Genomic DNA, 57671 nt, shown 5'->3' with positions numbered 1-57671 from the left:
CGGCGAAGTCCGTAGGATGCGCTGAACGAAGGGAAGCGCATCGTTAGCGATAAGCTGCCGGAGCCATAAAGCCGCCCATTCCCATTCAGCTTCCGTTCAGGAACAGAAGACTATCTTCATCCTGCCGGCAAATCTCACGGGTTTGAATCCGGCGCCAGTTTCGAGTTTTTGAACGGGGGATCAAGTCATGAGACCGCTGAATAAAATCATAGCCCTAAGCACAATCGCCTTACTCGCTTTTGCATCGGGCGCGCGCGCCGACCGCGACCATTGGGGCCACGGCCATCATCGCGGCCACCACGATCATGGGTATCGTCACCATGGTCACTACGATCATGGACATCATCACCACGGCCATGATCATCACCGCCCGAGAGTGATTCACCATTACTACGAGCCTGCGCCACGTTATTACCGGCCGCCGCGCGTGGTACATCGCCATATTCACCATTACCAGCCGCCGCGAGTCGTCTACCACGACGATTACCCTTCCTATTACGGCCGTAGCAGCGGTTTGTCCGGAGCCATACCGATCGTCGCGGGTGGCGTCCTCGGCGGCATGGTTGGAGAACAAGTCGGCTACGGCAATCATGGCGCCATCATCGCCGGCTCGGTAGCCGGAGCCGTGTTGGGACACGAGATCGGCCACTGATCCAGGAACATCATTGACCCGTGGCTTGGTAGAGCCCGTTGTCGGTCTGGAAACGACAGTGTTATTCTGCGCTCACCTCAGTGCCGGGCGGCATTTTGCGGCCCGGCTCATACTTCGGAAACGCCCTAGTCGCATCGAGCCGCGTGATAAACAAACGCTTTTTGTCCTTCACCCTGGGCTGTTCGCTGCTGATGGCATTTCCGTCCTATTCACAGCCGCCGTTCGGTCCGGAGGGTTTGATGACGCCGTTCATCGCGCGCCAGCCTCAGTTCGGGCCCGGCATAAGCCTAGACGAGGCTGTTCAGCGCATCCGGCGTGAAACCGGCGGTCGCATACTGGCTGCCGATACCATCAGAAATAACGGCACGATCACTTATCGCATCAAAGTGCTCATGCCGGACGGCCGCGTGCGCGTCTTCCATGTCGACGCCAACCGATGAGACACCAAAGGCGCCAGTCCGGAATGATCGCTGCGGTTGGCTCCCGTGCCGAAACTCCGCTGCCACGAGTGATGTCGGCTAAGTCCCTCAAACAAGCTGTGTTCAAGCGAGTTTCATGCGCCTACTGATCGTCGAAGATGAAGCCGAGCTCCGCTCTCAGCTAAAGTCGCGCTTGCAAGCCCTCGGTTACGCTGTCGACACCGCGGCCGACGGCAAGGAAGCAGTCTTTATGGGAAACGAATATCCGTTCGATCTGGCTATCGTCGATTTAGGGCTGCCGCTGGTGTCCGGCATCGACGTCATCAGACATTGGCGCGCCGACGGCATCAACTTTCCGATTCTGATCCTCACCGCGCGCGACCGCTGGCAAGACAAGGTGGAAGGGCTGGACGCCGGAGCCGACGATTACCTGAGCAAACCCTTCCATTTCGAAGAACTGCTCGCCCGGACCAAGGCGCTGTTGAGGCGGTCCGCCGGCATCGCGCAATCCCTGCTGCGGTGCGGCCCTATCGTGCTCGATACCGGAGCACAGAGCGTACGTGTCGACGGCCAGCCGGTGGAGTTGACCGCGCAGGAATACAAGGTTCTCGAATATCTGATGCTGAATACCGGCAAGGTCATCTCCAAAACGGCCCTGACCGAACACATCTACGACCAGGAATTCGATCTGGACAGCAACGTGATCGAAGTCTTCATCGCCAGGCTGCGTCGGAAACTCGATCCCCAGAACGTCCATCGCCCCATAGAGACGCTCCGCGGACGCGGCTACCGGTTTACCCTGGAACGCACGCCCGGATGACCTATTCCCTTCGGACGAGGGGACTGCTCGTCGCCAGTGTGGTGCTGATCGCCTTTCTCAGCGCAACCGGGCTGGTCCTCGACAAGGCCTTCCGCGACAGCGCAAAGGCGGCCATGCGCGACAGGCTGCAAGGGTTTGTCTATACCCTTCTGGCCGGCTCGGAACTCGATGCCCGAGGCGTCATGAAGGGCCCCGAAAACCTGCATGAGCCTCGCTTCAATCAAACCGGGTCCGGGCTTTACGCCGACATCCGTCGAGGCAACCGCAAGCCGGACTGGCGATCCCCGTCCGCAGCGGGCATTGAAATTCCCGCGACACTCACACCTCAGACCGGCACTGCCACATTCAGCAGCGCCGTATTGGAAGACGGCACGCCGGTTTATGTGCTCAGTTTCAGCGTACTGTGGGAGGAAGAGGGGCGCAGAAGACCGGTTCGCTGCGTGTTTCGCGTGGCCGAAACCCTGGACGGATTCTACGCAGAGGTCAATCAATTCCGGCGCAGTCTCTGGAGCTGGCTCGGAGCCGCGGCGCTAGTGCTGCTGCTGGTGCAAGGCGCTATTCTCCGCTGGGCGTTCTCGCCGCTCCGCCGGGTCGCGGCCGACCTTTCGGCCATCGAGGCGGGCCATGCCGACAAACTCGTTGGCCAGTATCCGGAAGAACTGCGCGGACTGACCGACAACCTCAATGCTCTGTTGGAGAATGCACAGTCCCACCTTGCCCGGTATCGGGATGCGCTGGGCGATCTCGCGCACAGCCTGAAAACCCCGCTCGCCGTGTTGCGCGGCGCCATCGAAAAACAGAATTCGGACGCCGACAGCGAAATCGGCGCGGTAGCCCAGGAACAGATCGACCGCATGACTCGAATTATCGAGTACCAACTGAAGCGAGCCGCCGCCTCCGGGCGAACCCACCTGACCCCGCCGGTCAGTGTCGCGGAAAAGTCCCGCCAAGTCGCGGCCGCACTGGCCAAGGTCTATGCCGAAAAACAGGTCGACTGCCGAATCATGGTCGAGGACGACGTCGTCTTTCACGGCGACGAGGGCGATTTGCTCGAGATCCTTGGGAACCTACTCGACAATGCCTTCAAGTGGTGTCGAAGCCGAGTCGAACTGAGCGCCCGGACGGTTTTGGAACCGCTGGGAACGAGCTCGCATCTCGAATTGCGGGTGGACGACGACGGCCCCGGAATTGCCGAAGATGTGGCCGAGCGCGTTACCCGCCGCGGTGAGCGCACCGATACCTCGGTGCCGGGACACGGCCTGGGCCTCGCCATCGTGGATTCCATCGTGCGGACCTATCTCGGCCAGCTCGTGATCGAGCGAAGCCCGCTCGGGGGGGCAGCAATCCTGATTCGGAATGTCGGCTAACATGGTCCGCATCGAATAGTTCGATAAATTGTCTCGAATTCGATCTAATGAAAGGGTTATCCGGGCGCTCCCCGGATGACCGTTTGCGATTGGAAGGGCGGCTTCGGCGCTCCCGAAGACGCCGTTTGCGATTGGAATGTGAATTCGCCTTTTACTCACTACTTTTTACCGTATTTTCATCCGGAGAAAACCATGGCCGAAGCCACTTCGAACGACACTCTGACCTTGACTCCGCCCCAGCCGGTCCCCGAAATCGACGAGGAACAGGCGACCAGCATGGTTAAACTGGATCAGGAAACCATTTCCAAATTGGACGAGAAAATTACGGAATTCCTGCACACCGTCCTAGCCGCCGATGTGAACGACGCCGAATTCCGGGAACGGCTATCCGGCGTACACAACATGGGCAATCGCGAGATCAGGGCCGCGGCAACGGTTTCGAACCGGCTTCTGGAACGCCCGGTACGGGCCATGAAATCCGGAGTGTATGACGAGTCTTCGAGCATCTCGAAATCGCTTCAGGAACTGCGCGCGACCGTGGAGCAGCTCGACCCTTCGCGTCAGGGCGACCTCCTGGCCCCGCGGAAACTCCTCGGAATCATTCCGCTCGGCAACAAGCTCAAAAATTACTTCGAAAGCTATCAATCCGCGCAAACGCATCTGAACGCCATCATCCAGGCGCTCTACAATGGCCAGGACGAGCTCCGCAAAGACAATGCCGCTTTGGAGCAGGAAAAAATTCATGCCTGGGAAGTCATGCAAAGGCTCGAGCAATACATCTATGTGGGGAAAAAACTTGACGAGGCCATTGAACGCCGCCTGCCGGAAATCGAGGCGCAAGATCCCGAGAAAGCGCGCGTCGTCCGCGAGGAGATGCTTTTTTATACGCGCCAGAAAGTTCAGGATCTGCTGACCCAGATGGCGGTGACGATCCAGGGTTATTTATCGATGGACATGATTCGCAAGAACAACCTGGAGCTGATCAAAGGCGTCGACCGAGCCACGTCGACGACCATATCGGCACTGCGAACCGCGGTCATCGTGGCGCAAGCGCTGACCGATCAAAAGCTGGTGCTGGATCAGATTTCAGCCTTGAACACCACCACCGGCAATCTCATCGCCTCCACGTCGCGCCTCCTGAAACAGCAAGCGGCCCGTACTCACGAACAAGCCGCCAGTTCGGCGGTATCCCTGGATCAGCTGAAACAGGCGTTCGAGAATATCTACGAGACCATGGATGCGATAGCGACATACAAGACTCAGGCGCTCGGCAATATGAAGGAGACCGTCAAGCTTCTAACGCACGAAGTCGATAAAGCCAAGACCTATCTCGACCGGGTTCGGAGCGAACAGCAAGCCGAGGTCATCAAAGAATTCGAATTGGACGAATCGGACGAGATTCGGCTCTAAAGCGAGCCCGACAGCGGAAGAGCATCTCGCTTTTACAACCAGATTCTGCTCCGGCAGAACACGGCGAATCCAGAACGAGGTGGGTAAGCAAGAGACTTGGACTCCAAAGCCTGTTAGGAACTCCGTTAGCCAATTGCATTATCGAGGCTAGGGAACCCTGTTGAGTCAACCGATATCTTGGCCTAGATGATTGATTCTTCGAAGTATCCGTGAAAGCTCGTAACAGGTTCGTTGGCCGGCGCCAGTTCCGCTGAGGTGGCATGATGCCCCTAAACACAATACGAAGAACTGCGCCAGATGCATCACGACGCCGGCCGCTCGTCGGTCGCAATGTCGTAAGCTTCGCGTTATCGACAATTCCGACCGACTAGCCAACGAGGCGGCATCGGATGGTCATGCGAGGGGGAATGGCGCGGAGCAATAAAGCATCATCCCCGACAGACCGTTTCACCTTCTGCTCGTTCGTATTCGAACTGTCAATCCCTTTCCATTCGGCTCGGCTGCGTCGGAATAGTTTGAGTGCTCGGTGTCTCCTGTTTCTGGCACTCGTTTTCACTCCCGTTCGCGTCCCGCCGGTGGGCTTCTAACGGCTCATTCCATCCCTTTCGGACCGGATAAACGCGCCGACGCCCAATGACTTTGATACACCCGTTCTGCATATAAGTTCTTCCTGTTGTCTTTTCCTAACACGAGGCTATCGTTTCTATTTGACAAACTAATGACGCAACGGGTTCTTTGGTGTCCCGCAAGATCCGGTAGCGCGCCATTCGACCTCGGAAGATTCCCAAACTGTAGAAAAAATCGGTCACATGCGCGCTAGAATCACCTTCAAGGGGCAAAACACCTACAAACTGCCACTCTTAAGCTAGAATACGGAATCTCCTTAGCCGCCCTGGCTCATCGAACGTCGATGACTTCACTTATCCACTTATCTTCTGCGATGACTCAAATAGGAGACCTACCCTATGAACAAACATGTCGGACACGACCATCTTTCCGGTAACCGTTTCCAGATCGTCGGCTTGGATCCGGCGGCAAACACGGTAGCGATACAATACGATCCCAACGCTTGGATGCCGAATGCCGAACCCAATCAACAGATGACATGGACCGAATTCGTCAGTCATCTGATCAACGGCCATTTTGAAATCTATCGCGGGACTTGATCCCTTTGTTTTTCTTGCCTGCACGCGCGGCGACTGCCGTGTTGGGAAACTCCGAAAATACGCCATCGACGCCTAAGCTATAAAACTGGTGGTACTCCTTCAGCGGATCGCCGCCATAGTCGCTTGCCAGATAGCGAGACTCGTCGCGAAACGTCCAGGCGTGAACGAACAGGCCGACACTGTGCGCATCCCGAACGACAGCGGTCGGGTACCCCAATTTCTCACCGTAATCATTCTCCGACGCGCCGACTTCGCCGGGATCGGCAAGACCGATCAAATAACGTTTCCATGGTCCGATTCCGTCGGCATAGGTTTTGATTTCCATTAGCCCCTCCGGAGTCAAAAGGTCCGCATAGGTACGGGGATCGCCGCCTGCGGTGAAATCGTACGGCTTGCCGGGTATCGGGCCGCCACCCGGCGCAACACCATCCCCATCGATGAGCTGCACGAGCCGGACCTCCGTCATCTTCCTCAAGGCTTTCAAATTGTCCGTCTCGAAGGACTGGATCACTACAGGAGCCGCTCTTCCGTTCAGTCCGTATCGCTCCAGCATCTCGACCAGTTTCTCCTCCAGCGGCAGGCCGACCGATCGATGGTGAGTGGGGTGCTTGGTTTCCGGATAAATGCCGATGACCCGTCCGCTCCGTTCACTTGCTCGTTTTGCCAATTCAACCACTTCCTGGAAGGTCGGGATTTCGAAGCGGTCGTTGAACTGCTGCGGGCGGAACGGAAGACGTTGCCTGGCGCGCAATGTCTTAATTTCGGCAAGCGTGAAATCGTCGGCAAACCAGCCCTCCGCCTGTCTCCCGTCGATGATCTTGGAAGTGCGGCGGGCGGCGAACTCGGGATGCTCGGCAACATCGGTGGTTTCGCTGATGTTTAGCTCGTGACGCACGATCAACATCCCATCCTTGGTGGACACCAGATCGGGCTCGATAAAGTCCGCGCCTTGCTCGATCGCGAGCTCATACGCGGCAAGCGTATGTTCCGGCAAATAGCCGCTAGCGCCACGGTGGGCGATGACGACGGGCGGTGCTCCGCTTAAGGTCGGAAAGCTTGAGTGAGGCGTACAACCGGTCATGATCAGAATGCAGCAGACGCTAAATCCAAACCCATTGGTTCGGAGATTCTGCCTATTCCATGCACACTTGAAAACGGGATTTTTCGAACGCGATATCGCCGATTTCGACAGCCAACAAACATACATCGTCTTCGAACTCCCCATGGAGAGACGGGCCACGAACACCGTTGAGCAGTTCCTGAACCAGTACCTCGCCCGATTGGCTCATGGTCGCTGCCGCTAACTCCAGCAAACGCTCCTGGCCGAGGATGTCGTCGTCCTCCCCCCGGATTTCGAACAGTCCGTCGGTGAAGAGCAGCACGGCATCCCGCGCCTTCAATTCGGCGCTACCGGTACGATAAGTCACGTCGGGTCTCACGCCGAGTACGCCGCCATTGCTCGATTGCGCGCAATCCAGGTGCACTGCGCGTCCGGATCCCCGACGTAGGTGGATGGGGCAAGGATGTCCGGCATTGGCGTATCGGAGCTGGCCGCCTCCGATATCGATCACCAACGAAAAAGCCGAGGCAAACGTCGACAGATTGCTGCACTTCAAAATCTCGCAAAGACTTCGGTTCAGCGACGTCAGTAACCTGCCCGGATCGCTGGCCGCCTCGCGATGATTCTGTATCAACGCCCCCATCATCGCCATCACCAAGGCTGCCTGCACACCGTGCCCCATAACATCAGCGATCAGAATGGCGATAGCATCGTCGGCGATCGGAAAAACCTCGAAAAAATCGCCGCTTACCAGACCGAGGGGGGCATAGTGGCTGAAAATGCGTACGACACTTGAGTCCGGCGCGACCTCGGGAGGAATGGTCGGCACCGTCCGCGGCAACATGGCCAGCTGTACCTCGCGGGCCATGCGCAAGTCTTCCGTCAACTGCTGATTGCGTCGGCTGATTTCGGCCTGCTTTTGCTCCAATTGCACGATGCTTTGCATCAACAGCCGGGTCTGGAGGCGGACCAAGGTTTGCACCGAAATAAGCCCCAGGAACGTGCATCTATCGTCGACCAACAGCACGTCCTGATTGAAGCTTTCGCCGGTCCGCGAAAACACGCGCTGAAGCACGTCCGCCCAAAGCTGGTTGATGTTGATCAACAAAGGCTGTGCGACCAGATGATCGCGGACCGGCGCCGTTCCGAACAGCGAGAACCCGTATTGAGAGCCGAGACACATGCCGATTTCGTGGCGCGCGCACAGGCCGATCACGCGTTTCCTGTCGAGGACGGCCATGAAGCTGACGTCAGCCTGCCGGAACTTCTCCTGGACGCGAGCCAGAGGCTCGTTCTGCTGAACGCAGGTTCTGTGATCCACCAAGTTTTCCCAGTCGACGCTCGCCATCTCGGAAATCGATTCGGTGAGGCCAATCGGGTTCTGTCCTGTTTCTAAATCGTTCATTGCTAGGATTTCCGCACTTTGGCGTTCCAACTCGTTACCCGCTATCTTACCGGAATCGGGATGTGCCATTGTGCTGAATGCGCCGGCTTAGTCCGTACGGCTTTTCCGACCGCGGCGTTTCGGATTTCGAAACTTTCCCGCCCTTTTTCGTTCGAAGTGTCAACTTCTCGTTTAGAATCTAGACCCATGCCGAACACTGGCTATCCGGATACAGCAAATCCGTTCCAATCGCTCCGAAAAATGAGTTCCAGACCCAAACTCCAACGCAACCGTCAGCGGCGCAGGCTGGGCGGCGTATGCGCAGGGATCGCGGATTATTTAGGCGTAGACGTCACGCTGGTGCGTTTTCTCTTCGCCCTATCCGTGTTCTTTTCGTTCAGCCTGACGATGTGGATTTATCTGGCGCTTTGGGCTCTGTTGCCGGCCGGAACCGAGGCGCCGATGCCGGACGTGTCCTGGCGTCTGTCCCGGGAACTCAGACGGGTCGAGAAACTGGTCCGCAAGGCCCATCGCCGGTTGCCGGCGCCAATCGCCGACGAGGTTCAGGAAACCTTCGACGTAATCAAGATCATCGCGCCCTATTTCGAACATACCGGTCTTGCGCCGAGAACGATCGATTCGCTAAGGGAGCAGGCGTTGCTGCGTTTTCCGGCCATCCTGAAACAAATGCTGCCCTTCCCCGTAAACCTGCCTCCTTTCAAACGCGCACACATGGAACTGGCGGAACTGAAGGATGAGCTTCAACGCGCCTCGAACGAATTGATCGATCAGGAGATACACCTCACCGTGGGCGATGCCGACATGATTTCGCCGCACGTAAGGTTATGGAAGGAACGGCTCGCACCTCTCAGAGAAATACTGCGCGAACGTGCGAGTGAAAGCACCTTGCGCACGCTGCAACAAATCGAAGAAAAACTGGCGTTTCTCATGGATAGGACCGATAGCGGCGGCGATGTGTTCGATTTGACGCCTTTCGAGGTGCGCAAGATCGCTTTCGATTATCTGCCGGATACCGTCAACCAATATCTGCAACTTCCGCCGGCCTTGGCGCGCTCGCAACAGTTGAGCAGCGGCAAGACCGCCGAGGAATCGCTCAACGACCAACTGAACTTGCTTGATCGCGCCCTGCACGATCTTGCGAAAAGCCTGTTTGAAAAGGACGCCCAAGGGTTGCTGGTGCACGGACGATTCCTCAAGGAAAAATTCGCCGAGCAATCCTTCCGGCTGCCGGATTGAATGCAGCAGCGGCCAAAACGCTCCGGAACCAAAGGTGTGTATGGCCCACGCCGGCCCCGCCAGTACCGAATTACTGCTGCCATGCCGCCAGCTCGAGGTGATCCATCGTCGAATAATTTTTTGTATGACAAAGCGAGTTTGTCCCCGTGGCCGTTGCGTTACAATATGCCATTCATCTAACCACCAGCCTGTAGGTTCGCTTTTATGTTTAGCAAGGGTATGGAAATCGCGGGATTCGACGACGAACTGTGGTCTGCCATTGAAAAAGAAGAAAGAAGACAAGAAGACCATATCGAGCTGATTGCTTCCGAAAACTACGCCAGTCCCCGTGTGTTGCAAGCACAAGGCACCGTGCTCACCAATAAGTATGCCGAGGGTTATCCCGGCAAACGGTACTACGGCGGCTGCGAGTATGTGGATATCGTCGAGAGTCTGGCTATCGAACGCGCAAAGGAACTGTTCGGTGCCGATTTCGCCAACGTCCAGCCTCACTCCGGCTCGCAGGCCAATGCGGCGGTCTATATGGCCCTGCTCGAACCCGGCGACACCATACTCGGCATGAGCTTGGCCCACGGCGGCCACCTGACCCACGGCGCCAAGGTCAATTTCTCCGGCAAGATTTACAACGCCATCCAGTACGGTCTCAATCCGGCGACCGGCCATATCGATTATGAACAGGTCGAAACCCTGGCCAAGGAGCACCGGCCGAAGATGATCGTTGCCGGTTTCTCGGCCTACTCGCGCGTTGTCGACTGGCAGCGCTTCCGCGACATCGCCGATTCGGTCGGCGCCTTTCTGGTCGTGGACATGGCGCATGTCGCGGGACTGGTCGCGGCCGGTGTCTACCCGAGCCCGGTACAAATCGCCGACGTCACCACGACAACCACCCACAAGACCCTGCGCGGCCCGCGCGGCGGCTTGATTCTGGCGAAATCCAATCCGGATATCGAAAAGAAACTGAACTCACTGGTTTTCCCCGGCATTCAAGGCGGACCTTTGATGCATGTGATCGCGGCGAAAGCCGTCGCCTTGAAGGAAGCCGCACAGCCGGAATTCAAGCAATACCAGGCGAACGTCGTCGAAAATGCGCGCGCCATGGCGCAACGCTTCATCGACCGCGGGTACAAAATCGTCTCCGGCGGCACCGACAACCATTTGTTCCTTGTGGACCTAATCGAGAAGGGACTTACCGGCAAACTGGCGGACGAAACATTGGGACGAGCCAACATTACCGTAAACAAGAATGCCGTTCCGAACGATCCCCAGTCGCCGTTCGTCACCAGCGGCATTCGCGTCGGCACTCCGGCTGTCACCACCCGCGGTTTCACCAAGCTCGATTGCGAAACGCTGGCCGGATGGATGTGCGACGTACTCGACGAGCCGCAGAACGAATCGGTCATCGAGCGAGTAAAAGAGGACGTGCTCCAGCTTTGCCGCAGATATCCCGTCTACGCGGATTGAGCGTTTTTTCTCGGAGCGACGCGGATTTCTTACCGGGCTGCGCCGTTCCGCTTTCAAAAAAACAATAATGCGCTGTCCATTTTGCGGTGCTCAAGACACCCGAGTAATCGACTCTCGCTTGTCACAGGAAGGCGATCAGGTACGTCGGCGCCGCGAATGCACCGAATGCAGGGAACGCTTCACGACCTACGAAACTGCGGAGCTGAATATGCCTCGGGTGATCAAGGCCAACGGCAGCCGTGAACCGTTCCGCGAAGAAAAACTTCGCGCCGGCATTCTTCGCTCCCTCGAAAAGCGACCGGTGGGGAGCGACCGGATTGAGGCGGCCATCAATCGCATCAAAAAGAAGCTATTGGCCCGCGGCGAGCGCGAAGTCTCATCGCGATTGATCGGCGAAAGCGTGATGCAAGAACTCAGCGGGCTTGACCATGTCGCTTATGTTCGGTTTGCCTCGGTGTACCGCAGCTTCGAGGACGTGAACGAGTTTCGCGAGGTCATCGATCGTCTCGAGAAACAGCCGAATCCGGATGAAAAGAAGGATCAGCCGGACTTGTTCGGCGACGATTCGGAGCCATAGCCCGATGGAGCTATCTACGGTTTTTGCCCGCGAAGATGCGGAATTCATGTCTCGTGCGCTGCATCTAGCCGAGCGGGGTTTATACACGACCGATCCCAATCCGCGCGTCGGTTGCGTCATCGTCAAAGACGGCCAAATCGTCGGCGAGGGCTGGCATCGACAAGCGGGAGGACCTCACGCCGAAGTCGAGGCGCTCCGGCAAAGCGGCGCGCGGGCGCACGGCGCGACTGCCTACGTCAGCCTGGAGCCGTGCTGCCATCACGGCAAAACGCCGCCTTGTACGGACGCTCTGATTTCGGCCGGGATCGCCCGCGTGGTCGCGGCCATGAAAGATCCGAATCCACGGGTTGCGGGCGAGGGTCTGAAAACACTCAGAGACGCCGGCGTGGACGTCGCCTGCGGGCTTTTGGAAAACGCGGCTACGGCACTGAATCCCGGTTTCTGCAAACGCATGAAAACCGGCCGGCCTTATATCCGCAGCAAACTGGCCATGAGCCTGGACGGTCGCACCGCCCTGCCCTCCGGCGAAAGCAAATGGATTACCGGCGAGGACGCTCGCCGCGACGCCCATCGTTTGCGGGCCAGAAGCTCCGCCATCGTGACCGGAATCGGCACGGCGCTGCAGGACGACCCGGAACTGACGGCACGCTTGCCGGAAGCGGCGGGAGAGATTTTGCAGCCGGTCCGTGTCGTCCTCGACTCCCGGCTGCGCATGCCCGCGAGCATGCGTCTCGCCGGCGGGGGGAACCGCGCGGTGGTCTTGACGACCGTGTCGGACGAGGAACGAACTCAGACCTTATCGGACAGCTTCGACATCGAAACCCTGCCCGCAACGCTTGACGGGCGACTGGACTTGACGGCGGTCGTCGACTGGCTCGGACACCATCAATTCAACGAAGTTCTGGTGGAGGCCGGCCCGACTCTGAACGGCGCCTTGCTCCGGGAAAACCTGGTCGACGAATGGGTGATATATCTCGCGCCGGTGGTTTTGGGCGATAAGGCGCGCGGACTATTCCACTTGCCGGATTTGACCCGGATGGCCGAGCGGTTCGAGCTGACGATTAGCGACGTGCGGCAGGTCGGGCGCGACCTCAGGCTGACCTTGCTCAGGCAGTAGCGTTTTTTTGAATCACCAACGAGCTCTTTATGTTCACCGGCATTATCCAAGCAATCGGAACAATAACCCGCATCGAACCTAAAGGCGGCGATTGCCGCTTGACGGTCGCTACGGGCGAACTGCCTTTCGCCGATGTCCAATTGGGCGACAGCATCGCGGTCAACGGCGTGTGCTTGACGGCAATCGAACTCGGAGACCGGTTTTTCGCCGCCGATGTCTCGCGCGAAACCCTGTCGCGCACCACATTGGGTGAAGCCAAAGCCGGAACCCATGTCAATCTGGAACTCGCCCTGCTCCCTACCACCCGCCTCGGAGGGCATCTCGTCAGCGGCCATGTGGATGGCGTGGGCACGGTGGTCGACGAGCGCAGCGAAGCCCGCTCGGTGCGGTTTACCATCGAAACGCCGGCCGGTTTGGCGAAATACATCGCCGAGAAAGGCTCGATTTGCGTAGACGGGATCAGCCTGACGGTGAACGAAGTGAACGGCAATCGATTCGGTATCAACATCGTTCCCCATACCTTGGCCGAGACCACTTTGGGCGAAACTGGCGTGGGGCAGCGGGTGAACCTCGAAGTGGACATCCTGGCCCGTTATCTGGAGCGCCTTCTGCTCGGCGATCGCGCCGCCGAAAGCGGGCCGGCCATCACCGAAGAACTTCTCAAGAATACCGGCTTTATCTCCTGAACATGAACAGCATCGAAGAAATCATCGAGGACATCCGCCTCGGCAAAATGGTCGTCATCATGGATGACGAGGATCGCGAAAACGAGGGCGATCTCGTTATGGCAGCCGTGCACACGCGCCCCCAGGACATCAATTTCATGGCGCGTTACGGCCGCGGACTGATCTGCCTGACGTTGACCCGCGAACGCTGCCAGCAGCTGCGCTTGCCCTTGATGGTGAACGAGAACAAGACGCCGCATTCCACGAATTTCACTGTATCCGTCGAAGCCGCAAGCGGCGTCACCACCGGGATTTCGGCCGCGGACCGCGCCCGCACCATTCTTTGTGCTGTAGCGCCGGACGCCAAGCCGGACGATTTGGTGCAGCCGGGTCATGTTTTTCCGCTGATGGCGCAACCGGGAGGGGTGCTCAATCGCGCCGGACACACCGAGGCCGGCTGCGACTTCGCTCGGCTGGCAGGGCTCGAGCCCGCCGCGGTGATCGTGGAGATCCTCAACGAAGACGGCTCCATGGCCCGTGGCCCCGATTTGGAGAAATTCGCGCAAGAGCACGGACTCAAGATCGGAACGATCGCCGATTTGATTCATTACCGGATTCAGAACGAAAAGACCGTGGAGCGGATCTGCTCCTGCGATTTTCCGACGGAATTCGGTCAATTCCGTTTGCACGCCTATCAGGATCAAGTCGACAAGCGCCTGCATCTGGCGCTGACCATGGGAAAAGTTGCTGGCGACGAGCCGATACTGGTCCGGGTGCACGGACGCAATCTCCTTAGCGATCTTTTCGGTGCCAGACGGAACGACAGCGGACTGCCCCTGCGCAATGCCATGAAACGTATTGCCGACGAAGGGCGCGGAGTGTTGGTGGTTATCCGCAAGGAGGAGGACGACAAGTTTCTGGTCGAACGCATACACCAGTATCAGATGGAAGATAACGGCATCGAAATGGCTGTCGACGAGCCGAAGACCGACGATTGGCGCACCACCGGAACGGGTGCGCAAATCCTGGCCGATTTGGGTGTGCACAAGCTCCGCGTATTGGGCGCGCCGAAAAAATACCTTGGCTTATCCGGCTACGGGCTGGAAGTCGTCGAATACGTTTCCTGAGAATAGAGAGAACATCGATGTCCGATATCAAAACCTACGAAGGCCAACTCTTGGTCCAGGGCGCCCGCTTCTGCATCGTGGCGTCACGCTTCAACAGCTTCATCGTCGACCATCTGGTTGCCGGCGCGGTGGATGCCCTTTTGCGGCACGGCGCGAAAAAAGAGGATATCCATCTGGTCAAGACGCCCGGGGCCTACGAACTGCCGCTGGCGGTGCAGAAAGCGGCAGCTTCGAAGCGCTACGATGCCATCGTGGCCGTCGGCGCTGTCATTCGCGGCTCAACGCCTCATTTCGACTATGTGGCCGGCGAATGCGTGAAGGGCATCAGCAGCATCTCGCTCAAGCATGAAATTCCGGTCGCCTTCGGCGTCCTCACGGTGGATACCATAGAACAGGCCATCGAACGGGCCGGAACCAAGGCCGGCAACAAAGGCGCCGAGGCAGCGTTATCCGCGGTCGAGATGGTCAACTTATTGAACCAGATAGGTTCGGCATGAGTAATGCGCGAACCATGGCGCGCCGCTGCGCGGTACAGGCCGTTTATCAATGGCAGTTGAGCGACGCCGATCTGTCGGCGATCGAAGCCCAGTTCCTGGGTGAATTGAAGGAGGCCAAGGTCCTTTTCAGACGATATAAGAGCGGATACGACCTGACCGATCACGAACAAAATCTGCTCGAAGAATCGCTCGAGAAATACTGCCGCCAGCGGGAAACGGAAGATCAGCAGCCCGAAAGGCCGCCGCTCGACGAGCTGATCGAGCATTGCTGCGCACCCGAAATCAATGCCCGTTATTTTAAGGAACTGCTGCATGGCGTGCCCGAACACCTTCACACGATCGATTCGGCGCTGGGCGAATTCGCCGATCGCCCGGTCGCCGAAATCGACCCAGTGGAGCGGGCCATCCTTAGGATCAGCGCATATGAGCTGCTGTTCCGCCTGGAAATACCGTACCGGGTGGTGCTCAACGAAGGCATCGATCTCGCCAAGCACTTCGGAGCCACGGAAAGCCATAAGTACATCAACGGCATCTTGGATCGCTTAGCCCGTAAGCACCGCACGGCGGAAATACAAACGCGGCATAAAACCTAGCAGTTGCCGCACTACCCTTCTACTTTGCACAATGCCATGGCCTTAGGTGAGTTCGAACTGATTCGCCGTTTTTTCACCGATCAAACCGTCAAGCATCCGTCCACGATTTTGGGCGTCGGCGACGATTGCGCTTTACTGCGCGTCGAGGAAGGCGAGGATCTGGCTGTAACCGCCGATACGCTGGTGGAAGGAGTCCATTTCCTGTCCGATGTCGATCCGGAAAGCCTGGGCCACAAGGTACTGGCCGTTAATCTCAGCGATCTCGCCGCGATGGGAGCGAAGCCCAAGTGGGTGGTGCTCGCGCTTACCCTTCCCCATGCCGACGCCGCTTGGCTGCAAAGTTTCGCGAAGGGTTTTTTCGCTTTGGCCGAGCGCTACGGCGTCGAATTGATCGGTGGAGATACCACCCGCGGCCCTTTGACCATTACCGTCCAGGCCCTTGGCCTCACGCCGCGAGACGGCGCTCTTCGACGTTCCGGCGCGCGTCCCGGCGACCTGATTTATTTGACCGGCGAATTGGGCGCCGCAGGGCTGGGACTCAAGATGCGTCAGGGCCGAACCGGTATCGAAGACCAAACGGCCATTGCCCATCTGGAAAGACCGGAACCCCGCGTCGATATCGGCTTGAAGCTGCGCGGCTTGGCTAACAGCGGTATCGACGTGTCCGACGGACTTGCCGCCGATCTCGGACATATCTTGGAAGCTAGCGGCGTAGGCGCGACGCTAGCCTGGGAACGGTTGCCATTACCGGACGGGGTACGCCGTTATATCGAGGAAACGGGCGACTGGCGGATGCCGTTATCGGCGGGCGACGATTACGAACTTTGTTTCACCGTTCCGCCGGGAAATCGGGAGAAGTTGGAGCGCTGCCTAACGACAGGCGGTTTTCCGTTCGCCCTGATTGGCCAAATCGAGCCGCAAACCGGCCTGAGACTCTTCAAAGACGGCAGGTCCATCGAGCTTTCCCAAGACGGATATCAGCACTTTTCCAGTGATTAATCAGACAATAAAAACAAGGTCCCATCGCCTCATCAAACCGGCGGAGATTTTCGGTAATCCCGCGTGCTTCCTGGCATTCGGCTTCGGTTCCGGTCTTGCGCCGGTCGCACCGGGAACCTTCGGAACGCTGGTCGCCGTTCCGATCTACTTGCTGGCAGCCAATCTAAGCACCCCGTTTTATGCACTCACCGTAATCGTCTTGTTGATCGCCGGCGTTTATATCTGCGGGCGGTGCGAGCAACAGCTCAACGTGCAGGATCATCCGGGTATCGTGTGGGACGAGATTACCGGCTTTCTCATCACCATGATGTTCGTGCCGGCCTCCTGGGAATGGGTGCTCGCCGGCTTCCTGGCCTTTCGTCTTTTCGACATCTGGAAACCCTGGCCGATCGCCATGCTCGACCGTAGCGTTCACGGCGGACTCGGAATAATGCTCGATGATGGATTGGCCGGTATTTACGCAGCCATTTGCTTAATATTGTTACGAACGGGATTCGGAATCTGAAGATCCGAAGAGCCTGTTTCGTTACCCAAAGTAAACGTTGGATTGCATCGAGGAAGCATTTACGGTATAGTACTCTGAATTGACGCGGGGTGGAGCAGTCTGGTAGCTCGTCGGGCTCATAACCCGAAGGTCGTAGGTTCAAATCCTGCCCCCGCTACCAATTTGAGGGCTTACAGATCAACATCTGTAGGCTTTTTTCGTTTCTGGCGATCCCATTGATACGCAGAAACCGAGCCGTCTCTTTTCCTCCTGCCGAACGTCTGATTAACGCCCGAGTTGCCAACCGGGTTTGCCCGCTCCGCCTGGATTCGCGACATAAATCCGCACGATCCTATGCTCTTCTGAGCAAGCACGCTTTGTGTGCCGAACTGTGGTTATGTCCTGAGGGATAAGCGATAAACTAAGCTTGGTTCATCAGTTCCAGCACAATAACAAATCATAATGGCTCACTTCCTCTACTTTGGAGAAGACGCCTCCCTGGCGCTTCTCGTACAGGCACGTCTAACGAAACTTGGTCATCGCGTCGATATCGCGGCAAGCTGCGACGAGGCTCTGGAAAGGCTGGCTAGGGAACAGTACGACCTCATGATTCTCGATCAATTGATTCCTGGGAAGCGCGGATTGACCACCCTTCGTGAAATGCTGGCCTTGCCGTTCGTCCCCGGCGTCATCGTGATTTGTAGAGATCACGCCTTTGATGTCGCTGTCGAGGCTCTTCGGCTTGGCGCCACGGATTATGTCGTAAAGGACGAGCATGAGGCATTCTTCGATCTTTTGCCGTCTGTCATTCAAAAGGTTCTCGACCGAGAACGCTTGCTCCGCGCCCAGAGAGAATCGGAAAACCGGGATCGAATTGCCGAGATGGTGTTTCATAACGTCACCGAGGGTGTCCTGATCACCGATTCCGAAACGCGCATTATCGCGATCAATCCCGCATTCAGCTCGATCACCGGTTACGCGCCCGAGGAGGTCATCGGCAATACGCCGGCTATTCTGAGCTCAGGCAGACACGACAAGGCATTTTATAGGAGCATGTGGGAGGCTATCGATCTGACCGGACAATGGAAGGGCGAGATCTGGAACAAGCGGAAGAATCAGGACATTTATCCTCAATGGCTCACCATCAATGTCGTACGAGACGAGAACGGCCGGTTGTTGAACTATATCGCGACCATCTCGGACATCACCGAACGCAAGAAGATCGAAGATCGTCTCCGCAATCTCACTCATTACGACACGCTGACAGGGCTTCCCAATCGCGAACTGTTCAATAAACGACTGAATGAAGCCATCAATCGGACCAGGCAAAACAATACCGGCCTCGCGCTGCTGTTCGTCGACCTCGACCGGTTCAAAACCGTCAACGATTCCCTGGGTCATAACGCCGGCGACGAATTGCTGCGGCAGGTCGCCGCGCGCATCAAGCAGTCGGTCCGCGAGAGCGACGTGACGGCGCGCTTGGGAAGCGATGAATTCACGGTCATTCTGGAGAACATCACGGAGCCGCAAAAGGCGCAAATCGTTGCACAAAAGATTATCCATGCGCTGAACAAGCCGATTAACCTGAAACGTCATCAAGTTTTCATTTCGCCTAGTATCGGAATCGCGTTCTACCCGTCGGACGCTACCGAGATGGAAGAATTGGTCAAGAATGCCGACCGCGCCATGTATACGGCTAAGTGCGACGGACGCAACAACTTCAAATTTTATTCGCCCGGCATGAATGCCGCGGCCCTGGAACGACTCACACTGGAAACCCAACTGCGGTTGGCTTTGGAGAAGAACCAGTTCGTCCTGAACTATCAGCCGCAAATCAATCTTCAAACCGGAAGCGTCATCGGAGTCGAGGCCCTGATTCGATGGAACCACCCCGAGTTTGGGCTTGTACCGCCGGATCAGTTCATACCCTTGCTCGAGGAAACCAATCTGATCCTGCCGGTCGGCGAATGGGTCTTGCGGACCGGGTGCCGACAACTCGGCGAATGGCACAAACTGGGGCTGTATCCGTTACGCCTGGCCGTCAATATTTCCGTCCGGCAATATCGTCTCGATCATCTTGTTCCGTTACTCGATGCCATCATTGCTGAAACACAAGTCGACCCGAGCTGCCTGGAACTGGAAATTACCGAGAGCATCATGATCGAAAACCTCGACGCCACACTGCAAATCTTCGAGGCATTCCGAAACCGAGGCATCCGGATTTCGATCGACGACTTCGGTACCGGCTATTCCTCTTTAAGCTACTTACAGCGATTGCCGATCGACGCACTGAAGATCGATCGCTCGTTCATCCAGAACATTCATACCTCAGCGAGCGACAGGACGATCACCAAAGCCATCATCTCAATGGCGCACAGCTTGGGAATCAAGGTTATTGCCGAGGGCATCGAAAATGCGCGCCACTTGCACTTTCTAAGAGAACAACGCTGCGAAGAAGGACAAGGTTATTTCATTCAACGAGCCATGCCCGCCCATGTGTTGACTGACTGGTTGCTGAGCCGTGCGCCATGTCGGCAAAGCATCCATGATACGGAAACTGTTACGACCGAATAAGCCAGGACGCTAGCCGCCCGCCTGACACGTTTTCTCGCCTGGTGTAGCGTTCGCGGAGGAAGGCGTTACGCGTCGCAAATATCGTAGCCCCCTATGTCGGCCACGCCGCCGAATTCCATTTGATTGCCGCCCGAGAGAAGAATACCCTGTTGAGCCCGCGCACACTTTGCACGGTCTAGTCAACACTAACAAAAAAGAGGAAAACGACAATGCAAAATGTCATGCTTCAGGTGATCAACGCACTTGCGAAATTCGGATTGGACAAACTGGAAAGGGCTCTGATCTTCGGCGCCGTGCTGGTCGTGGCTCTGGCGTTCGCCACCGGCACCGTTCAGATGTCGCAAGTCTGGTTTGCGTTTCTGTTTCGCTGGCTGCATGTGCTTTCGGGCGTCATGTGGATCGGTCTGCTGTGGTACTTCAACTTTGTCCAAATCCCGTCCATGCCCAAGATCCCGGACGAACAAAAGCCAGCGATCGGCAAGGTCATCGCACCGGCCGCTCTGTTCTGGTTCCGCTGGGCTGCCTTGTCGACCGTAGTCACCGGACTGATCCTGGCGATCCTGAACGGCTACGTCATCCAGGCCCTGCTGTTGGGCTACTTCAAGGGCGGACAGGCTACCTATATCGGTCTCGGTATGTGGCTTGGCCTGATCATGGCCTACAACGTGTGGAACATCATTTGGCCGAATCAGAAGAAGGCGCTGGGGCTGGTCGAAGCCACGGATGACGAGAAAAAGACGGCCGCGCGGACAGCGATGCTGGCCAGCCGCTTCAACACCATGTCCTCGATCCCGATGCTTTACTTCATGGTCGCCGCCCAAAACCTGGCGTAGGGGGCTCATCGAAATCAAAAAGGGATTCCGGTTTAAGCTCGGAATCCCTTTTTCCGTGTATCGAACCTGGAATCGGTTGCTCGGTAGCTGCCGAAAAATGACCGCTTACGATTCCCGAACATTGGCTTTCAACAGGACGAACTTGTAAACCAACACGGCACATAATGCGCCCACCAAAATCCAGGAGTGACCGATCAGGAACGCCGACATGCCGGTTTTCGCCGCTCCTCTGAGTGAGGACAGGTACGGTTTGGAAACCAAGATCATCCACGCCCAGGCCGGCACCTGGTAAGCGATGGCTCCCGCGACACCCCAGTGCAGCGACTTCAATCCCAACCGCTCTGCGGTCCGGTAATACCAATAAATGATGCCTATGGTGAGCAATATGGAAATGAATAGCGGCATATCAGCATAACCTCGCTTGACTGGTAGGAATCGACGCGACCGAGCCGCGGCCTGGGCAGCAAGGCTGCCCGCAATCGGATTATCCTACCTGTGGTATCGCCGCGAAAGAGCGGCGATTGCCGTTCCTTTCTCTCGCCACGCTGGCCTGCACCTGGTGCGGCCTAGCGCTAAACCGATCAGGATGTCGTGCTTTGCCCGCTTCTGAAGGCACTGATGATTTCCATCGGCAACGGAAACACAATGGTTGAAGATCTGTCGCCCGCAACCTCGGTCAGGGTCTGGAGATAGCGTAGTTCGATGGCTCTGGGGGCCTGCGCCAATGTCCGAGCCGCTTCGACCAGGCGTTGCGAAGCCTGAAACTCGCCTTCGGCGTGTATCACTTTGGCGCGGCGTTCCCGCTCCGCCTCCGCCTGTCGCGCAATGGCTCGAACCATGCTCTCATCCAAGTCGACATGCTTGATCTCCACATTGGATACTTTGATGCCCCAGGCATCCGTCTGCTGATCGAGGACGCCCTGTATGTCGATGTTCAATTTCTCGCGTTCCGCCAGCATCTCGTCCAGTTCGTGCTGGCCGAGCACCGAACGCAAGGTTGTCTGCGCGAGCTGACTGGTCGCTTCGTAATAGTTGGCCACCTGAATGATCGCGTTGGCCGGATCGATCACCCGAAAAAAGACGATCGCATTCACCTTGACCGAAACATTGTCCCGCGAAATCACATCCTGGGTCGGAACGTCCATCACGATGGTCCGGAGATCTACCTTGACCATCTGCTGAATGATCGGAATGACGATGAACAGTCCCGGTCCCTTGACCTTGTAGAATCGGCCCAGCAGAAAGATGACGCCTCGCTCGTATTCGCGCAGCACTTTGATCGCCGCGAACAGAAACATCAGTACGATGACGGCGAGAAAAACGACGAAATAGGTGGTGATCATGGCTCTAGCTCCTTTCGTTCTTCTAATGGCGCGACGTTGAGAATTAATCCGTCCATTCCTTTTACGCGAACGCGTTGACCCTTGTGCACCGCAATCGCGGTTCGCGCCGTCCAGATTTCGCTTCGGACATGGATTCTGCCCAATTCCTGGAAGTCCTCCAGGGCGGTCCCCACCGCACCGATCAGCTCTTCGCGCCCGGTGACGACGGCCTTGTGCCGCGACCGCAAGATCAGGCCTACCGCAACGCCGAAGAACATCAGGCTGGCCAGGGCGAATGCCGCAATCACGGCCCAACTGAGGCCGACGCCGGGCATGCGGTCGGTGTCGATCAGGATTACGCTGCCGATGATGAACGCCGCGATGCCGCCTAGCCCGAGCGCCCCGAAACTCGGCGCGAACGCTTCGGCGATCATCAGACCGATGCCGACGATGATCAGGGCGAGACCGGCATAATTGACCGGCAGGACCTGAAAGGCATACATCGCCAGCAGGAGGGAAATGACGCCGACCGTGCCCGGTACGATGGATCCGGGGTTGTAAAATTCGAGAATGAGTCCGTACACCCCGATCATCATCAGGATGTATGCAACATTGGGATTGGTGATGACGGCGAGAAGACGGCTGCGCCAATCGGGATCGATCGCTTCCACGGCGGCCCCGGTCAAATCGAGCGTTACGGAGCGGCCCAACACGTCGACCTGCCGTCCGTGCAATTTCGCCAGCAAAGTAGGAACATCGGACGCGACGATGTCGATGACGTGCATCTTAAGCGCTTCCTCGGCGGTAAGACTGACCCCTTCGCGCACCGATTTCTCGGCCCAGTCGGCGTTTCGGCCCCGAAGCTGAGCAAGACCGCGCAGATAGGCCACCGCGTCATTGATTATCTTCTTGGACATGGCGTCGCCGGAGTCGCGCGGCGCTTTCGGCTCATCCTTATCGTTCGGCCCGGGCTTGCCTTCGTTTCCTCCCGGTGCGCCGATGGCGACCGGCGTCGCGGCGCCCAGATTGGTGGCGGGTGCCATCGCAGCAACATGGCTGGCATAAAGAATATAAGTCCCTGCGCTGGCCGCCCGGGCTCCGCTTGGGGCGACGTAGGACACTATCGGAAAGGGCGAAGCCAGAATCATTCGGATGATGTCGCGCATCGCCGTGTCGAGGCCGCCCGGCGTATCCATCCGAATGATTGCCAGGCTCGCATTTCGAGCTTCGGCATCCTTCAGCGCACGGCCGATATAATCGCTGGTCGCAGGCCCCACAGGACCATCTATCGTCAACTGCGCAACCACCTTCGGCGGCGGAGCCGGACGTTCGGACGGCTGCTCGGCTCCACCCGCGATCTCCGCCGTGAGCCACAACCCGATAAAGATGACGATGATATTTCGCAGCATCCGTTCTCCGCGACTCCCGGTGAATGTGTTTGACCTTTCCGAGGCGGAGCTCGCCGGCAAGCCTCCGGTTCCGATTGATTCTTCTCTTTCTCGGACTCTCTTATACCGCTAACGGTTCTCGGGCGGCAAATCTCTTCTCGCGCGACGCTTCAGGTGTATGGGAACTACGCAGACGCAAAAACCGGATGCGCGCCGAAAGCCTATCTCGGTCGGCCGTTCGCCCTGAGCCCTTCGACTTGGTTCAGGACAGGCCCTTCGACGGTGCTCAGGACAGGCTTGTCGAAGGGTTTTGGGACCAACCAGAATAGGCTCTAAGCGTGCCGACCGGAAGGGTCAACCCTCGGGCAGATCCGTGTACTGGTAAATCGGATGAATCAGCGTTTCGGGCGGAAGCCGGATGAGTTCTTTGATGATTCCATCTTTCAGGCCATATACACACCCGTGCAGTACCGGGCGTTGATGGCGTTTCCATGCATGCTGGATTACCGAGGTGTGCGCGAGCGTCTGAACCTGTTCGATGACGTTGAGCTCCACCAATCTCTCCGCCCGCGCTTCTTCGGTCTCCAGCGCATTGATCTCGGACTGGTGCAAACGGTACACGTCCTTGATATGCATCAGCCATTTGTTGACGATCAGCAGTTCCGAGCGTTGCGGGCTGAGCGCCGCCCGGATGCCACCGCAGTTGTAATGCCCGCATACGATCACGTGGCTGACCTTGAGCACGTCGACCGCATACTGGATCACGCTGAGACTGTTGAAGTCGGTGGTAATGACCTGATTGGCGATATTCCGGTGTACGAAAATCTCGCCGGGCTGAGCATTGACGATGATTTCCGCCGGAACCCGGCTATCGGAACACCCGATCCACAAAAAATCCGGTGTCTGAGCGTTAGCCAACCGCGAAAAGTATTCCGGCTCCCGGATCGTTTTTTCTTCGGCCCACGCTTTGTTTTCCAATAATAGTTTCTCGAACGGTCTCATAGTTGCCTCTTCAAATGTTCGTTAATCGGCGTTTGACGGTGCCGGTCCAGATACCGACGCTGCACGCATTGGACCGGCCTGCGGCCAAATGCGTCACGCACTCGCGACGTACTCATCGCCCGAGCTTGCTACTTGAAATTCTCTTGAGTGCCCACTGCCTCGTTTACATGACCATGCACACGATCTTGCACTAAGATCCCTCCGGCCCCTCGCATGGCCACCATGGAATAGTGAGCGTCCGAATTCCTTTGAGAAAGAGACAAAGGCACCGCTGCCACAAAAGCTACGAGAACCATTACCGGAGTTTGCTTCAATCGGCTCGGCCGTACCGCAAAAACCGGAAAGAGCGAGTCGCTCGCTCCATCATCGTGCCAAGCGGCCGACAAGGAGCTCCGCCCGCTCTGAACTTTCCATGGGCTAGACTTCAACCACGCCATCGTGCGGGCGGTAAGCAAGAGCAACGCGCAGCCGCCCAAATTGACCGCCGTAAGCGCCGCGACCTCGTGACCGAATTGGTCCAAGAACATACCGCCGACATAGGAAAGCGCCATCGTTACGATGAATATCGGCAGCGACTGCTGACCCATTTCGATAATGGGCCGGACGGCCTTCGAATTCAGCCAATGTTCCCGGTTCCGCAGGAATGTCGTGACGAGATAGGCCAAGGCCATGAAATACACCCACCGTAACGGCCCGAGATGGGTCTTGTCCAGCCAGGGCAGCAAACCGGCGTGGAGTTGAATCAGGAACTCGGTCGGCCGGAGCGCCGGCTCGGGACTCAGCGGCAAAGACAGAATCACGAACGCCACACAGATTGCCGCCAGCCATATCTTGTGTCCGGGAGGTTTAATCCAGCCGGATCCGAAGGCGAAGCCGGTGAAAAAAATCAGCTGCCAGCCGAACGGATTGAAAAACCAGGGGCGATCGCTGTGCAGGTCCGCCGAAAGCTCCAGTCCGTATCGCCACATGGCGAGGTAAACACCGATAGGGAAGGCGAAGGCCAGCGCTATATGAATGCGGGACAGCGTCCACACCACCGGTATCCACAACATGACCACCAGATACATCGGCAGAATATCGAAATAATTCGGAACATACCGTAGGGAAATCAATCCCAGAAGGGCCTCCTGAGTATCATCGAAAAAATATCGAATATTGAGACGGTGGATATAATCCGGCTCTTCGAAAACCGCGTTGCCCAGCACGCAAACAGCCGCCAAAAGCATGAACAGAGCAAGGTGGGCGCCGTAGATTTGCCCACAGCGGTAAAACACCCGAACGCTGCCCAACCATAAACCGGACGTGCGGAAACTGCGGCCATAAGCGATGGCCGCTGCATAGCCGGAGAGAAACACGAAGACCTCGGCCGCATCGCTCAAGCCGAAACGAGACGGGGTATAAAGCAGCAGCTCGTTGGCGGGGATGTGATTGATAAAGATAATCAGCAAGGCAAGGCCGCGAAAAAAATCGAGCTTAAGGTTTCGCTGTTTGTGTAAGCTTTGTCCGGTCATCGGGATCTTAATCTGTCGACGAAAATATGCACCGGGTCCACGCTGACTTAGACACTCACCCCATAGCGCTCTCGGCGCGGGCGCCCTAACGCTCCATTCTATAATCCGAAGCTTTCACAAACCTTTCATAACGCTTGTTTGACTTATGAAGATTCTACTCGTGGAGGATGATACCGTTCTGGCCGACGGCCTCACGCACGTGCTCGGTCAATCGGGCTACGCGGTCACCGGTGCGGCTTCGGGAGCTTATGCCGAATCCGCACTGCTCACCCAAAGCTTCGATTTGGTCATTCTGGACCTGGGACTGCCCGACATGGAGGGCTGCGAACTATTGCGAAGGTTGCGAGCGCGGAAAAATCCCGTTCCCGTCTTGGTCCTGACCGCACGAGATGCCCTGAATGACCGAATCAAGGGTCTCGAATGGGGCGCGGACGACTACATGGTCAAGCCTTTCGACCTCCGAGAGTTGGAGGCAAGAATTCACGCTCTGATACGTCGCCGTTATGGAGGATTCGGCGATCTCACGGTCGGCCGATTGACGCTGGACACCCTGAATCGCCAAGTGCTGGTGGACGATGCACCCATCATTCTGTCCGCGCGAGAATACGGAGTGCTCGAGGCGCTGTTGATCCAGGCCGGGCGGGTGGTCAGCAAGGACCGTATCGCCCAGCGCCTGTCGGCGGGAAACGAAGAACTGGGAGACAACGCCATCGAAGTCTATATTCACAGGCTGCGCAAACGGATGGAGGCATTCGGCGTGAGAATCCGGACTGTGCGCGGCCTAGGCTATTTACTCGAAAAAGACACCGATGGCTAAAGTCCAGAGCCTCCGAACCCAGTTTCTGCTGCGCTTGGCGCTCCCTCTCGCCCTGTTCGTGGTGCTGGACGCCATAGCCTCCTATTACATCGCGTTTCATTACGCCAATGCGGCCTACGACCGCTGGCTGCTCGACTCGGCACGCTCGCTGGCGCAGGAAGTCAAGGCCCAGAAAGGCAAGGTGACCTTCGAACTGCCACCCACCGCATTGGAGATTTTCCAGTGGGACGAGGTGGATCAAACCTTCTTCAAAATCGAATCGTCCCGCCACGGATTCATGGCCGGGGACAAGCGAGTTCCACCTCCGCCCGACTTGGCTTCGGTCCGCGATCAGCCGGTGTATTTCGACAGTATGATTCAAAACCACAGCGTCCGGGTGGTTTCCATGCTCGCCACGCCCAAGGACAGTTCCGAGGAAGTCTTGGTCCAGGTTGCCGAGACGATAAGGAAAAGACGCAGCATGATGACCGACATTCTCCTGGCCGAGCTGGTACCCCAATTTTTGCTGGTTTTTGGCGCGGGGCTGTACATCTGGATAGGCATCAACCGGGGCCTGCATCCGCTAAACACATTGACGCGCGAAATCGCCCAACGCTCGCCGCGCGACCTCGCGCCGATCCCGGATACCGGCGTACCTCTCGAAGTGCTCACGCTGACCCATACCATCAACGATCTACTCGCGAGGCTCTCCACGGCAATCACTGCCCAGCAGCGCTTCATCGCCAATGCCGCGCACCAGCTGCGAACCCCGTTGGCCGGCCTGAAAGTCCAGGCGGAGCGTGCTCTGCGGGAAACCGAGCTGGCGACGATGCGCCCCGCCCTCGCGCAAATCCGAAACTGCGCCGACCGGGCATCGCGGTTGAGCACGCAACTCCTGGTGCTGGCGCGCTCGGAAACGGCTCTGGGCGGATCTCGACCCGGTTCGCGGGCGGACCTCCGCGCCATCGCAAGGGATGCCTGTATGGATTGGGTGCCGAGAGCGCTGCAACGCGATATGGATCTGAGCTTCGAAGGACCGCAGGCTCCGGTGTACGTGCAAGGCGAGGAAACCCTGCTCCGCGAATTGCTCAACAATCTCCTGGACAACGCCATCCGCTACGGACGCGATCATGGCCAAATTACGGTACGGCTCGCGGCGGATACCCATCCATGCCTCATCGTGGAAGATGACGGGCCGGGCATTCCGGATTCCGAGGCGGACAGGATTTTTGAGAGGTTTTATCGCCCCCCGGGCAGTCCCGGCGACGGCTGCGGGCTCGGGCTTGCGATCGTCAAAGAAATTGCCGAGCAGCATGACGCGCGGGTCCGGCTGTCACGTTCCGATCACGGCGGAGCGCGGATCGAAGTTCTCTTTCAAGACCGAGAACCGTTTTTTTGAGCTGAGAAACTCTTCCGGCGAACCGACTGGCAAAGCCTACCTTCGGCCGGTTACTCGCTATGGAGGTAGAGCACCGTGGAATTTAGCAAATAAATCGCAAAGAGCCCGAGGCTGATCCAGCCCACTGTTTTGAAGACACGCGTCGCCGGTCGATACAGAATGCCCACGATCGCGAGACCAGTCATGATTACGGCCGACATCGCCGACGCGCCGTGGATGGCCGATACGTTGGATAACAAAGGCCCTGGGTGGTAAAACAAATCGTCGATCGCGATAATCAAAATGTTGAAAAGATTACTCCCCAGGAGATTGGCGATCGCCATGTCGAGTGCCCCGAGCCGCAAAGCACCCAGAGTAACCGTGAGTTCGGGCATCGAGGTGACTATCGGGACCAGCAGCGTGCCGACGAATGACGTGTGCCACCCCATGGCCGTCGCGAGCTTGGTCGCGATGAACGGCATCCATACGCCGGCGGCGACTACGACCACCACGGCCCCGCCGTAACTCACGATCGCGCGGCGCAGCGAGATGCCGGCATAACGATCGGTAACCTCTTCCGCGAACTCGATCACCTGCTGCTTTTCGTAATGAAAAATCGAACGCACGGCGATCAAATACATCAGAACGATGACAGGCATATAAACGCCTACATGCCCTATGGCCCAACCGTTTCGCTGTCCGAGGAGAACGTTGAACCCCACCAGGCCGATCATGACCACTCCAAAACCCGCGGAGAGAATATGGCCCTGGCTGGCGCGGCGATAAATCGATTCTTTACGGTGGAGGAAATCGACCACGACCAGAATCATCAGATTTAAAACGCAAGCACCGAGCACATTACCCACGGCGATGTTCGGCGCCAATGCGAGCGTGACCGAGCTTAACCCGGTAATCAACTCGGGCAACGATGTCGCGGTGGCAAGCATGACCAGTCCCACCCAGTTTCCCGAGAGGCCGGTCTTGTCAGCAATGACATCGCCGTATAACGAAAGCTTCGTTCCGGCATAAGCGGTCAAGAGGAAGCAAGCGGCAAATTCCGCCCAAATACTGAACATTATTGGATAGTGATTGTGTTTCGTGACAAGTCGCAGGGTTCGCCCGCTCCATCGCCGCATAGGGTTGCCGCATGATCCCCTTTCTGCGGACGGGACGGAGGCAAAAGTTGGCGCGTAGTTTAACGTCTTTTCACGAGACCTCCGATTAACCGCATTTCACCGGGCCGTGGGGCGAAATCGGAGTATGGGTGTTTGCATGTTTACATGAGCTCGGCACCTTCCCCTCGTAATAGTCCATAGAGACCGAGACCGGCGTTCGTGCTATTAGTAATTTTCATTCGATGTTGTCGGGCAGCTTCCGAATAAGGATGCGAAACAGGAGGGAATCCATGCGCCACATAATCTCGATCGCCCTGGCGGCAGCCGTATCGAGTCTGCTATTTGTCGCGAATCCGGTCTGGGCGGCTAAGAAATCTCTGGACAAGGCGACTGTCGTCGCGGGGACCGAAGCCGATCGCGATAAGTCCTACCCCGGCTGGGAGGGTTTCCAACCATTCGGGGAAAAACAAAAAGAAGGCGGAACCGGTCAGCCGGAGACGGGACAGCAACCCCAAGGCGAAGGCCAGCAAACCACGCCCGCGGCGGAGCCACGGCAGCCCGAAGGCGAGCAAGGTACGGGCAGTCCCGGCGGGGCAACGGGCGGAGACAGCGGCACGGAAGGCGGAGAAGGCGGCTCCGAAGACGGGCAAAACCAATAGATTTTCACATCGGATTTGCGGCCGACGCTAAACAGAAGCGCCTTTCGAGCGCCAACGCGAATCCAGCACGAAAACCCCGATCTCGCTCAGATGACGGAGGAAACGAGACGCTCTAGGGACGGCTGGCTAAGAGCGTCTCATGCTTCAAGTACGACTGGATTGAACGAGCATTTGGGCTTGGCTACTGCCGTAGATCGAAACCAGGCAAGGAAAAAATGAAACGGCGATACTTCCTGGTGTCCATTGCGGTGCTCGTCCTGACCGGCTGCGCCAATTCGGAAGGCAAGAAGACGGAGTTCGGCGCCAATGCCGACGACGTTACTATTGCGAGCAGGGTCAAGGCAGCGCTTTTACAGGACATTTATGTCGGCGGTCTCGGCATCCAGGTGCAAGCCCATCAGGGGCATGTGCAACTCGGCGGTTTCGTTCCCGACGAGGATCAACGCCGGCATGCCGAGGCGATCACGCGCGGAATCCGAGGCGTCAAGTCGGTCGAGAACAACATCCGCGTCAGGCAGAAAAGCGACGAGCCGCGGTTTTAGGAAACCCCGTCGTGGAGCTGAGACTTGGCGTCAGGCTCCTCGGGAGACTGCTTGTTCTTTTCGGTTCGTTCGTCGTCGCCTTTCTTATCGGCTCGGTTTGATTTCGCGTTGCCGCACCTGCCGGCGCGAGGAATGTTCCCTTGTTCGGCCCGGTCCTTATCGCCGCTCTCGCCAGAAATGAATTCGGTCGGGCGACATTCCGTATCGCGAGTAGCGCCTTGCGTCGTGCCCATACGGGAACGGGTATCCGCTAAAACTCGAATAATCACGAAAAATGGGGACTCCGGGATAAGTCCATAACGGAAAATAGACCGGCTGAGGATATTGGCAATACTGAGCGGCCTCGGCGTCCACCATAGCCGCGCGTGCCGATTGCCATGCCGCCAGGGCTTCCAGCTCGCGAACCCGGACCAAGCGTTCTTCACGCGCTTCCGCCGCTTTCCGGGCCGCCTCGGCCGCCTGCTGCTCTTTCCATTCCTCCAATCGCGCAATCGCCTCGGGGTCGGGTTTGGTGACCTTGATATGCATCCGACGGCAACTCCTCGAAGCCGGTTCATCGGTATATAACAACCCGGTATCGGTTCGGCATTTGTAGATCTCCGCCGAATGCACCGGTCGAAACCACAAGACCGCGATGTTCGCGAGAAGGCAGAACAAAAGGCACCTGATCGGACTCGATTTCCCTGAGCTGACGGCGACTCCCTTCCGCACGCCTTCGTTCTCTGCCCCTGTCGCTAAATCGCCCATTACGCGCTTAGTGACCATATCGCTACTTCCGTACGATTCGGGCAACGTCAAGCAATTAGACCCGCGTTCCGCCCCTTCCGTTCTTGGATAAGAGCCGACCGTGGCGCCGATCGGCTCGGCACGATCGTCGCCGTCCGTTTGTCCCTTAGCCGATGACGAACTACATTAATGTGAGCTTCGTTCAATACACACGATCGACCAATGCGCGGTAACGATAACGCCGATTTCGACGATTACACGGTGCTGAAACTCCAGCTCGATGCTGCGCAAGGTTCGCAGGAATCCACAGCCGATTACAGACTCACCGATCATTACTCCTTGTGCGGCACAGTGGGCCAGGGGGGCGTGGGGCGGGTGCTGCTCGGTTTCGACGAGCGCGTTGGGCGTCAGGTGGCCATCAAGGAAATGCTCGCATCGAACGAAGCCGTCGACCCCACCATCAGGCTCCGTTTTCTCCGCGAGGCCCAAATCACGGGACGCCTGGAGCATCCGGGCATCGTTCCAGTCTACGACATGGGAACCACTTCCCAAGGCGCTCCTTATTACGTGATGCGCCTCGTACGGGGGCAGACCCTGGCCGAAGCGCTTTCCGCATGCAATTCGGAACAGCCCGAACAGGCGCTTGCAAAACGTCTGCAATTGCTCGACCGGCTCATCGACGTCTGCGAGGCTATGGCCTACGCCCATTCAAAAGGCGTGGTGCACCGGGATCTCAAACCCGGCAACATCGTGCTGGGACAATTCGGCGAAACCATCATCCTGGACTGGGGTCTCGCCAAGATCGGCATCGAAGCCGATGTCTTCCGCCGGGCCGTACCGGCCGCATCCGAAGAGGCCGGATCCGACGACCTCACTCAAGTCGGCGAAATCCTCGGGACACCCGCTTATATGGCGCCCGAACAAGTGGATCAGCGTTATGGCGAAGTGGACGCGCGAACCGACGTATTCGCCCTCGGCTGCATTCTGTATCACATCTTGGTCGGACGGGCGCCGCTCAAAGGCAGCCTCTCGTCCATCGTCGAGCAGCTCAAGTCCAAAGCGCCGCTGCCCTCCTCGCGCAAAGGTCCGGTTCCCGCACCGGCCGAGCTTACCGCCATTTGCGACAAGGCCCTCGCGAAGGACAAGCTTTGCCGCTTCCGGGACGCCGCCGAATTGACCGACGAGCTGCGCGCTTTCCGCGATGGACGATTGGTCAGCGCGTACGCTTATTCGCGCGGCGAGTTGCTGCGCCGTTTCGTCGCCCGCAACAAGGCAGCGCTTTCCGCTGGACTTGCGGTCGTCATGGCCGTCGCGATCGGTGCGGGGCTGGCGGTCCATTTTGCCATGGATGCCCGGAAAGAGCGGGAAGTGGCCGTCGCCGAGCGACGAATGGCGGTCCATGCCCGCGAGCGCGCGGAAACGGCGCTGGCCGACGTCACCCGCATATCCAACGAAAACCTGACCGCCGCCGATCAGATCGCGGAAGACATAGCGAATGCCATAGGCTCGATACGAAGCGGGATGGAACGGCTCGCGGACGCCGCGGGCAACGTAGGCGACCGCAAGGCCATGACTCCGATTCTGACATCCCTGCTGACCCGGTATCCCGACGCCGAGCTTTTTGCCGCCACGATCGCCCCCGGCACGATCACCGCCGTGGCGCCGGCGAAATACGCTGAAGCCATCGGCGCCGATACCTCCCGGCTCGAACACAATCGTCTGGCGCTGGAACTGGCCGAACCCATACTGAGCCGCGTCTACGAGGCGCCCGAAGGTTTCGACGCCGTAACCCTCGTCGTACCCATAAAGCGCGGCAAGACCATACCGGGTTTTCTGTCCGCCCGTTTCAAGGCCGCCGAGTTCCTGGGAAAACTATTGCCCGCCGGACTCCAAACCCAGGAGAGAGCGGTGTGGATCATTCAGGACGACGGTTTCATCCTTTACGACACCGATACCGACGAAATCGGGGAAAACCTGTTCCGCGAAGAACGGTTCGACAAAATTCCCGAATTGCGCCAGCTCGCGAGACAGATTGCGGATCAGGAAGCCGGCATCGGCTATTACCACGGCCCGACCCATGGAAGCGGCCGAGAATCCAATCGCATTGCCGCCTGGCAAACGGTTCGGCCTACAAAAAACCGCGCGTGGAAGGTCGTAGTGCTGGAGCAGTGGGGATAAAACGGCCGAAAAGCTCACGTTGGCGCAGTCGGCCGGAAACTCACGGCTTGACCTCGACAGCATACGGCTGAAATCCCCAGCACCCGTCCCGGCTCTTCGCCTTGACCGAAATCCGAACCTTACCGGGCTCGGTGAGGGGCTGCGGCGGGACGGCCTTGACTCGCCAGTCGCCGCTTCTCAGGCGTTCGAGTACCGGCTGAACCGTCTGGCCGTTGATTTCGACCGTAAGAGTATCGCTGTCGGTATTGTCCGACGCGACGAAAGCGAACTCGGCAAGCGCGGCAACGGCGCCGGTCGGATTCGGTTCGAAGAATTTCGGCTCGGCGCACCCGCTGCTTCCGCCGCCCCCGCCACCGTAAGCCCAGACGCTTCCGCTCGCGATAGCGATCAACAAAACCGCCGTCTTAACCAAGCCGTGCATATAGCCTCCTTCGGGCAAGCCGGAATCGGAACAACCGCCCTGTCGACTGAAACAGATCGGCGGAATGGCGTCAAGACATCTTTGTCGGCAACGGTTTAGCGGTGAGTTTTAGGAAATTTGTAGGTCGGCAATCCGTTGCCGACACACTGGGTCGCCGAGAGCATTGTCGGCAAAGGTTTGCCGACCTACTTGCATATTGAGGACGCCACACCAAGCCGGAAAACGCCCTATGGTTTGTCCGACACGTTCATCACCATCTTGTGCTCCGCCACCTGCCGCGAATCGAGGAAATCGCGCATCGCGAGGGCCACGGTGCGGATAAGCTCCTCCTTGTGCGGATAGTGATCGATCTGCTCCTGGACCCACTCGTCCAGTGCGACTTCTAATGTAGATTGCTGAAAGACCCAAACTTTGCTCATCGACTTCGAATCCAATTATTAATCGGACCCGTATATACCCTCCTGGTATTTCGGGCCGCCGCCCAGGCCGGTACACGCCCGGCCTGGGCTCACGCGGCTCGTCGCCGCGCCGGAGCATCCCTGCCCCGGATTGACGCGGCCTATAAGTTATAGGCCGCGTCAATAAGCACACCTCTGCACGCCCGCGAAGTTTCGATGGCGGTGGCGCCCAGGGTGGCCGGAGATCATAATTCAAAGCACCACATTTTAATCGACGCGACGAACCGTGTTGACCCATCGCACTTCCGAAATTCAAAACCGGCTTCACCACTTTCTATTTAGGTCGCTCGACGAACTGATGGCCGACCGGCTTGCCATGGATGCTGAATCCGTCGTATTGGACCTTTTCCACCGAACGGCGAGCCGTGTTCCGGCTTACCAAACATTTCTCGGCGCCCATGGCATAGCGCCGGAGACCGTCGGATCTTTTGATGCCTTTCGGCAGCTTCCCCTGATCGACAAGCCCAATTACATGCATGTCTACCCACTGCCGGAGCGCTGCCGCAACGGCCGCTTGGCCGAGTGCGACCGGGTGGCGGTTTCCTCGGGTTCGACCGGAAAACCCACGTTCTGGCCCAGATCGATCATCGACGAGCTCGATATCGCGCTTCGTTTCGAGCAGATATTTCACGACAGTTTCAGGGCGCACGAACGCAGCACGCTGGCCGTGGTTTGCTTCGCCCTCGGGAACTGGGTCGGCGGACTGTACACCACGTCCTGCGCCTGGCATCTCGCAGCCAAAGGCTATCCCCTGATGGTGGCGACGCCCGGCAACAAGAAGGAAGAAATCTTCCGGGTGATCCAGGAACTCGCGCCGTGTTTCGAGCAAACCGTGCTTCTGGGCTATCCGCCGTTCATCAAGGATGTCATCGATGCGGGTCTTGCCGCCGGAATCGAATGGCCGCGCTACCGGGTGAAAATGGTGTTCGCGGGCGAAGTGTTCAGCGAGGAATGGCGAAGCCTGGTGAGCGAACGGGTCGGCTCGAAAGCCCCGTGTTACGATTCGGCCTCTCTCTATGGCACGGCGGATGCCGGGGTTTTGGGCAACGAAACGCCGCTCAGCATCGCCGTCCGCCGCTTTCTGGCGGACCGCCCCGAGGCGGCCAGGGAGCTCTTCGGCGAATCGCGCCTGCCTACGCTGGTTCAGTACGACCCGATCAGCCGGTTGTTCGAGGTCCACGAGGAAACCCTGGTGGTTTCGTGCGACAACGGAGTGCCGCTGATCCGCTATCACATCGCCGATAAAGGCGGAGTTGTCGGTTACGGTGAGATGCGCGATTTTCTGCGAGATTGGGGAGCGGGCCCACTGGCCGAATACGGTTTGGACGAAACCTTTCCCTGTAGACCCCTGCCCTTCGTTTATGTATTCGGACGCGCGGATTTCACCGTGTCTTTCTACGGTGCCAATATCTATCCGGAAAACGTGACGGTCGGCCTGGAACAGCCGCATATCATGGCTTGGGCGACGGGCAAATTCGTCCTGGAAACGAAGGAATCGGCAGACGGGGACAAATACCTGAGCGTGACCGCCGAACTTCTGCCCGGCGCCACGGCGGACGATCAGAAATGCCGGACGCTTGCGGAATCCGTCAAAGCGCAGTTGTTGCGGCTCAACAGCGAATTCGCCAACTACACGCCGCCGGAAAAACAACTCCCCAAAGTTACGCTACGGCCGTTCGAGGATCCCGAGTACTTCCCGGCTGGCGCCAAGCACCGGTATACCCGGCGATGAGGCCTTAGCTTGCCCGGCTTTACACGGGAAGACTACGATGCCGGGGACTCTCCGTCGGCAGAGGAAGCTTGCTCCGGTCGGCCAGCGAGACAGCGCAGCACGATCGATAAGCGCTGTACTGTCGCCAACCGGACAGGGAAGCCTGATGGCCTATAGAGCGCTTTTCACCGCGGTTTAGCGGCGAGGATCGGGAGTTTGTAGGTCGGCAATCCTTTGCCGACAAACCCGCTGCGTCGGGAAGGGTCGCGACTAAAGCGACCGTTTGCGATTGGGAAAGGATGCCGACCTACTGCACCTTCGGGCGCCACGCCAAACCGGAAAAATGCTATAGAGCGTAGTTCCGGGAAGAGACCGAGATCAATCCCAGCTCAGAACGCCGCCGGTCTGATATTCCGTTACCCGGGTCTCGAAGAAGTTCTTCTCCTTCTTGAGATCCAGGATTTCGCTCATCCAAGGGAATGGATTGCCAGCGCCGGGGTACTGCTCCGGCAAACCGATCTGGGCGCAGCGCCGGTTGGCGATGAACTCCAGATAATCCTTGAACATGCCGGCATTCAGCCCCAATACGCCACGCGGCATGGTGTCGTAGGCATATTGCGTCTCTATCTCCACCGCCTCGCGAATCATGCGGATGATTTCATCCTGAAAGTCTTTGCGCCAGAGATGCGGATTCTCGATCTTGATTTGGTTGATGACATCGATGCCGAAGTTCATGTGCATCGATTCGTCCCGCAAGATGTATTGAAACTGCTCGGCGGTGCCCGTCATTTTGTTGCGCCGCCCCATCGAAAGGATTTGGGTAAAGCCGACGTAGAAGAAGATGCCTTCGAAAATCACGTAGAAGGCGATGAGATCGCGAAGCAAGCGCTGATCGTCTTCGGGCGTTCCGGTCCGGAACGCGGGATCACCCAGAGACTGGGTGAATGGCAAGGCCCACTCCGCCTTGCGCGCCACGGCCGGCAATTCACGGTACATGTTAAACACCTCGCCCTCGTCCATGCCGAGAGACTCGACGACGTATTGATAGGCATGAGTGTGCAGCGCTTCTTCGAAAGCCTGGCGCAGAAGATATTGGCGGCATTCCGGATTGGTAATGTGCCGGTATACCGCCAAAACCAGATTGTTGGCCACCAGGGAATCAGCGGTGGAAAAGAATCCGAGATTTCGCTTGATGATGGTGCGCTCGTCTTCGGTCAGTCCGTCGATACTCTTCCAAAGCGCAATGTCCGCGTTCATGTTGATTTCCTGCGGCATCCAGTGATTGGCGCAGGCATCCAGATATTTCTGCCAGGCCCAACGGTACTTGAACGGCACGAGCTGATTCAGATCGGCGCGGCAATTGATAATCTGCTTGTCATCGACCTGGATGCGCCGGGCCCCCATTTCGATGCTCTCAAGGCCAGTCGCACCGGTACGAGAGTCGCTGCCCGCAGCGATCCCCTGGTCCGCTTCGTATCGCGTTTCAGCAAAAAAATCCTGAAATTCGGGACTGACCTTGCCGGTATCGCGCGCTGCGGCTAGTTCCCCTCCCCATTCCGCCAGCCGGGGCGCATTCGGATTAGTTTCAGCTTTGACGGATTTACCGGTAACGCCAGCGAGGGGATCTTCCCAATTCAACATGCTTTTTTCCTCTTTTCGGCCCGTGAGTGTTCAGGAGAAATATCTATGCAACTCTCGATCGTTGAGCGGTTGCCAACCTAAGCGACTATATATTGTGCACAAAAACATTATAGACACAATATGTAGGCTATAACTTTTGCCGGCAAGCCTCTCCCGCGTTTTTTGGGCCGAACCGCGCTACCACTGCACGGTAAAGGACATGGTGTTGATGTTCTTCCTGAACACTTCCAGCGCAAAGGGCTGCGCCAGTTTGTAAAGGTCCAAGATGGAATAATCGAGCCCCGGCCGTGCTCCGCTCTTGAATAACGACTCTTCGATGTTCTTGGCCATGATCAGCATCAGATCGTCAAGGTTTTCAGGGGAAACCGGTTTAATATCGCGCAAAAGTTTTTCGGCCATGATCCGAGCTCCTTTGGTTGCTGCGTCGCATCTCGATCGACTGATTCTCTTCCGAGTCCAAGTCGACTCTCGATTTGTGGTATTTATTCTACTCCTTAGACAGTTCGGATGTGGGTTGCCTCCGAACCGGGGATGTGCAAACCGTTCTCGTCAAGCTCTGACAAATGTGATGAAATTTCGACGTTGGGGTTATCTAATAACAAAGGCTGGACACGATGAATAAAAAGACCGACTCCCCCGAAGATCGACGGATCGCACCGCGTTCGATTTCTTCCGTTCGCACTTATCTCATCCCCCCTGCCGGCAATCCATCACGCGGAATCACCAAAAACCTGAGCCGTTCCGGCATTTTTCTGCAGATGCCCACGCACACAGAGGCATCCGTGGGAAAACCCGCCATGGTCGTTTTTGCCGTCGAAAGAGGAAAAATCGTGCGCTTGCTCCGGTATTCGGTCATCGTCAAACGTGAATCCCAACAAGGATATGGGCTCGAATTCGGGCGGGCGTTATGGTCCACCGCGGTATTCCGCCGTTAATAGGCTGTGTTTACGCTGCACGGGATATGGACGGTCTATCGGCCGGCGTACGCCCGAGTGAATCCGGCCAAGAGTTTATCAATCGAGGTTGCCACCTCGCCCTTGACCGGGCGAGGCGCAAAAAGCAGGTTAACGCAATAGCTCGAGTGCCTTCTCGGCCGCTTCTTGTTTAGCCTTGCGTTTTACGACCTGAGCAGCGTCCCGGGTCGATTTGGGTGCATTTTTGACTTGGCTTTTGATCGCCTTGGCCTGATCCACACCGTCCTCGACAGCCTTGACGCCCTGTTTGGCTTGTGCCGGGACGCCATCCTTCAGCTGCCGCTCGGCAGATTCCTTGGCAGTGTCTAGGGCTTGCTCTCCTATCGCAGCAGACGCTTTATCGATGCTTTCCCTCAGGTTTTTGGCTTTCTCTATGCTCTCGGCCGCCACGTGCACTCGCTCGCGCGTACCGCGCTGAACCACCGTTTTGGCAGTATCTTTCAAGAGTTGTTTGGTGGCGCTTTCGATACCAGCCTCGGTAGCGGTTGTCGTGCCGCTCTCCCCTAAAAGCATGACCAGCAACCCCAGCGTTATTGTTTTCATAGGATGTCTCCTCATGTCTGAACACGGACGCCAAAGGCCATCCGTCGGCTAATAGTATGCAGACCGGCCGGCTGTGTATAGCATGGAGTGCGTCAACGCTCGCATTCCTTTAGCTTCATCGCATGAAAACAGAACGCCACAGAACCCCAAAACTGGCTTTACTGCTCGGCATTATCGCGCTCGCGGTCATCGGCATGTTTTTGGTTCCCGCCGTCCCGCAAGACCCGGCCTATCACGAGTTCGCCGACCGCAGCCGGTGGTTCGGCGTGCCGCATTTCTGGAATGTCGCGACCAATCTCCTCTTCCTCCTGGTCGGTCTGGCTGCGCTTCGGGAACTCGTCCGGGGAGTGCCGGATCGAACGCTCCCGGAGCTCCGGGCAAGCTATTTCGCCTTCTTCATCGGTATCGCACTGATCGGCCCCGGCTCGGCGTATTACCATCTCGATCCAAACAATACGACACTGGTCTGGGACCGCCTGCCCATGACCGTCGCCTTCATGGCTTTCGTCTCCATCATCGTCGGCGAATACATTTCCCGCCAGGCGGGGCAAAAACTGTTATGGCCGCTGATTCTCGTCGGTATTGCCTCCATCATCTATTGGCACGTGACCGAACAATCCGGACAAGGGGACCTACGCCCTTACGGCCTCGTCCAATTTCTACCCATGCTGCTGATTCCGCTGATACTGCTTTTGTTCTCGCCTTCGTTCACGGGAAGCGGGTATATCTGGGCATTGCTCGGGTTCTATTTGGTCGCCAAACTGGCGGAGCTGCTGGATGAGACGATCTTTCAGGTGATGTACCCGATCAGCGGGCATGCGCTCAAACATGTTTTGGCGGCGATAGGGGCTTATTGTTTCTTGCTGGGGCTGAGAAAAAGAAAGCCGATCCGACACGAATGAGCTTTAGCGGAGCAATCCGCCGCCCCCCCCGGCAGGGTAAACCGATTACTCGCGGATAAACGTCAATTGTGTTTCCGCCCGCCCCCCATTCGCGCCGCCATCAAAACTCCATGACGACCCTTGCAATCAGGAAATATAAGACTAAGCCGAGAGTATCGACCAGCGTCGTTACAACAGGAGCGCTCACTACCGCCGGATCGATACCGAACCGTCGCGCCAACAGCGGCATTCCTGCACCTACCAGAGTTGCGAGGACGCAGATGGCGATCAGGGTCAGGGAAACCGTCGTAGCCAGCCCCGTTTCGAACAGCAGCAACACGGGCACATAGGCGAGCAAAGCCACGGCAGTGCCGAGCAGAATGCCGATCCGAGTCTCGCGGAATACCACGCGCCCGACTCCCACCCCGTTGACATCGCCTGTAGCCATGGCACGGATCACGGTAGTCGCCGATTGGGCTCCACAATTGCCCCCAATACCGACGAGAAGGGGTATGAACACCGAGAGACTGATCGTCTGCTCCAGCAGTGATTCGAAAGCGGTGATTACGTTGACCGTCAGGGCGCCGGCCAAGGCAAGTAGCAACAGCCAGACAAAACGGGCGCGGGCCAGATCCAACAAGGTAATCGAAAAATAGGGACGATCCACCGGCTCGCTACCCCCGGCCCTAGCAAAGTCCTCCTCCTGCTCGAGCTGAACGACGTCCATGGCGTCGTCCACCGTAATCAAGCCGAGCAAATGCCGAGCATCGTCGACTACCGGCAGCGCCAATAGATCCGCCGCCTGAATCAGGCGGGCCACCTGTTCCTGGTCGGTCTCAGGGGCTACCGTGGGCACCGGCGCCAGCATCACGTCCGCCACCTGCTGGTCCGGATCGGCCAGCACCAGTGCGCTGAGCATTGCCAATCCCACCAGCCGCTCGTCGCTATCGAGGACCGGCAGCACGTTCACTGTACCGACCGCACGGCCCTCGCGATGGATTAGGATCAACGCATCCCGCACCGAAAGTTCCGGCCGGAGCGGCAGATATTCCGGGTTCATGATGCGGCCCGCGCTCTCCGCAGGGAAGGCGAGCAACTTGTGGGTCAGGCGCCTTTCGCGGGGACTGAGGCGAGCCAGCAAAGCCTGGCCTACCGGCTCAGGCAAGGTGTCCAGCAGTCGGACTCGATCATCCGGATCGAGGTCCTCCAGCAACCGATTGACTTGATGATCGCGCAGAAACGCCAACACCTCCTTCTGAAGCGGCGCTTCGAACTGCTCGAAAACAGTCCGCGCCACCTCAGGCGGATAACGCGACAGCGCCTCTGCCCGCTGCGGCGGTTCCAGCCGCCGCAACGCCTTGACAGCATCGAGCGTGTATTTCGGCATTTCACCGCCTTGATGACTCATCACGTACTGGATCGTTGGATGCCGAAGGCATTTCAGCACGACCATGTGCCAAACTCGAGATTCTGGTGTGTCACGCTGTCCTGTGCAGGCTATTCCATGCGCCTAATTCTTTGGACAATCGCCGTGGTAGGTATCGTTCAGCGTTCTTCCGGAATACGGTGTTTATCTTTTCCGAATTTGAAAGCCTTATTCCGCGGATAAGAGATCGGAGCGGCCCGCAGACGCCCTTAGCACAGTCCCATTGCCGAGTTGCGAGTCAGCCGCGTCAGCCTCTTCAAGAGTGCGAAATAGAGAAGGTTTCGCTTCGCGAGGGTTCATTTGACTGTGGGTGCTCGGACCCACGGCCGAGGTCCTTTCTTTTGCGCCGCCAAAAGAAAGGACCCAAAGAAAAGGCGGCCCGACGCCTTGCCGCTTCGCGGTGCCCTGCGCGTCGCAGGCCCGGTCGGGGCTCGGCAGAAGGGATTTCCTACCCCTCTGCCGAGTGGACGCATCCCTGCGTCCACCCTTCGGGCCATTCCCGCCCGCGCCTGCGATGCTCGGCTGCGTCGACGGGAACAATGATTGTCGTCGTTTCAGATATTAGGACAGTATGGAGCGGGAAGGGATAGAGCATCGCTCAGAGCGGAAAAACCTCATTTTCGCTGGGTTTCGTTCCTCAACCCAGCCTACCGCGCTATGAGGTCCACAGGCAAAATTCCCCAAATTACTCAGGCATCTTAATCGCATCGATAATGTTTCCACTAACGCTAGCTGAGGTCTTAATATCTTTAATAAAAGACGATAGAAAATGATTGAACCTGTAACGAGTATTAACAGTTAGATTGTGTATTACTAATCCAGACCATTGTGCTCTTTTATATTTCTTATTTACCTCATCTGGATCAAGAGCCAAAATCAAGAAAAAATCCTTGGCACGCAACTCATAGTTGTGGGCATTACCAGTTGTTATTGAAATCTGCCGCTCAGTACCATCAAGATCAAACGCTCTAATTATGTAACTATGACTGCCGAGTGTATATGGAACCTTTGAAAATCGCTTACTTTTTATTATTCCGAAATATCCATAAAATAAACTATAGCACAATTTACATTTAATCTTTTGAATCGAATTTAGAGCAGACCAATCACAAAAAACTCTTTTATCACATATCGGACATTGAAATTTGACTTTTTCTGAATATTTCTCTAGTCCTTTCACAATATTCAGGGTCAAATCTAACACCTCAATTTGGCTCATTCCTTGTACGCCTTGAGTAATTAATTCCTTTAAGGCTGCAATGTAATTTTCCCTAGACAACGCTCTATTCATTCTTACTTATGAGTTTTCAAGCAACCACATTCAATTTTGGTATGTCCCGTTTGCCGCGCCGAGCACCGGAGCTTTCGGCGGGAATAGCCCGGTAGGGGCGCGGAATGAATTCCGCGCGTCGCCAGAGGGGCATGGAAGCCCCTTCTGGCGACCCCCGACGAAAGCGAGGAGCGGAGGAAACAAGCGGCAATCGGGTGTCCTTTCTTTTGGCTCCTTTTCTTTGGACAAGCAAAGAAAAGGAGCTCGGCCGTGGGTCCGAGAACCCACATTCAAATGAACCCTCGCGAAGCGAAACCTTATGTGGTGGGTTACGACATAACCCACCTTGCAAAGCGTCAACTATTTCCCCAGATAAATACGTAGACCGCCCTTCTCATCTCGGTGGCCATAATGAAAATCCCATCCTACCACCCTAAATTCGCCGTCCTGACCGTGAATTGTTATCCGCATTCCCTCTCGAAGTGGAATGGAAAGAATATCTGGCGCTTCTGCTAAAAGGCAGCCATCGTCATTATCAAAAAACCATGTCGCACAACTTTGCATATCTAACTCCCTATCCAACTATTTTCCAAAATCTAATATTCCTTACTGGCAAGCCTCACATTCCGGATCATCAATCGAACACATCTTCACCCCCGAAGCCGCCGCCTCGGCATAGGCGGCTTCCACCGGGTGGTGCTTCGTTCCTGGAATCGCATCGTCGATGGGGTCGGTCTTCACGGCGTTGAGCTTGCCGTCAAAAGCAGTACTCTTTTCCACGTGTGTTGCGCCCATGGTGCGGAGGTAGTAGGTGGTCTTGAGGCCGCGGATCCAGGCCAGTTTGTACAGGTTGTCGAGCTTCTTGCCGGAGGGCTCGGCCATGTACAGGTTGAGGGATTGCGCCTGGTCGATCCATTTTTGCCGGCGCGAGGCGGCTTCGACCAGCCAGCGCGGGTCGACTTCGAAGGCGGTGGCGTAGATCTGTTTGAGCTGGTCCGGTATGCGCTCGATCTTTTGCAGGCTGCCGTCGTAGTACTTGAGGTCATTGATCATGACCGCATCCCACAGGTCGAGCTTCTTGAGATCGTTCACCAGATACGGATTGACCACGGTGAACTCGCCGGAGAGGTTCGATTTGACGAACAGGTTCTGATAGGTCGGCTCGATCGACTGCGACACGCCGCAGATATTGGAGATGGTCGCCGTCGGAGCAATCGCCATGGTGTTGCTGTTGCGCATGCCGACCGTTTTCACCCGCTCGCGGAGCGCGTCCCAGTCCAGGGTAAAGCTGCGGTCTTGCTGGAGATAACCGCCCCTGCCCTGTTCGACCAGAGCCATGGAATCGTAGGGCAGGATGCCCTGGCTCCACAGCGAGCCTTCGAAGCTGGAATATCGGCCGCGTTCTTCGGCGAGATCGGTGGACGCCTTGATGGCGTAGTAGCTCACCAGTTCCATGCTCTTGTCCGCAAAGCTTACGGCTTCATCCGAGGCATAGGGGATGCGCAGCTTGTACAGCGTCTCCTGGAAGCCCATGATGCCCAGCCCCACCGGCCGATGGCGCAGGTTCGAGCGGCGCGCCTGGGGAACGCTGTAGTAGTTGATGTCGATGACGTTGTCCAGCATGCGCATTGCGGTGGAGATCGTTTTCTCCAGCTTCTGCGCGTCGAGAACGCCGTCCTCGGTGACGTGATTCGACAGATTCACGCTGCCCAGGTTGCACACGGCGATTTCGTTGTCGTTGGTGTGCAGGGTGATCTCGGTGCAGAGATTGGAGCTGTGAACCACGCCCATGTGCCGGTTGGTATAGCGCAGGTTGCACGGATCCTTGAAGGCGACCCAGGGATGTCCCGTTTCGAACAGCATGGACAGCATCTTGCGCCAAAGCTGGGTCGCCGGAAGCCGCTTGTATAGCGTGATTTCGCCGCGATCCACCTTGGCTTCGTACTCCAAATAACGCTTCTCGAAGGCTTCGCCGGTGAGGTCGTGCAGATCCGGCGTGTCGCTGGGGGTGAACAGCGTCCAGTCGCCATCTTCCGCCACCCGCTTCATGAACAGGTCGGGCACCCAGTTGGCGGTGTTCATGTCGTGGGTACGGCGGCGATCGTCGCCGGTGTTCTTGCGGAGTTCCAGGAACTCTTCGATATCCAGATGCCAGGTTTCCAGATAGGCGCACATGGCGCCCTTGCGCTTGCCGCCCTGATTGACGGCGACGGCCGTGTCGTTGGCCACCTTGAGGAAAGGAACGACGCCCTGAGACTTGCCGTTGGTGCCTTTGATATGGGACCCCATGGCGCGGACCCGGGTCCAGTCGTTCCCCAGGCCGCCGGCATATTTGGACAGAAGGGCGTCGTCCTTGATGGCACCGAAGATGCCGTCCAGATCATCCGGCACGGTGGTGAGATAGCACGAGGAGAGCTGCGGGCGCAGTGTGCCGGAGTTGAACAAGGTGGGCGTGGAACTCATGAAATCGAAGCTGGAAAGCAGGTTGTAGAACTCGATGGCTTTCGCTTCACGATCGATTTCGCTGATGGCGAGCCCCATGGCGACGCGCATGAAGAACGCCTGGGGCAGCTCGAAACGGACGCCTTTGGCATGAATGAAGTAACGATCGTACAGCGTTTGCAGGCCCAGATACGTGAACTGAAGATCGCGTTCGGGTTTGAGCGCCGCGCCGAGGCGCTGTAAGTCGAATCGGTTCAGCTCGGGCGACAAGAGCTCGAGTTCGGCACCGCGCTTCACGTAATCCGCGAAATATTCCGCATAGCGGTCCGCCATTTCGTCTTGAGTGGCTTCGAAAAAGCCGTGGCCGAGGAAGCTCAGCGCTTCGCTGCGCAAACTGTCCAGCAGCAGCCGGGCGGCCACGTAAGAGTAATTCGGCTCCTGTTCGATCCGGGCGCGCGCCGCCATCATGAGCGCCGGGGCCACGTCTTTCTCGGGCACGCCATCGAACAGGTTGCGCTGCGTTTCTTCCAGAATCCAGGCCCCGTCCACGTCGGCGAGATCGCGGCAGGCTTCTTCGACGATCTTTTGCAGGCGAGCCATGTCCAATGGCTTTTGGCTGCCGTCGGGCAGGGTCACGTGAATGACCGGCGCTTGGGCTTCTTCTTGCTCCGCGGCTTTCTGTGCCCGAAGCCGCGCCCTGTCCTCGCGATACAACACGTAAGCGCGGGCGATCTTGTGATGCCCCCCACGCATCAAGCCCAGTTCGACCTGATCCTGAATGTCTTCGATATGAATGGTGCCGCCGGAAGGATTCCGCCGGAACAGGGCATTGACCACCTGGCCGGTCAGCTCCTCGACGGTCTCGTGGATGCGGCGGCTAGCGGCGGCGGTATTACCTTCGACGGCCAAAAATGCTTTGGTAATGGCAACGCTGATCTTGCCGGCGTCGAAAATAGTCACCTTGCCGTTGCGCCGGATGACGCGCATCTCGCCGGGAGCGGTTGCGCGCAGATCGGCGGAAACAGTTGGCAGATCCAAGGGAATCGCGGTCGGCTGATTGGTACGGGCTGCGGATTCGGTTTCCATAGATGCGTGTCCTCCGAGGATGGCTGTATGTATTACGACATACACTATAGAATGTGGTCCGCCATATCGTCAAGCACAACATCCTGTGGTTTACTCTGTTGAGGGCCTGTGGATAAATTGTGCAAGAAAAGCTTTAAAATGTATTGAAATCAAGGTACTTGGCGCACGTCCATTATTCGTCCAACGGGTTTGTTGTACTATTTGTCCGCCAATACACAACAACAATTCATAACAAGGGCAACTTCTCACCATGCAAAGCGTGCGGGAATGGTTGAGTGACTGGGTCAAGCGAGTGCTGCCGAACTCGCAGGCCGTCTCTTTCGCAATTCTTTTGATCGTCGGTTTCGTGCTGGTGATCAGTTTGGGGCAGATGCTCATGCCGGTATTCGCGGCAGGCGTCATTGCCTATCTGCTGGAAGGCCTAGTCGCGATCGGCGTGAGGAAAAAGCTGCCCCGCCTTGCCGCAGTCATCATCGTCTACGTACTTTTCCTCGCTTTTCTATTGTTTTTGTTCGTCGCACTCCTGCCGCTCCTTTATCAGCAAACCGTGCAACTCATAGAGCAGCTGCCGGCTTGGATGAACCGCGGACAAATGCTGGTGATGCAGCTGCCGCAGCAGTATCCGAACTTCATTACCGAGGAACAGATCTACGAATTGACCGGCGTGGTACGGAGAGAACTCCTCGCCTGGGGCCAATCCATGCTGACTTATTCGTACGCGTCCTTGGTCAGCGCCATCACTTTGATCGTCTATCTGATCCTGGTGCCGTTGCTGGTGTTTTTCTTCCTTAAAGACAAGGACTACATCCTCGGTTGGTTTAGCCAATACATGCCCCGCGACCGCAATCTTTCTACCCGTGTGTGGCGCGAGGTAGACATGCAAATCGGAAATTACGTACGCGGAAAGTTCTTCGAGGTCACGGTGCTGCTCGCCGTCAGCTATGCGGTGTTCTCGCTGATGGGGCTCAATTACTCGCTGCTGCTCGCGGTGCTGATGGGGCTCTCGGTGATCATTCCCTACGTCGGCGCGACATTGGTAACGTTTCCGGTGATGATCGTGGCTTTCTTCCAGTGGGGACTCACCGACGATTTTTGGTATTTGCTGCTGGCTTACGGCATCATTCAGGCCCTGGACGGGGTCGTATTAGTACCGCTGCTGTTTTCCGAAGTGGTCAACCTGCACCCGGTGGCCATCATCGTCGCCATCTTGTTTTTCGGCGGGTTCTGGGGATTCTGGGGCGTGTTTTTCGCCATTCCCTTGGCGACATTGGTCAAGGCGGTACTGGCGGCTTGGCCGCGATTGGGGGAAGAGGAAATTCCGCCGGAAGACGCCGCCCCGGCTCAGTTGGTAAAACCACCCAAAACCATACCCTTGAGCCGGGAGCAGGTTTAAACCCGCATTTCTCACCCTCCTTCGTAGCGACGGCGTCGAAACGCCGCTGTGGCGCGCCGCACGGACTGAGCGACGGCGGAGGCGTAGCCGACACTACGTCGAGCCGCCGTGCCAAGGCTATAGGATGTGCCGACCAAGGAAGGGTTGCGACTAAAGCAACCGTTTGCGATTGGGTGCATCGCTCGCGAACGATGCCTGTCCTGAGCCCAGTCGAAGGGCGGTTCGTTCTTCACAGCATCCTACGGCCTCTGTTTGCAATTGGGACGGCGTCCGTAGTAGGAAGGGTCGCTTCGGCGCTCCCGAAGCGACCGTTTGCGATTGGAAGGGCATCTCTGACGCTCCCAGAGATGCCGTTTGCGATTGGAAGGGGCCGACTAGAGCGTTTTCACTCGCTCGTACGGCAAAACAGGCCTGGCAGGAGTCGTTGGCGCCTTCGGCGACGGTAAATTGATTCAAGCATTCGTAGGTCGGCAATCCTTTGCCGACGAAGACGCTCGGCCGGGACGTGGCGTCGGGAAGGGGGGCTTCGGCGCTCCAATCGCAAACGGTCATCCCAGGAGCGCTGGGATGACCCTTCCAATCGCAAACGGCCTGGCCGGGAGCGTCGGCCACGCCCTTCCCGAAGACGCCGTTTGCGATTGGAAGGGTCGCGACTAAAGCGACCGTTTGCGATTGGGAAGGATTCCCGACCTACGCGCGAATGCCCGTACAGTAGGTATGAAAATGCTCTAAAGGCCCGTTTGCGATTGGAAGGTCGCGACTAAAGCGACGTTTGCGATTGGAGGAGAGTGAGAAATGCGGGTTAATCTACGATTTTCTCGACTTGGCCACCAAATAGACTTCGGGGCTTCGATCCCGCGAAGCTTTGGGTTTTCGCACCGACACCTTGCCGAACATCTGGCGGGATTTCCGCACGAAGTCGTCGAAGTCGGGTCCTTGGAACAGCTTGGCCACAAAGCTCCCGCCGGGCTTGAGGAGCTGTTCGGCGGTATCGAGAGCCAATTCGGCGAGATACATCGCTCTTGCCTGATCCACAACGCGTGCGCCGCTCATGTTGGGCGCCATATCGGACAAGATCAGGTCGACCGGCCGGCCCTCCAGTTTCGCCTGCAACTGCTCCAATACGGATTCTTCCCGAAAATCGCCCTGAATTGCGGTCACACCCGGAATCGCTTCCATCGGCAGAAGATCAAGCGCTATAATTTCGCCGCTTTTTCCGATCCGCTCCGCTGCGTACTGGGACCAACCGCCCGGCGCGGCTCCCAAGTCCAGCACCACCATGCCCGGCTTGAACAAGTGCTCCCGCTCGTCCAATTCTTTCAGCTTAAACACCGCCCGTGAGCGGTAGCCAAGCGCTTGGGCTTGTTTTACATATTCGTCGGAAAAGTGTTCGGCCAGCCAACGACGGCTGCTTCGACTACGCGGCATAATCTAATGTACGGCTAAATTGAATCCCAGTTCCCGAGGAAATCCGAGTTGAAATCTGATTATAAGAAATTCTTGCGTGCCAAGGCCCATTCCCTGAAACCCGTCGTCATCACCGGCCAGGCGGGAATTACACCCGCCGTATTGAACGAGATCGGTTTAGCCTTGGACCATCATGAATTGATCAAGGTGCGGGTGAACGCCGCCGACCGCGAAGAACGCCGCGAGATGACCGACCAGATCTGCGGAGAACTGGGTGCCGAATTGATTCAATCGATCGGCCATATCATCACGCTTTATCGGCAAAATCCTGACAAGAAATAACTAAATATATTTGACCGAGCAAACTTCGAATTCCCTTACGCCACCCGGCGCCTGCACCGTCGCGACATCGCCCTCCCGCTTGCCGATCAGCGCCCGGGCGATGGGCGAGGTGATGGAGATCAGTCCTTCCTTGATATTGGCTTCATCCTCGCCGACGATTTGGTAAGTCACCGAATCGCCGCTGCCCATGTCTTCAAGCTCGACCGTGGCCCCAAAAACCACCTTGCCCCCGGCATTGAGCGTCGTCACATCGATGATTTGAGCGTGCGCCAACTTGGCCTCGATTTCCTTGATCCGGCCTTCGGTAAATCCCTGTTGCTCGCGCGCCGCGTGATATTCCGCGTTTTCCTTCAAATCGCCGTGCGACCGAGCCTCGGCGATGGCTTCGATAATCCTCGGGCGCATGACTGTCTTAAGGTGGTTAAGCTCTTCGCGCAGCTTTTCTGCCCCACGGGCGGTCAGTGGAACTTTATTCATAGTTGCGTTTCCTCAAAAGTCACACTTTGCAGAATTCCTGGTGCAAATCCTGTAGGCGATTGACATCGCCGGCATCCAGTTCGCTAAGGGCGGAACAGGTGGCACGGGCACCGGAAATAGTAGTCGTGTAGGTAATCTGCTGTTGCAGTGCCTGGCGCCGAATGGTGAATGAATCGGCAATGGCTTTCTTGCCTTCGGTCGTGTTGATGATGAACTGGAGTTCGTCGTTCTTGATCATATCCACGATATGCGGACGCCCCTCGTAAACCTTGTTCACGGTGATGCAAGGTATGCCGGCGTCTTCGAGCACTCTCGCCGATCCGCGCGTGGCCACTAATCGGAAACCTTTGGCCAGAAGATCTCGGGCTATCGGGATGACCTTGGACTTGTCGCTCTCCCTCACACTGATCAGCACATTGCCGCTGTGGGCCAGTTTTACGCTGGCGGCGCGCTGCGCTTTGGCGTAAGCCTCGCCGAACGTGACTCCCACGCCCATCACTTCGCCGGTGGACTTCATTTCCGGGCCGAGCAGCGGGTCCACGCCGGGGAATTTGATGAAGGGAAACACCGCCTCTTTGACCGAGTAATACTCCGGTACGCGTTCCTCGAAGATGCCTTGTTCGTCCAGACTTTTTCCCACCATACAGCGGGCCGCGATCTTGGCCAGCGGATAGCCGGTGGCCTTGGATACGAACGGAACGGTGCGCGAAGCGCGCGGATTGACTTCCAGAATGAAAATTTCTTCGCCCTTGATGGCGAACTGGGTGTTCATGAGCCCCACAACGCCCAGGGCCTCGGCAAGCTGACGAACCTGTTCGCGCACCCGAGTCTGAAGCTCGGGGCTCAAATCATACGGCGGAATCGAGCACGCCGAATCGCCGGAATGCACGCCCGCCTGCTCGATGTGCTGCATCAGTCCGCCGATCAGGACTCGTTTTCCGTCGCATATCGCGTCGACGTCCATTTCGATGGCATCGTCCAGGAACCGGTCCAACAGCACCGGCGACTCGTTGGAAACGCTCACCGCCTCGCGCATGTAGCGCCCCAGGTCCTCGTCGTTGAACACGATTTCCATGGCCCGCCCGCCTAATACATAAGACGGCCGCACCACCAGCGGATAGCCGATTTCGTTCGCGCAGCGCATGGCTTCGTCCAGGGAACGCGCGGTGCGGTTGGGCGGCTGTTTGAGATTTAGGCGATCGACCAGCTTTTGGAAACGCTCCCGGTCTTCCGCCAGGTCGATGGAATCGGGCGAGGTGCCGATAATGGGCGCATCGGCCGCCTCCAGCGCCCGCGCCAGCTTCAGCGGCGTCTGGCCACCGTACTGGACGATGACCCCGGCTGGTTTTTCCAGATCAATGATCTCCAGCACGTCTTCCAGCGTGAGCGGTTCGAAATAGAGCCGGTCGGACGTGTCGAAGTCGGTGGAGACCGTTTCCGGGTTGCAGTTGATCATGATGGTTTCGTAACCATCTTCACGCAGCGCCATCGCGGCGTGCACGCAGCAGTAGTCGAATTCGATGCCCTGACCGATGCGATTGGGTCCGCCGCCCAAAACGATGATTTTCTTCCGCTCGGTAGGATTCGCCTCGCATTCTTCCTCATAAGTGGAATAAAGGTAGGCCGTTGCCGTGGCGAACTCCGCCGCACAAGAATCGATGCGCTTGTAAACCGGACGGATGCCATGCTTGTGGCGCACGGCCCGGACTTCCGACTCGGCGCTGCCCAACAGCGCCGCGAGACGCGAATCGGAGAACCCTTTGCGTTTTAAAGCGAACAGTTCTTCCGAAGACAGCGTGGCCAAGGTGCGCTTCGCCAGTCCCATTTCTTCCTGCACCAGGTCCTCGATCTGGGCCAGGAACCACGGGTCGACGCGGCAATGGGCATGCACCTCGTCCAACATCCATCCCGCCCGGAAAGCGTCGGCGATATAGAAGATGCGCTCGGGTCCGGGATGACGAAGCTCCCGAAGAAGAATATTGCCGGCATCCTCGGCGGAAACGTCGAGCTTTCCGACCAGACCGTCCACGCCGGTTTCCAGGCTGCGCAGGGCTTTTTGCAGAGACTCATGGAAGGTGCGGCCTATGGCCATGGCCTCGCCGACCGACTTCATTTGGGTCGTCAGCCGATCGTCCGCCTGCGGAAACTTTTCGAACGCGAACCGGGGCACCTTGGTGACCACGTAATCGATGGTCGGCTCGAACGAGGCCGGCGTCGCGCCTCCGGTGATCTCGTTCCTGAGTTCGTCCAGCGTATAGCCGACCGCCAGTTTGGCGGCAACCTTGGCGATCGGGAATCCGGTCGCCTTGGACGCCAGGGCCGAGGAACGGCTCACGCGGGGATTCATCTCGATGACGATCATGCGCCCGTCCTTGGGGTTAATCGCGAACTGTACGTTGGAACCGCCGGTGTCGACCCCGATCTCGCGCAGCACCGCGATGGAGGCGTCGCGCATGATCTGATATTCCTTGTCCGTCAGGGTCTGCGCCGGGGCGACGGTAATGGAGTCGCCGGTATGCACGCCCATGGGGTCCAGATTCTCGATGGAGCAGATGATGATGCAGTTGTCCTTGCGGTCGCGCACGACTTCCATCTCGAACTCTTTCCAGCCCAGCACCGACTCCTCGATGAGAAGCTCATGGGTGGGCGAAAGTTCCAAGCCGCGTTCGCAAATCTCGACGAATTCCTGTCGGTTATAGGCGATGCCGCCGCCCGAGCCGCCGAGCGTGAACGAAGGACGGATGATGGCCGGAAAGCCGATTTCGTCCAGACAAGCGAGCGCTTCTTCCAGGCTGTGGGCAACGCCGGAACGGGCAGAGCCCAGACCGATCTTGGTCATGGCCTGCTTGAATTTTTCCCGGTCTTCGGCCTTGTCGATGGCTTCCTTGGAGGCTCCGATCATCTGTACGCCGAATTTCTCCAGCACCCCGTTACGGTCCAGATCGAGCGCGCAATTCAGCGCGGTCTGTCCGCCCATGGTCGGCAACAGTGCGTCCGGCCGCTCCTTCTCGATGATTTTGGCGACGGTCTGCCAGTCTATAGGCTCGATGTAGGTGGCATCGGCCATCTCCGGATCGGTCATGATGGTGGCCGGGTTGGAGTTGACCAGGATCACCCGGTAGCCCTCTTCCTTTAGTGCCTTGCACGCCTGTGCGCCGGAATAGTCGAACTCGCAGGCCTGCCCGATGACGATGGGACCGGCGCCGAGTAAAAGGATGGACTGAATGTCGGTTCTTTTAGGCATGAAGCGTTGTATCGTTGATCTATGTCTGAGCGAAAACCGTTCCGGACTGTGCGAATAAACTCAACCTGCGGGTACCGTGCGTGCGGACCGGCCGTCCTGGCGACAGGCCATGCTTTCGATAAAGCGGTCGAACAACGGCGTCAGGTCGTGCGGTCCGGGACTGGCCTCGGGATGGCCTTGAAAACTGAAGGCCGGGCGATCGGCCAGCTCGATACCTTGCAAGCTGCCGTCGAAGAGCGAACGGTAAGTCGGCCGCACGTTTCCTGGAAGACTCCGTTCGTCCACGGCGAAGCCGTGATTTTGGCTCGTGATCAATACGCGACCGGTATCCAGTTCCTGAACGGGGTGGTTGGCGCCGTGGTGACCGAACTTCATCTTCATCGTCCTCGCGCCGCTTGCCAAAGCTAACAACTGATGGCCGAGACATATACCGAATACCGGAATCTGGATGTCCAGAAACTCCCGGATTGCTTGGATGGCGTAATCGCAGGGCTCGGGATCGCCCGGTCCGTTCGATAAGAAGATTCCGTCCGGGTTCAATGCCAGAACCTCGCGGGCCGATACGGTGGCCGGAACTACCGTTAAGCGGCAACCCCTGTCGGCGAGAAGGCGAAGAATATTGCGTTTGACGCCGAAATCATATGCGACCACATGGAAGCGATTCTGATCGAGTTCGCCGTATCCCGGCCCGAGCCGCCAGGACGTTTCCGACCACGCATAGCTTTGTCGTGCGGTGACCTCCTTGGCCAGGTCCATGCCTTGCAGCCCCGGAAATTCCCGCGCTTTGGCGACGGCATAATCCGGGTCGATCTCTTTACCGGCGATAAGGCAACCGCGCTGGGCTCCCTTGTCGCGAAGAGCGCGGGTCAGTTTCCGGGTGTCGATTCCGGCAATGCCAACCACCCTATTTTCTTTCAGATACTCCGGGAGACTCTTGTCGGCCCGCCAATTGCTCAAGCGCGTCGGCACGTCGCGAACAACCAGTCCGCTGGCATACACGCCCCCCGACTCCACGTCTTCACGGTTGATGCCGACGTTACCGATGTGCGGATACGTGAGCGTTACGATTTGGCGGGCATAGGATGGGTCCGTCAGGATTTCCTGGTAGCCGGTTATGGACGTGTTGAAAACCACTTCACCGACGGAACAATCTTCTGCTCCGATGGATATACCCCGAAAAACGGTGCCGTCTTCCAAGGCCAGCAATGCGAGCGTGTTCAATTTGTGTCACCTTAGACATGCAAAACGGGAGGGACCATATGGTCCGTCCCGTTGCTGTTATTCGTGGATATCGCTAATTTAACGGGGATTTTACGAAAAATGGGCATCTGCTGTCTATGAGGGTCAGTCAACCGTCCGGTCGACGCCCCACCCTTCGGAGTCTTCACAATCGGCTGTGGGTTCCGTCGCACATGGGTTGCTTATCGGTATGCTTGCAGCCGCAGAGCCAGACTTTCTTTGCCTCGGCAAGTTCGAAAACTACTGGCGAAAACTCCGTTCCCTTATGGGAACCATCGCAAAACGGTTGCTTGGCGGATCGCCCGCAGGCACACCACCAGTATTTACCCGGCGCTAGATCCATGGCGTACGGGGCCTTCTGAGGGATGGTCGGTTCGGACATGGCTATCTCCTGTTCTCGTTCTAAGGGCAAAGAAGGTGACATAAATAGGCCTGATCTGTCATCAGTCTGGATAATCCATGATCAGTTTTCGAGCGGCCGGAGTTCGCCGTACGTGCGCCCCATCGTCCCGAGTTTCGGAGATACGACTCGGAACGACTAATCGCGGTTCCGCACAGAGCCACGCCGAATCATATTCTTAGCCCCAGAGGATTATCGGGATCGATATGGTCCATAAACGGTTTACGGCGGTCCTGATCGGTGACTTGGTAAATACACCCCAACCAATTGTTGAACACCGCTTTCGCAGTATCCCGCCAAGTGTTGTCCAAATGCCGGATCACCTCCTCTTCGGGAAACTCCGGAGGCGTTTTGCCAAGGCGCCGGGCGCTTCGGAGATGTTGACCGTATTCGTTAAGTACACCGCCCACGTCCAAATTGAAATAATGTTCCGGAAACGGCGGATAATCCTCGCGTTCTCCGTGGTAGTGGCGCATCACTTCGCGCTTGTACTCCTTCAGCAGGCTGATCGTGTCGTACTCCGGATGCCCTTGGAAATAGACTACGCGGAACAGGTCCGGGCTCACCGCGAGATGGACGCCCGCCTCCTCGCTTTCAACCAGAACTTTAAGCCCGGCAGCTTCCATATCTTCCCGAAAAATTTCATTGTAACGGGAGTGAGGCACGTCGAAACGGGTATTGATGTCGGCAACCAAAGGATGGCGCCGCTCGACCACTCGGTGGGAATAGACTCCCCAACGCTTGAAGCCCAAATGAGTGCGCTCTACGCCGTGGCAATACTGAAACAGCGCATGGGTCGCGAGACACGAACATAAAATGGACGTGACGTTCTGCTTCGCCCAGTCGAACACTTCGGTCAACGGTTGCCAGAACGCCTCCTCAGGAAGATGCGGATGAGTGACGTTCGCGCCGCTCACGATCAGCCCGTCGAGCCCATCGCGTTTGATTTGCCCGAAGGTCTCGTAATAGCGGTCGATATGGTTTTGCGCCTGTTCGCTCCGCTGTATGCCTTCGATCGTGAACGGATGCATGTGAAACTGCACGATCGGATTGGCGGCCCCAACCAGGCGAAAAAATTGCCGCTCGGTCGCCTCCAGAGCCGAATCCGGCATCATATTGAGAAGCCCGATATGCATTTCTCGGATGTCCTGATGGCGAGCGCGCTCGACCGAGAGGATTTCCTGCCCCTCCTCCCTCAAGCGCCTGAACGTGGGCAATTCGGTGTGCGCTACCAAAGGCATGTCTTCAAGCTCTCCGAAACTGAATTAACGCGATCAGCGCCCCAAGGCGTCCATGATGAGACGAATGAAATCGTTCTCACCTCGAACGTTCGCAATCTCATTGGCATCGACGGTGTAGCCGTATTCGTCGGCGATGGCCTGGTAATTGGGCAAGCGCGCGCGGAACAGCCGGGGAAACACCCAGGAAACGAATTCGTCCGGCGGGATATCCTCGATGGCCGAATAGGCTTTTTCCGCCATGAATTCGGCGAGTTGCCGGTCCAGAAACTCTTCCCGATAGTACAGCGGCTTGGGATCGCGTTGAGCGCGCTCGATTAGAAGATGCTCCAATTCCGGAGTGGTCTTGATATACAGAATAATCGTGTGCTCGGCGAGAATCCTGATGGTTTCCGGATCTTCCAGTTCGCAGACGCTGCCGCCCGCGTCATTGATGAAATGCTTGTAGCCGTAGATAGAGTCGACCTTTTCGATAAATTCCGGCACGTCGCGCATGGCGGCGATTTCGGCCTGCCGGTGCAGGGCCTGACGACGCTTGAACTCGGCCGGAGTGAGTCCGCCCTTCGCCGGATCGCCGATTTTCCCGAGGAACGTCGAAACCGGCGCCAAGTTGTCTACGGTGATGTTGCTGCGGATATAAATCGAATCGGAACGCAGCAAATCGCGCAAGAACGGCACGTCCATGGCTTGCCGCTTGATATTGTCGAGAATCGGCTCATCCAAATACCGGGTGCCGATTCGATAGTCGCCGGAGTAATGGAACCACGTCTTCTTGGGCAAACTATTGGCCAGCGTCGTTTTGCCGACGCCGGACATGCCCAGCAGCGTGATGCGTTTGGTCTCCCAGTCCAAGAACGCCTTGGGGCTCATTCTCATGGTATGTTCCGTGTCAGTGTGTAATGAGCGGTTACTCGCCCCGGTTGATCATGTGAGTCGCAGTCTGCGCGAATGCCCGGGCCAGAGACTCGCGCAAAGCGGGGTCCAGGGGCATATCGTCGAGAGCCTTATACATACAAAGCAGCCATTGATCCCGTTCCTTCGTGCCGATAGAAAACGGAAAATGCCGCATCCGAAGGCGCGGATGCCCGAACTCCTCCTGAAAAAGATCGGGACCTCCCAGCCAACCGGACAGAAACTTGAACAGCTTGTCTTTCGAACCGGCCAAATCCGCAGGATGCATCGCTCGAATATCGAGAGCTTCCGGCATTACATCCATGTACCCGTAAAATCTTTCCACCAGTTCCCGAACGGCGCTCTCGCCGCCGACGAGTTGGTAAGGGGTCATTACGTCGGGGGGATTCATCATAATTCCGATACGTCAAAAATCGCGCGAATTTTAACAGGTTCGGTTCCTGAGCGGTTTAACTCGATCGGGCGGTCTCCCCAATTTGAGATGATATGTTTAATATAAAACACCGCGAGCGAATCAACCGCGCTAGCGATACACGCTGGTTATCCGCTTGATGACTTGACGCAAGGCCATCGCCTCGCGATTATGGGCGCTCATGCGATGGAATACGCGGCTTGAGCAACTATTAGCATCCGCCTCCGACTTGTTACCAATCGTCAAAAACTGCAAACGGTTTATCCCGGCTGATTATCCGTCCAATCGAACTCGTGACCACAACACCTTCGCTCGACCTTAAGACGAAACTGCAAGTTACCTGTCAAAATTGCAGTTTGACTTCATTGTGCATTCCTCGGGGATTAGCCCAGGAGGATATCGAACGCATCAGCCGCATCGTCGCTCGTAAGAAAACCTTACAACGAGGCGAGCATCTCTTCCGCGAGGGCGACAAGTTCCGCGGGGTCATCGCGATCAAGGGAGGAACGGCCAAGACCGTCATTTACGACGCGCAAGGCTACGAATACATCACCGGCTTGCTGTTACCGGGGGAACTATTAGGTTTCGACGCACTGGCCACGAATCACCACAAGTGCTCTGCAATCGCGCTCGAAACCTTGAGCTACTGCGAACTTCCCGCCAATCAACTCGACC

The 57671-nt window shown here is 57.4% G+C and carries 55 protein-coding genes and 1 tRNA gene (1 of these 56 running past the window's edge); 30 read left to right on the top strand and 26 right to left on the bottom strand.

The features are described from left to right. Positions 1-187 precede the first annotated feature (187 nt). From ACR2R1_RS01295 to ACR2R1_RS01270, 6 genes are all read left to right on the top strand, one after another. A complete protein-coding gene (locus tag ACR2R1_RS01295; protein WP_086135050.1) occupies positions 188-652 on the top strand; it encodes a hypothetical protein in 465 nt (154 codons plus the stop codon). A 143-nt stretch (positions 653-795) separates the two neighbouring features. Then, on the top strand, positions 796-1092 hold the full coding sequence (locus ACR2R1_RS01290; RefSeq protein ID WP_133718289.1) for a PepSY domain-containing protein: 297 nt from the start codon (positions 796-798) through the stop codon (positions 1090-1092). Between the two features lie 115 nt (positions 1093-1207). After that, entirely contained in the window at positions 1208-1891 is a 684-nt protein-coding gene (locus ACR2R1_RS01285; protein WP_086135049.1) for a response regulator transcription factor, read from the top strand. Further along, entirely contained in the window at positions 1888-3258 is a 1371-nt protein-coding gene (locus tag ACR2R1_RS01280) for an ATP-binding protein (RefSeq protein WP_434112310.1), read from the top strand. Before ACR2R1_RS01285 ends, ACR2R1_RS01280 begins: the two co-directional genes overlap by 4 nt. Before the next feature lie 192 nt (positions 3259-3450). Continuing rightward, positions 3451-4668 (top strand): toxic anion resistance protein, encoded by a 1218-nt coding sequence (locus ACR2R1_RS01275; protein ID WP_086135047.1) that lies wholly within the window; start codon positions 3451-3453, stop codon positions 4666-4668. A gap of 965 nt (positions 4669-5633) precedes the next feature. Continuing rightward, a complete protein-coding gene (locus ACR2R1_RS01270; RefSeq protein ID WP_077729838.1) occupies positions 5634-5834 on the top strand; it encodes a hypothetical protein in 201 nt (66 codons plus the stop codon). Here ACR2R1_RS01270 and ACR2R1_RS01265 read toward each other — a convergent pair. Both ACR2R1_RS01265 and ACR2R1_RS01260 read right to left on the bottom strand, forming a co-directional pair. Then, entirely contained in the window at positions 5800-6915 is a 1116-nt protein-coding gene (locus tag ACR2R1_RS01265) for a glycerophosphodiester phosphodiesterase (protein ID WP_434112308.1), read from the bottom strand. The two genes, ACR2R1_RS01270 and ACR2R1_RS01265, sit on opposite strands and share 35 nt — an antisense overlap. Positions 6916-6967: 52 nt before the next feature. Beyond that, positions 6968-8299: a SpoIIE family protein phosphatase gene (locus tag ACR2R1_RS01260; protein WP_166642640.1), complete on the bottom strand. Its 1332-nt coding sequence runs from the start codon at positions 8297-8299 to the stop codon at positions 6968-6970. Between the two features lie 240 nt (positions 8300-8539). Between ACR2R1_RS01260 and ACR2R1_RS01255 the strand changes: the two genes are divergently transcribed. The 13 genes from ACR2R1_RS01255 (at position 8540) to ACR2R1_RS01195 (ending at position 20462) form a co-directional block, all read left to right on the top strand. Next, positions 8540-9535, top strand: coding sequence for a PspC domain-containing protein (locus tag ACR2R1_RS01255; protein ID WP_434112306.1), 996 nt, complete (start codon positions 8540-8542; stop codon positions 9533-9535). A 204-nt stretch (positions 9536-9739) separates the two neighbouring features. Then, positions 9740-10996, top strand: coding sequence for a serine hydroxymethyltransferase (gene glyA, locus ACR2R1_RS01250; RefSeq protein WP_077729841.1), 1257 nt, complete (start codon positions 9740-9742; stop codon positions 10994-10996). Positions 10997-11063: 67 nt separating this feature from the next. Next, on the top strand, positions 11064-11573 hold the full coding sequence (gene nrdR / locus ACR2R1_RS01245) for a transcriptional regulator NrdR (protein ID WP_077729842.1): 510 nt from the start codon (positions 11064-11066) through the stop codon (positions 11571-11573). 4 nt (positions 11574-11577) lie between these two features. Continuing rightward, a complete protein-coding gene (ribD, locus tag ACR2R1_RS01240) occupies positions 11578-12690 on the top strand; it encodes a bifunctional diaminohydroxyphosphoribosylaminopyrimidine deaminase/5-amino-6-(5-phosphoribosylamino)uracil reductase RibD (RefSeq protein ID WP_156879420.1) in 1113 nt (370 codons plus the stop codon). Positions 12691-12719: 29 nt separating this feature from the next. Next, positions 12720-13376, top strand: a complete 657-nt coding sequence (locus ACR2R1_RS01235; RefSeq protein WP_156879419.1) for a riboflavin synthase — start codon at positions 12720-12722, stop codon at positions 13374-13376. A 2-nt stretch (positions 13377-13378) separates the two neighbouring features. Continuing rightward, positions 13379-14482, top strand: coding sequence for a bifunctional 3,4-dihydroxy-2-butanone-4-phosphate synthase/GTP cyclohydrolase II (gene ribBA, locus ACR2R1_RS01230; protein WP_434112303.1), 1104 nt, complete (start codon positions 13379-13381; stop codon positions 14480-14482). Positions 14483-14499: 17 nt separating this feature from the next. Further along, positions 14500-14979, top strand: a complete 480-nt coding sequence (ribH, locus tag ACR2R1_RS01225; protein ID WP_077729844.1) for a 6,7-dimethyl-8-ribityllumazine synthase — start codon at positions 14500-14502, stop codon at positions 14977-14979. Further along, complete coding sequence (gene nusB / locus ACR2R1_RS01220) at positions 14976-15572, top strand: transcription antitermination factor NusB (RefSeq protein WP_077729845.1); 597 nt, start codon at positions 14976-14978, stop codon at positions 15570-15572. Before ribH ends, nusB begins: the two co-directional genes overlap by 4 nt. A 36-nt stretch (positions 15573-15608) precedes the next feature. Further along, positions 15609-16571, top strand: coding sequence for a thiamine-phosphate kinase (gene thiL, locus ACR2R1_RS01215; protein ID WP_156879418.1), 963 nt, complete (start codon positions 15609-15611; stop codon positions 16569-16571). Continuing rightward, entirely contained in the window at positions 16564-17076 is a 513-nt protein-coding gene (locus tag ACR2R1_RS01210; protein WP_347257977.1) for a phosphatidylglycerophosphatase A family protein, read from the top strand. Before thiL ends, ACR2R1_RS01210 begins: the two co-directional genes overlap by 8 nt. A gap of 83 nt (positions 17077-17159) precedes the next feature. Then, positions 17160-17236, top strand: a tRNA-Met gene (locus tag ACR2R1_RS01205). 281 nt (positions 17237-17517) lie between these two features. After that, on the top strand, positions 17518-19629 hold the full coding sequence (locus ACR2R1_RS01200; RefSeq protein ID WP_434112300.1) for a putative bifunctional diguanylate cyclase/phosphodiesterase: 2112 nt from the start codon (positions 17518-17520) through the stop codon (positions 19627-19629). Between the two features lie 209 nt (positions 19630-19838). Then, positions 19839-20462 (top strand): urate hydroxylase PuuD, encoded by a 624-nt coding sequence (locus tag ACR2R1_RS01195; protein ID WP_205780728.1) that lies wholly within the window; start codon positions 19839-19841, stop codon positions 20460-20462. A gap of 105 nt (positions 20463-20567) precedes the next feature. Here ACR2R1_RS01195 and ACR2R1_RS01190 read toward each other — a convergent pair whose 3' ends face one another. The 5 genes from ACR2R1_RS01190 to ACR2R1_RS01170 form a co-directional block, all read right to left on the bottom strand. Then, positions 20568-20867 (bottom strand): hypothetical protein, encoded by a 300-nt coding sequence (locus tag ACR2R1_RS01190; protein ID WP_077729848.1) that lies wholly within the window; start codon positions 20865-20867, stop codon positions 20568-20570. A 176-nt stretch (positions 20868-21043) separates the two neighbouring features. Then, on the bottom strand, positions 21044-21805 hold the full coding sequence (locus ACR2R1_RS01185) for a slipin family protein (protein ID WP_077729849.1): 762 nt from the start codon (positions 21803-21805) through the stop codon (positions 21044-21046). Next, positions 21802-23193, bottom strand: coding sequence for an NfeD family protein (locus tag ACR2R1_RS01180; protein ID WP_434112297.1), 1392 nt, complete (start codon positions 23191-23193; stop codon positions 21802-21804). Before ACR2R1_RS01180 ends, ACR2R1_RS01185 begins: the two co-directional genes overlap by 4 nt. A gap of 333 nt (positions 23194-23526) precedes the next feature. Continuing rightward, complete coding sequence (locus tag ACR2R1_RS01175) at positions 23527-24174, bottom strand: carbonic anhydrase (RefSeq protein ID WP_077729851.1); 648 nt, start codon at positions 24172-24174, stop codon at positions 23527-23529. Positions 24175-24302: 128 nt separating this feature from the next. After that, positions 24303-25685: an OpgC family protein gene (locus ACR2R1_RS01170; RefSeq protein WP_434112294.1), complete on the bottom strand. Its 1383-nt coding sequence runs from the start codon at positions 25683-25685 to the stop codon at positions 24303-24305. A 145-nt stretch (positions 25686-25830) separates the two neighbouring features. Here ACR2R1_RS01170 and ACR2R1_RS01165 point away from each other — a divergent pair, with 145 nt between their 5' ends. Further along, on the top strand, positions 25831-26502 hold the full coding sequence (locus ACR2R1_RS01165; protein WP_077729853.1) for a response regulator: 672 nt from the start codon (positions 25831-25833) through the stop codon (positions 26500-26502). Then, entirely contained in the window at positions 26495-27880 is a 1386-nt protein-coding gene (locus ACR2R1_RS01160) for a sensor histidine kinase N-terminal domain-containing protein (RefSeq protein WP_156879415.1), read from the top strand. Before ACR2R1_RS01165 ends, ACR2R1_RS01160 begins: the two co-directional genes overlap by 8 nt. Positions 27881-27930: 50 nt before the next feature. Here ACR2R1_RS01160 and ACR2R1_RS01155 read toward each other — a convergent pair whose 3' ends face one another. Further along, the gene (locus ACR2R1_RS01155) at positions 27931-28935 is read right to left on the bottom strand and encodes a sodium:calcium antiporter (protein WP_086135035.1); all 1005 of its coding nucleotides are present in this window, start codon (positions 28933-28935) and stop codon (positions 27931-27933) included. Positions 28936-29264: 329 nt separating this feature from the next. Between ACR2R1_RS01155 and ACR2R1_RS01150 the strand changes: the two genes are divergently transcribed. Together ACR2R1_RS01150 and ACR2R1_RS01145 are read left to right on the top strand one after the other, a co-directional pair. After that, positions 29265-29633: a hypothetical protein gene (locus ACR2R1_RS01150; protein ID WP_086135034.1), complete on the top strand. Its 369-nt coding sequence runs from the start codon at positions 29265-29267 to the stop codon at positions 29631-29633. A gap of 215 nt (positions 29634-29848) precedes the next feature. Further along, positions 29849-30175: a BON domain-containing protein gene (locus tag ACR2R1_RS01145; RefSeq protein ID WP_086135033.1), complete on the top strand. Its 327-nt coding sequence runs from the start codon at positions 29849-29851 to the stop codon at positions 30173-30175. Positions 30176-30331: 156 nt separating this feature from the next. On the opposite strand, the gene ACR2R1_RS01140 is transcribed toward ACR2R1_RS01145, so the two are convergent. Continuing rightward, the gene (locus ACR2R1_RS01140) at positions 30332-30703 is read right to left on the bottom strand and encodes a hypothetical protein (protein ID WP_133718271.1); all 372 of its coding nucleotides are present in this window, start codon (positions 30701-30703) and stop codon (positions 30332-30334) included. Between the two features lie 420 nt (positions 30704-31123). Here ACR2R1_RS01140 and ACR2R1_RS01135 point away from each other — a divergent pair, with 420 nt between their 5' ends. After that, positions 31124-33079, top strand: a complete 1956-nt coding sequence (locus ACR2R1_RS01135; RefSeq protein WP_434112290.1) for a serine/threonine protein kinase — start codon at positions 31124-31126, stop codon at positions 33077-33079. A gap of 40 nt (positions 33080-33119) precedes the next feature. Here the strand turns inward: ACR2R1_RS01135 and ACR2R1_RS01130 are convergent, their stop codons facing one another. Both ACR2R1_RS01130 and ACR2R1_RS01125 read right to left on the bottom strand, forming a co-directional pair. Beyond that, entirely contained in the window at positions 33120-33500 is a 381-nt protein-coding gene (locus tag ACR2R1_RS01130; protein ID WP_434112288.1) for a hypothetical protein, read from the bottom strand. A 227-nt stretch (positions 33501-33727) separates the two neighbouring features. Further along, positions 33728-33919: a hypothetical protein gene (locus ACR2R1_RS01125; protein ID WP_133718268.1), complete on the bottom strand. Its 192-nt coding sequence runs from the start codon at positions 33917-33919 to the stop codon at positions 33728-33730. A gap of 265 nt (positions 33920-34184) precedes the next feature. On the opposite strand from ACR2R1_RS01125, the gene ACR2R1_RS01120 reads away from it, so the two are divergent. Next, a complete protein-coding gene (locus tag ACR2R1_RS01120; RefSeq protein WP_434112286.1) occupies positions 34185-35690 on the top strand; it encodes a phenylacetate--CoA ligase family protein in 1506 nt (501 codons plus the stop codon). A gap of 357 nt (positions 35691-36047) precedes the next feature. Here ACR2R1_RS01120 and ACR2R1_RS01115 read toward each other — a convergent pair whose 3' ends face one another. Continuing rightward, a complete protein-coding gene (locus ACR2R1_RS01115) occupies positions 36048-37310 on the bottom strand; it encodes a ribonucleotide-diphosphate reductase subunit beta (protein ID WP_077729862.1) in 1263 nt (420 codons plus the stop codon). Between the two features lie 177 nt (positions 37311-37487). Beyond that, positions 37488-37709: a hypothetical protein gene (locus ACR2R1_RS01110; RefSeq protein WP_077729863.1), complete on the bottom strand. Its 222-nt coding sequence runs from the start codon at positions 37707-37709 to the stop codon at positions 37488-37490. Between the two features lie 215 nt (positions 37710-37924). Here ACR2R1_RS01110 and ACR2R1_RS01105 point away from each other — a divergent pair, with 215 nt between their 5' ends. Next, entirely contained in the window at positions 37925-38245 is a 321-nt protein-coding gene (locus tag ACR2R1_RS01105) for a PilZ domain-containing protein (protein ID WP_133718267.1), read from the top strand. 129 nt (positions 38246-38374) lie between these two features. Here ACR2R1_RS01105 and ACR2R1_RS01100 read toward each other — a convergent pair whose 3' ends face one another. Next, on the bottom strand, positions 38375-38827 hold the full coding sequence (locus ACR2R1_RS01100; RefSeq protein WP_133718266.1) for a hypothetical protein: 453 nt from the start codon (positions 38825-38827) through the stop codon (positions 38375-38377). Positions 38828-38949: 122 nt separating this feature from the next. On the opposite strand from ACR2R1_RS01100, the gene ACR2R1_RS01095 reads away from it, so the two are divergent. Continuing rightward, entirely contained in the window at positions 38950-39729 is a 780-nt protein-coding gene (locus ACR2R1_RS01095; protein WP_347258359.1) for a DUF6962 family protein, read from the top strand. 100 nt (positions 39730-39829) lie between these two features. On the opposite strand, the gene mgtE is transcribed toward ACR2R1_RS01095, so the two are convergent. The 4 genes from mgtE to ACR2R1_RS01075 all read right to left on the bottom strand — a co-directional run bounded on the left by mgtE (position 39830) and on the right by ACR2R1_RS01075 (position 45932). Further along, on the bottom strand, positions 39830-41161 hold the full coding sequence (gene mgtE, locus ACR2R1_RS01090) for a magnesium transporter (protein WP_434112284.1): 1332 nt from the start codon (positions 41159-41161) through the stop codon (positions 39830-39832). A 658-nt stretch (positions 41162-41819) separates the two neighbouring features. After that, positions 41820-42425 (bottom strand): hypothetical protein, encoded by a 606-nt coding sequence (locus ACR2R1_RS01085; RefSeq protein ID WP_434112282.1) that lies wholly within the window; start codon positions 42423-42425, stop codon positions 41820-41822. Positions 42426-42764: 339 nt separating this feature from the next. Further along, on the bottom strand, positions 42765-42968 hold the full coding sequence (locus ACR2R1_RS01080; protein ID WP_434112280.1) for a hypothetical protein: 204 nt from the start codon (positions 42966-42968) through the stop codon (positions 42765-42767). 42 nt (positions 42969-43010) lie between these two features. Further along, on the bottom strand, positions 43011-45932 hold the full coding sequence (locus ACR2R1_RS01075) for a ribonucleoside-diphosphate reductase subunit alpha (RefSeq protein WP_434112278.1): 2922 nt from the start codon (positions 45930-45932) through the stop codon (positions 43011-43013). Positions 45933-46182: 250 nt separating this feature from the next. Here ACR2R1_RS01075 and ACR2R1_RS01070 point away from each other — a divergent pair, with 250 nt between their 5' ends. Then, entirely contained in the window at positions 46183-47325 is a 1143-nt protein-coding gene (locus ACR2R1_RS01070) for an AI-2E family transporter (RefSeq protein ID WP_077729870.1), read from the top strand. 807 nt (positions 47326-48132) lie between these two features. Here the strand turns inward: ACR2R1_RS01070 and rlmE are convergent. After that, positions 48133-48756 carry a 23S rRNA (uridine(2552)-2'-O)-methyltransferase RlmE gene (gene rlmE, locus ACR2R1_RS01065; RefSeq protein ID WP_240502477.1) on the bottom strand — a complete coding sequence of 208 codons (624 nt, stop codon included), beginning with the start codon at positions 48754-48756 and terminating at the stop codon, positions 48133-48135. Positions 48757-48801: 45 nt separating this feature from the next. On the opposite strand from rlmE, the gene yhbY reads away from it, so the two are divergent. Continuing rightward, a complete protein-coding gene (gene yhbY, locus ACR2R1_RS01060) occupies positions 48802-49074 on the top strand; it encodes a ribosome assembly RNA-binding protein YhbY (protein ID WP_434112276.1) in 273 nt (90 codons plus the stop codon). On the opposite strand, the gene greA is transcribed toward yhbY, so the two are convergent. The 7 genes from greA to ACR2R1_RS01025 all read right to left on the bottom strand — a co-directional run bounded on the left by greA (position 49075) and on the right by ACR2R1_RS01025 (position 56975). Further along, a complete protein-coding gene (gene greA / locus ACR2R1_RS01055) occupies positions 49075-49551 on the bottom strand; it encodes a transcription elongation factor GreA (RefSeq protein ID WP_077729873.1) in 477 nt (158 codons plus the stop codon). A 19-nt stretch (positions 49552-49570) separates the two neighbouring features. After that, positions 49571-52795 (bottom strand): carbamoyl-phosphate synthase large subunit, encoded by a 3225-nt coding sequence (gene carB / locus ACR2R1_RS01050; protein ID WP_434112274.1) that lies wholly within the window; start codon positions 52793-52795, stop codon positions 49571-49573. Between the two features lie 60 nt (positions 52796-52855). Beyond that, a complete protein-coding gene (gene carA / locus ACR2R1_RS01045) occupies positions 52856-54016 on the bottom strand; it encodes a glutamine-hydrolyzing carbamoyl-phosphate synthase small subunit (RefSeq protein WP_434112272.1) in 1161 nt (386 codons plus the stop codon). 163 nt (positions 54017-54179) lie between these two features. Continuing rightward, entirely contained in the window at positions 54180-54416 is a 237-nt protein-coding gene (locus ACR2R1_RS01040) for a CDGSH iron-sulfur domain-containing protein (protein ID WP_077729876.1), read from the bottom strand. A gap of 188 nt (positions 54417-54604) precedes the next feature. Continuing rightward, positions 54605-55675 carry a homoserine O-succinyltransferase MetA gene (metA, locus tag ACR2R1_RS01035; protein WP_086135024.1) on the bottom strand — a complete coding sequence of 357 codons (1071 nt, stop codon included), beginning with the start codon at positions 55673-55675 and terminating at the stop codon, positions 54605-54607. A gap of 33 nt (positions 55676-55708) precedes the next feature. Beyond that, on the bottom strand, positions 55709-56548 hold the full coding sequence (locus tag ACR2R1_RS01030; RefSeq protein ID WP_086135023.1) for an ATPase: 840 nt from the start codon (positions 56546-56548) through the stop codon (positions 55709-55711). Between the two features lie 31 nt (positions 56549-56579). After that, positions 56580-56975 (bottom strand): group II truncated hemoglobin, encoded by a 396-nt coding sequence (locus tag ACR2R1_RS01025; protein ID WP_077729879.1) that lies wholly within the window; start codon positions 56973-56975, stop codon positions 56580-56582. Between the two features lie 377 nt (positions 56976-57352). Between ACR2R1_RS01025 and ACR2R1_RS01020 the strand changes: the two genes are divergently transcribed. Further along, positions 57353-57671, top strand: partial view of a helix-turn-helix domain-containing protein gene (locus ACR2R1_RS01020; protein WP_240502472.1) — the start only. 347 nt of this gene lie beyond the right edge of the window; 319 of the gene's 666 nt are visible here — the first part of the coding sequence; it begins with the start codon at positions 57353-57355; its stop codon lies off the right edge, out of view.

Origin of the sequence: Methylocaldum sp. GT1TLB (genome assembly GCF_051027445.1) — a bacterium.
In the GTDB taxonomy this organism is placed as follows: Bacteria; Pseudomonadota; Gammaproteobacteria; order Methylococcales; family Methylococcaceae; genus Methylocaldum.
This window is presented reverse-complemented; position numbering and strand designations above follow the sequence as displayed.

Coding starts and splice junctions, on each gene's coding strand:
- ACR2R1_RS01295 (WP_086135050.1), top strand. CDS start 188: ATGAGACCGCTGAATAAAATCATAGCCCTAAGCACAATCGCCTTACTC.
- ACR2R1_RS01285 (WP_086135049.1), top strand. CDS start 1,208: ATGCGCCTACTGATCGTCGAAGATGAAGCCGAGCTCCGCTCTCAGCTA.
- ACR2R1_RS01280 (WP_434112310.1), top strand. CDS start 1,888: ATGACCTATTCCCTTCGGACGAGGGGACTGCTCGTCGCCAGTGTGGTG.
- ACR2R1_RS01275 (WP_086135047.1), top strand. CDS start 3,451: ATGGCCGAAGCCACTTCGAACGACACTCTGACCTTGACTCCGCCCCAG.
- ACR2R1_RS01270 (WP_077729838.1), top strand. CDS start 5,634: ATGAACAAACATGTCGGACACGACCATCTTTCCGGTAACCGTTTCCAG.
- ACR2R1_RS01265 (WP_434112308.1), bottom strand. CDS start 6,915: ATGACCGGTTGTACGCCTCACTCAAGCTTTCCGACCTTAAGCGGAGCA.
- ACR2R1_RS01260 (WP_166642640.1), bottom strand. CDS start 8,299: ATGAACGATTTAGAAACAGGACAGAACCCGATTGGCCTCACCGAATCG.
- ACR2R1_RS01255 (WP_434112306.1), top strand. CDS start 8,540: ATGAGTTCCAGACCCAAACTCCAACGCAACCGTCAGCGGCGCAGGCTG.
- glyA (WP_077729841.1), top strand. CDS start 9,740: ATGTTTAGCAAGGGTATGGAAATCGCGGGATTCGACGACGAACTGTGG.
- nrdR (WP_077729842.1), top strand. CDS start 11,064: ATGCGCTGTCCATTTTGCGGTGCTCAAGACACCCGAGTAATCGACTCT.
- ribD (WP_156879420.1), top strand. CDS start 11,578: ATGGAGCTATCTACGGTTTTTGCCCGCGAAGATGCGGAATTCATGTCT.
- ACR2R1_RS01235 (WP_156879419.1), top strand. CDS start 12,720: ATGTTCACCGGCATTATCCAAGCAATCGGAACAATAACCCGCATCGAA.
- ribBA (WP_434112303.1), top strand. CDS start 13,379: ATGAACAGCATCGAAGAAATCATCGAGGACATCCGCCTCGGCAAAATG.
- ribH (WP_077729844.1), top strand. CDS start 14,500: ATGTCCGATATCAAAACCTACGAAGGCCAACTCTTGGTCCAGGGCGCC.
- nusB (WP_077729845.1), top strand. CDS start 14,976: ATGAGTAATGCGCGAACCATGGCGCGCCGCTGCGCGGTACAGGCCGTT.
- thiL (WP_156879418.1), top strand. CDS start 15,609: ATGGCCTTAGGTGAGTTCGAACTGATTCGCCGTTTTTTCACCGATCAA.
- ACR2R1_RS01200 (WP_434112300.1), top strand. CDS start 17,518: ATGGCTCACTTCCTCTACTTTGGAGAAGACGCCTCCCTGGCGCTTCTC.
- ACR2R1_RS01195 (WP_205780728.1), top strand. CDS start 19,839: ATGCAAAATGTCATGCTTCAGGTGATCAACGCACTTGCGAAATTCGGA.
- ACR2R1_RS01190 (WP_077729848.1), bottom strand. CDS start 20,867: ATGCCGCTATTCATTTCCATATTGCTCACCATAGGCATCATTTATTGG.
- ACR2R1_RS01185 (WP_077729849.1), bottom strand. CDS start 21,805: ATGATCACCACCTATTTCGTCGTTTTTCTCGCCGTCATCGTACTGATG.
- ACR2R1_RS01180 (WP_434112297.1), bottom strand. CDS start 23,193: ATGCTGCGAAATATCATCGTCATCTTTATCGGGTTGTGGCTCACGGCG.
- ACR2R1_RS01175 (WP_077729851.1), bottom strand. CDS start 24,174: ATGAGACCGTTCGAGAAACTATTATTGGAAAACAAAGCGTGGGCCGAA.
- ACR2R1_RS01170 (WP_434112294.1), bottom strand. CDS start 25,685: ATGACCGGACAAAGCTTACACAAACAGCGAAACCTTAAGCTCGATTTT.
- ACR2R1_RS01165 (WP_077729853.1), top strand. CDS start 25,831: ATGAAGATTCTACTCGTGGAGGATGATACCGTTCTGGCCGACGGCCTC.
- ACR2R1_RS01160 (WP_156879415.1), top strand. CDS start 26,495: ATGGCTAAAGTCCAGAGCCTCCGAACCCAGTTTCTGCTGCGCTTGGCG.
- ACR2R1_RS01155 (WP_086135035.1), bottom strand. CDS start 28,935: ATGTTCAGTATTTGGGCGGAATTTGCCGCTTGCTTCCTCTTGACCGCT.
- ACR2R1_RS01150 (WP_086135034.1), top strand. CDS start 29,265: ATGCGCCACATAATCTCGATCGCCCTGGCGGCAGCCGTATCGAGTCTG.
- ACR2R1_RS01145 (WP_086135033.1), top strand. CDS start 29,849: ATGAAACGGCGATACTTCCTGGTGTCCATTGCGGTGCTCGTCCTGACC.
- ACR2R1_RS01140 (WP_133718271.1), bottom strand. CDS start 30,703: ATGCATATCAAGGTCACCAAACCCGACCCCGAGGCGATTGCGCGATTG.
- ACR2R1_RS01135 (WP_434112290.1), top strand. CDS start 31,124: ATGCGCGGTAACGATAACGCCGATTTCGACGATTACACGGTGCTGAAA.
- ACR2R1_RS01130 (WP_434112288.1), bottom strand. CDS start 33,500: ATGCACGGCTTGGTTAAGACGGCGGTTTTGTTGATCGCTATCGCGAGC.
- ACR2R1_RS01125 (WP_133718268.1), bottom strand. CDS start 33,919: ATGAGCAAAGTTTGGGTCTTTCAGCAATCTACATTAGAAGTCGCACTG.
- ACR2R1_RS01115 (WP_077729862.1), bottom strand. CDS start 37,310: ATGTTGAATTGGGAAGATCCCCTCGCTGGCGTTACCGGTAAATCCGTC.
- ACR2R1_RS01110 (WP_077729863.1), bottom strand. CDS start 37,709: ATGGCCGAAAAACTTTTGCGCGATATTAAACCGGTTTCCCCTGAAAAC.
- ACR2R1_RS01105 (WP_133718267.1), top strand. CDS start 37,925: ATGAATAAAAAGACCGACTCCCCCGAAGATCGACGGATCGCACCGCGT.
- ACR2R1_RS01100 (WP_133718266.1), bottom strand. CDS start 38,827: ATGAAAACAATAACGCTGGGGTTGCTGGTCATGCTTTTAGGGGAGAGC.
- ACR2R1_RS01095 (WP_347258359.1), top strand. CDS start 38,950: ATGAAAACAGAACGCCACAGAACCCCAAAACTGGCTTTACTGCTCGGC.
- mgtE (WP_434112284.1), bottom strand. CDS start 41,161: ATGGTCGTGCTGAAATGCCTTCGGCATCCAACGATCCAGTACGTGATG.
- ACR2R1_RS01085 (WP_434112282.1), bottom strand. CDS start 42,425: ATGAATAGAGCGTTGTCTAGGGAAAATTACATTGCAGCCTTAAAGGAA.
- ACR2R1_RS01080 (WP_434112280.1), bottom strand. CDS start 42,968: ATGCAAAGTTGTGCGACATGGTTTTTTGATAATGACGATGGCTGCCTT.
- ACR2R1_RS01075 (WP_434112278.1), bottom strand. CDS start 45,932: ATGGAAACCGAATCCGCAGCCCGTACCAATCAGCCGACCGCGATTCCC.
- ACR2R1_RS01070 (WP_077729870.1), top strand. CDS start 46,183: ATGCAAAGCGTGCGGGAATGGTTGAGTGACTGGGTCAAGCGAGTGCTG.
- greA (WP_077729873.1), bottom strand. CDS start 49,551: ATGAATAAAGTTCCACTGACCGCCCGTGGGGCAGAAAAGCTGCGCGAA.
- carB (WP_434112274.1), bottom strand. CDS start 52,795: ATGCCTAAAAGAACCGACATTCAGTCCATCCTTTTACTCGGCGCCGGT.
- ACR2R1_RS01040 (WP_077729876.1), bottom strand. CDS start 54,416: ATGTCCGAACCGACCATCCCTCAGAAGGCCCCGTACGCCATGGATCTA.
- metA (WP_086135024.1), bottom strand. CDS start 55,675: ATGCCTTTGGTAGCGCACACCGAATTGCCCACGTTCAGGCGCTTGAGG.
- ACR2R1_RS01030 (WP_086135023.1), bottom strand. CDS start 56,548: ATGAGAATGAGCCCCAAGGCGTTCTTGGACTGGGAGACCAAACGCATC.
- ACR2R1_RS01025 (WP_077729879.1), bottom strand. CDS start 56,975: ATGAATCCCCCCGACGTAATGACCCCTTACCAACTCGTCGGCGGCGAG.